The 56,642-nt window shown below is 68.3% G+C and carries 45 protein-coding genes and 1 other RNA gene (2 of these 46 only partly in view); 23 read left to right on the top strand and 23 right to left on the bottom strand.

Going from position 1 to position 56,642, the window contains the following annotated elements:
* On the top strand, positions 1-117 hold the final stretch of the coding sequence (gene rbbA, locus AC1PZ7_RS06295; RefSeq protein WP_482358642.1) for a ribosome-associated ATPase/putative transporter RbbA. It extends 2,592 nt beyond the left edge of the window; the window shows 117 of its 2,709 coding nt (coding positions 2,593-2,709); its start codon lies beyond the left edge, outside the window; the stop codon is at positions 115-117.
* A gap of 13 nt (positions 118-130) precedes the next feature.
* Positions 131-1,261 (top strand): ABC transporter permease, encoded by a 1,131-nt coding sequence (locus AC1PZ7_RS06300; protein WP_482359579.1) that lies wholly within the window; start codon positions 131-133, stop codon positions 1,259-1,261.
* A 4-nt stretch (positions 1,262-1,265) separates the two neighbouring features.
* Here AC1PZ7_RS06300 and AC1PZ7_RS06305 read toward each other — a convergent pair whose 3' ends face one another.
* Positions 1,266-1,796: a flavin reductase family protein gene (locus tag AC1PZ7_RS06305; RefSeq protein ID WP_482358643.1), complete on the bottom strand. Its 531-nt coding sequence runs from the start codon at positions 1,794-1,796 to the stop codon at positions 1,266-1,268.
* A 219-nt stretch (positions 1,797-2,015) separates the two neighbouring features.
* Here AC1PZ7_RS06305 and AC1PZ7_RS06310 point away from each other — a divergent pair, with 219 nt between their 5' ends.
* Positions 2,016-2,828, top strand: coding sequence for an AAA family ATPase (locus tag AC1PZ7_RS06310; RefSeq protein WP_482358644.1), 813 nt, complete (start codon positions 2,016-2,018; stop codon positions 2,826-2,828).
* Positions 2,825-5,122: a nitric oxide reductase activation protein NorD gene (locus AC1PZ7_RS06315; protein WP_482358645.1), complete on the top strand. Its 2,298-nt coding sequence runs from the start codon at positions 2,825-2,827 to the stop codon at positions 5,120-5,122. The genes AC1PZ7_RS06310 and AC1PZ7_RS06315 overlap by 4 nt, the downstream gene beginning before the upstream one ends.
* Positions 5,123-5,153: 31 nt before the next feature.
* Here AC1PZ7_RS06315 and AC1PZ7_RS06320 read toward each other — a convergent pair whose 3' ends face one another.
* The 8 genes from AC1PZ7_RS06320 to AC1PZ7_RS06355 form a co-directional block, all read right to left on the bottom strand.
* Entirely contained in the window at positions 5,154-6,173 is a 1,020-nt protein-coding gene (locus AC1PZ7_RS06320; protein WP_482358646.1) for an alpha/beta fold hydrolase, read from the bottom strand.
* A 77-nt stretch (positions 6,174-6,250) separates the two neighbouring features.
* Entirely contained in the window at positions 6,251-7,570 is a 1,320-nt protein-coding gene (locus tag AC1PZ7_RS06325) for a purine-cytosine permease family protein (protein ID WP_482358647.1), read from the bottom strand.
* A gap of 95 nt (positions 7,571-7,665) precedes the next feature.
* The gene (locus AC1PZ7_RS06330; RefSeq protein ID WP_482358648.1) at positions 7,666-8,703 is read right to left on the bottom strand and encodes an aliphatic amidase; all 1,038 of its coding nucleotides are present in this window, start codon (positions 8,701-8,703) and stop codon (positions 7,666-7,668) included.
* Between the two features lie 301 nt (positions 8,704-9,004).
* Positions 9,005-9,649, bottom strand: coding sequence for an ANTAR domain-containing response regulator (locus tag AC1PZ7_RS06335; RefSeq protein ID WP_482358649.1), 645 nt, complete (start codon positions 9,647-9,649; stop codon positions 9,005-9,007).
* A 14-nt stretch (positions 9,650-9,663) separates the two neighbouring features.
* The gene (locus AC1PZ7_RS06340; RefSeq protein WP_482358650.1) at positions 9,664-10,842 is read right to left on the bottom strand and encodes a transporter substrate-binding domain-containing protein; all 1,179 of its coding nucleotides are present in this window, start codon (positions 10,840-10,842) and stop codon (positions 9,664-9,666) included.
* A 151-nt stretch (positions 10,843-10,993) separates the two neighbouring features.
* Positions 10,994-11,560: a TetR/AcrR family transcriptional regulator gene (locus AC1PZ7_RS06345; protein WP_482358651.1), complete on the bottom strand. Its 567-nt coding sequence runs from the start codon at positions 11,558-11,560 to the stop codon at positions 10,994-10,996.
* A 140-nt stretch (positions 11,561-11,700) separates the two neighbouring features.
* Positions 11,701-12,531 carry an aldo/keto reductase gene (locus AC1PZ7_RS06350; RefSeq protein ID WP_482358652.1) on the bottom strand — a complete coding sequence of 277 codons (831 nt, stop codon included), beginning with the start codon at positions 12,529-12,531 and terminating at the stop codon, positions 11,701-11,703.
* A gap of 32 nt (positions 12,532-12,563) precedes the next feature.
* On the bottom strand, positions 12,564-13,745 hold the full coding sequence (locus AC1PZ7_RS06355; protein ID WP_482359580.1) for an MFS transporter: 1,182 nt from the start codon (positions 13,743-13,745) through the stop codon (positions 12,564-12,566).
* Positions 13,746-13,952: 207 nt separating this feature from the next.
* Here AC1PZ7_RS06355 and AC1PZ7_RS06360 point away from each other — a divergent pair, with 207 nt between their 5' ends.
* Positions 13,953-14,852, top strand: coding sequence for a LysR family transcriptional regulator (locus tag AC1PZ7_RS06360; RefSeq protein ID WP_482358653.1), 900 nt, complete (start codon positions 13,953-13,955; stop codon positions 14,850-14,852).
* Between the two features lie 124 nt (positions 14,853-14,976).
* On the opposite strand, the gene AC1PZ7_RS06365 is transcribed toward AC1PZ7_RS06360, so the two are convergent.
* Genes AC1PZ7_RS06365 through bcsA form a run of 4 tightly spaced genes read right to left on the bottom strand, consistent with a single transcriptional unit; the run spans position 14,977 to position 23,355 of the window.
* Positions 14,977-17,265, bottom strand: a complete 2,289-nt coding sequence (locus tag AC1PZ7_RS06365) for a hypothetical protein (protein WP_482358654.1) — start codon at positions 17,263-17,265, stop codon at positions 14,977-14,979.
* The gene (locus tag AC1PZ7_RS06370) at positions 17,256-18,308 is read right to left on the bottom strand and encodes a family 8 glycosyl hydrolase (protein WP_482358655.1); all 1,053 of its coding nucleotides are present in this window, start codon (positions 18,306-18,308) and stop codon (positions 17,256-17,258) included. The genes AC1PZ7_RS06365 and AC1PZ7_RS06370 overlap by 10 nt, the downstream gene beginning before the upstream one ends.
* A complete protein-coding gene (locus AC1PZ7_RS06375) occupies positions 18,305-21,142 on the bottom strand; it encodes a cellulose biosynthesis cyclic di-GMP-binding regulatory protein BcsB (RefSeq protein ID WP_482358656.1) in 2,838 nt (945 codons plus the stop codon). The genes AC1PZ7_RS06370 and AC1PZ7_RS06375 overlap by 4 nt, the downstream gene beginning before the upstream one ends.
* A gap of 5 nt (positions 21,143-21,147) precedes the next feature.
* The gene (gene bcsA, locus AC1PZ7_RS06380; RefSeq protein WP_482358657.1) at positions 21,148-23,355 is read right to left on the bottom strand and encodes a UDP-forming cellulose synthase catalytic subunit; all 2,208 of its coding nucleotides are present in this window, start codon (positions 23,353-23,355) and stop codon (positions 21,148-21,150) included.
* 314 nt (positions 23,356-23,669) lie between these two features.
* Here bcsA and bcsN point away from each other — a divergent pair, with 314 nt between their 5' ends.
* Positions 23,670-24,764, top strand: coding sequence for a cellulose biosynthesis protein BcsN (gene bcsN / locus AC1PZ7_RS06385; protein ID WP_482358658.1), 1,095 nt, complete (start codon positions 23,670-23,672; stop codon positions 24,762-24,764).
* A gap of 15 nt (positions 24,765-24,779) precedes the next feature.
* On the opposite strand, the gene AC1PZ7_RS06390 is transcribed toward bcsN, so the two are convergent.
* From AC1PZ7_RS06390 to AC1PZ7_RS06400, 3 genes are all read right to left on the bottom strand, one after another.
* The gene (locus AC1PZ7_RS06390) at positions 24,780-25,949 is read right to left on the bottom strand and encodes an acyltransferase family protein (RefSeq protein ID WP_482358659.1); all 1,170 of its coding nucleotides are present in this window, start codon (positions 25,947-25,949) and stop codon (positions 24,780-24,782) included.
* A gap of 234 nt (positions 25,950-26,183) precedes the next feature.
* Positions 26,184-26,885, bottom strand: a complete 702-nt coding sequence (locus AC1PZ7_RS06395) for a hypothetical protein (protein ID WP_482358660.1) — start codon at positions 26,883-26,885, stop codon at positions 26,184-26,186.
* Between the two features lie 102 nt (positions 26,886-26,987).
* A complete protein-coding gene (locus AC1PZ7_RS06400; protein ID WP_482358661.1) occupies positions 26,988-27,161 on the bottom strand; it encodes a hypothetical protein in 174 nt (57 codons plus the stop codon).
* A gap of 280 nt (positions 27,162-27,441) precedes the next feature.
* Between AC1PZ7_RS06400 and AC1PZ7_RS06405 the strand changes: the two genes are divergently transcribed.
* The gene (locus AC1PZ7_RS06405) at positions 27,442-27,954 is read left to right on the top strand and encodes a L,D-transpeptidase (protein ID WP_482358662.1); all 513 of its coding nucleotides are present in this window, start codon (positions 27,442-27,444) and stop codon (positions 27,952-27,954) included.
* 4 nt (positions 27,955-27,958) lie between these two features.
* Here AC1PZ7_RS06405 and AC1PZ7_RS06410 read toward each other — a convergent pair whose 3' ends face one another.
* Both AC1PZ7_RS06410 and pyk read right to left on the bottom strand, forming a co-directional pair.
* Complete coding sequence (locus tag AC1PZ7_RS06410; RefSeq protein WP_482358663.1) at positions 27,959-28,360, bottom strand: GFA family protein; 402 nt, start codon at positions 28,358-28,360, stop codon at positions 27,959-27,961.
* Between the two features lie 124 nt (positions 28,361-28,484).
* Positions 28,485-30,032, bottom strand: coding sequence for a pyruvate kinase (pyk, locus tag AC1PZ7_RS06415; protein WP_482358664.1), 1,548 nt, complete (start codon positions 30,030-30,032; stop codon positions 28,485-28,487).
* A 441-nt stretch (positions 30,033-30,473) separates the two neighbouring features.
* Between pyk and pyc the strand changes: the two genes are divergently transcribed.
* The 5 genes from pyc (at position 30,474) to AC1PZ7_RS06440 (ending at position 38,700) form a co-directional block, all read left to right on the top strand.
* A complete protein-coding gene (gene pyc, locus AC1PZ7_RS06420; protein WP_482358665.1) occupies positions 30,474-33,941 on the top strand; it encodes a pyruvate carboxylase in 3,468 nt (1,155 codons plus the stop codon).
* A gap of 37 nt (positions 33,942-33,978) precedes the next feature.
* Positions 33,979-35,136 carry a Re/Si-specific NAD(P)(+) transhydrogenase subunit alpha gene (locus AC1PZ7_RS06425; protein WP_482358666.1) on the top strand — a complete coding sequence of 386 codons (1,158 nt, stop codon included), beginning with the start codon at positions 33,979-33,981 and terminating at the stop codon, positions 35,134-35,136.
* A gap of 234 nt (positions 35,137-35,370) precedes the next feature.
* Entirely contained in the window at positions 35,371-35,823 is a 453-nt protein-coding gene (locus AC1PZ7_RS06430; RefSeq protein ID WP_482359581.1) for a proton-translocating transhydrogenase family protein, read from the top strand.
* Positions 35,824-35,833: 10 nt separating this feature from the next.
* A complete protein-coding gene (locus AC1PZ7_RS06435) occupies positions 35,834-37,231 on the top strand; it encodes an NAD(P)(+) transhydrogenase (Re/Si-specific) subunit beta (RefSeq protein ID WP_482356650.1) in 1,398 nt (465 codons plus the stop codon).
* Between the two features lie 116 nt (positions 37,232-37,347).
* Positions 37,348-38,700: an extensin-like domain-containing protein gene (locus AC1PZ7_RS06440; RefSeq protein ID WP_482358667.1), complete on the top strand. Its 1,353-nt coding sequence runs from the start codon at positions 37,348-37,350 to the stop codon at positions 38,698-38,700.
* 7 nt (positions 38,701-38,707) lie between these two features.
* Here AC1PZ7_RS06440 and dapB read toward each other — a convergent pair whose 3' ends face one another.
* The 4 genes from dapB to AC1PZ7_RS06460 all read right to left on the bottom strand — a co-directional run bounded on the left by dapB (position 38,708) and on the right by AC1PZ7_RS06460 (position 41,722).
* Complete coding sequence (gene dapB, locus AC1PZ7_RS06445; protein WP_482358668.1) at positions 38,708-39,517, bottom strand: 4-hydroxy-tetrahydrodipicolinate reductase; 810 nt, start codon at positions 39,515-39,517, stop codon at positions 38,708-38,710.
* A 111-nt stretch (positions 39,518-39,628) separates the two neighbouring features.
* Positions 39,629-40,010, bottom strand: an RNA gene (rnpB, locus tag AC1PZ7_RS06450) — RNase P RNA component class A.
* Between the two features lie 152 nt (positions 40,011-40,162).
* A complete protein-coding gene (locus AC1PZ7_RS06455; RefSeq protein ID WP_482358669.1) occupies positions 40,163-40,660 on the bottom strand; it encodes a lytic transglycosylase domain-containing protein in 498 nt (165 codons plus the stop codon).
* Between the two features lie 240 nt (positions 40,661-40,900).
* The gene (locus AC1PZ7_RS06460) at positions 40,901-41,722 is read right to left on the bottom strand and encodes an N-acetylmuramoyl-L-alanine amidase (RefSeq protein ID WP_482358670.1); all 822 of its coding nucleotides are present in this window, start codon (positions 41,720-41,722) and stop codon (positions 40,901-40,903) included.
* A 296-nt stretch (positions 41,723-42,018) separates the two neighbouring features.
* On the opposite strand from AC1PZ7_RS06460, the gene AC1PZ7_RS06465 reads away from it, so the two are divergent.
* The 7 genes from AC1PZ7_RS06465 to mraY all read left to right on the top strand — a co-directional run bounded on the left by AC1PZ7_RS06465 (position 42,019) and on the right by mraY (position 50,215).
* Complete coding sequence (locus AC1PZ7_RS06465) at positions 42,019-42,498, top strand: division/cell wall cluster transcriptional repressor MraZ (RefSeq protein ID WP_482358671.1); 480 nt, start codon at positions 42,019-42,021, stop codon at positions 42,496-42,498.
* Positions 42,495-43,532 carry a 16S rRNA (cytosine(1402)-N(4))-methyltransferase RsmH gene (gene rsmH, locus AC1PZ7_RS06470; protein WP_482358672.1) on the top strand — a complete coding sequence of 346 codons (1,038 nt, stop codon included), beginning with the start codon at positions 42,495-42,497 and terminating at the stop codon, positions 43,530-43,532. The genes AC1PZ7_RS06465 and rsmH overlap by 4 nt, the downstream gene beginning before the upstream one ends.
* Before the next feature lie 9 nt (positions 43,533-43,541).
* Positions 43,542-44,138, top strand: a complete 597-nt coding sequence (gene ftsL / locus AC1PZ7_RS06475; protein ID WP_482358673.1) for a cell division protein FtsL — start codon at positions 43,542-43,544, stop codon at positions 44,136-44,138.
* A 15-nt stretch (positions 44,139-44,153) separates the two neighbouring features.
* A complete protein-coding gene (locus AC1PZ7_RS06480) occupies positions 44,154-45,959 on the top strand; it encodes a peptidoglycan D,D-transpeptidase FtsI family protein (RefSeq protein WP_482358674.1) in 1,806 nt (601 codons plus the stop codon).
* Positions 45,960-46,069: 110 nt separating this feature from the next.
* Positions 46,070-47,557: a UDP-N-acetylmuramoyl-L-alanyl-D-glutamate--2,6-diaminopimelate ligase gene (locus tag AC1PZ7_RS06485; RefSeq protein WP_482358675.1), complete on the top strand. Its 1,488-nt coding sequence runs from the start codon at positions 46,070-46,072 to the stop codon at positions 47,555-47,557.
* 4 nt (positions 47,558-47,561) lie between these two features.
* The gene (locus tag AC1PZ7_RS06490; RefSeq protein WP_482358676.1) at positions 47,562-49,031 is read left to right on the top strand and encodes a UDP-N-acetylmuramoylalanyl-D-glutamyl-2,6-diaminopimelate--D-alanyl-D-alanine ligase; all 1,470 of its coding nucleotides are present in this window, start codon (positions 47,562-47,564) and stop codon (positions 49,029-49,031) included.
* Between the two features lie 98 nt (positions 49,032-49,129).
* Complete coding sequence (gene mraY / locus AC1PZ7_RS06495; protein ID WP_482358677.1) at positions 49,130-50,215, top strand: phospho-N-acetylmuramoyl-pentapeptide-transferase; 1,086 nt, start codon at positions 49,130-49,132, stop codon at positions 50,213-50,215.
* 134 nt (positions 50,216-50,349) lie between these two features.
* Here the strand turns inward: mraY and AC1PZ7_RS06500 are convergent, their stop codons facing one another.
* Positions 50,350-51,246: an MBL fold metallo-hydrolase gene (locus AC1PZ7_RS06500; protein ID WP_482358678.1), complete on the bottom strand. Its 897-nt coding sequence runs from the start codon at positions 51,244-51,246 to the stop codon at positions 50,350-50,352.
* Positions 51,247-51,370: 124 nt separating this feature from the next.
* Here AC1PZ7_RS06500 and murD point away from each other — a divergent pair, with 124 nt between their 5' ends.
* From murD to murC, 4 genes are all read left to right on the top strand, one after another.
* Complete coding sequence (gene murD, locus AC1PZ7_RS06505) at positions 51,371-52,771, top strand: UDP-N-acetylmuramoyl-L-alanine--D-glutamate ligase (RefSeq protein ID WP_482358679.1); 1,401 nt, start codon at positions 51,371-51,373, stop codon at positions 52,769-52,771.
* Positions 52,772-52,849: 78 nt separating this feature from the next.
* A complete protein-coding gene (gene ftsW, locus AC1PZ7_RS06510) occupies positions 52,850-54,022 on the top strand; it encodes a putative lipid II flippase FtsW (protein ID WP_482358680.1) in 1,173 nt (390 codons plus the stop codon).
* A 49-nt stretch (positions 54,023-54,071) separates the two neighbouring features.
* Positions 54,072-55,157: an undecaprenyldiphospho-muramoylpentapeptide beta-N-acetylglucosaminyltransferase gene (gene murG, locus AC1PZ7_RS06515; protein ID WP_482359582.1), complete on the top strand. Its 1,086-nt coding sequence runs from the start codon at positions 54,072-54,074 to the stop codon at positions 55,155-55,157.
* Positions 55,158-55,262: 105 nt separating this feature from the next.
* On the top strand, positions 55,263-56,642 hold the 5' portion of the coding sequence (gene murC / locus AC1PZ7_RS06520) for a UDP-N-acetylmuramate--L-alanine ligase (RefSeq protein ID WP_482358681.1). 30 nt of this gene lie beyond the right edge of the window; only the first 1,380 of its 1,410 coding nucleotides appear in the window; it begins with the start codon at positions 55,263-55,265; its stop codon lies beyond the right edge, outside the window.

Here is a 56,642-nt window from a genome sequence, read left to right on the forward strand (position 1 = left end):
GCCTTCACCAAGGGGCTCGGCTTCACGCAGCTGTGGGCCGACATCGCGATGGTGTTCGTCCTGGCGCTCGTCTTCATCGCCGGCGCCATGCTGGCGCTGCGCAAGCAGGGGGCCTGACATGCTGGCGGGAATGCTCGCTCGCATGGCGCGCATCTGGCGCCTCGGCATCAAGGAGCTCTACAGCCTCAAGTCGGACCCGGTGCTGGCGCTGCTCATCGTCTACACCTTCACCGTGGCGGTCTACACCGTCTCGGTGGGCGCCAAGTTCGAGGTCGAGAACGCCGCGGTGGCGGTGGTGGATGAGGACCAGACCGCGCTGTCGCGCCGACTGCGCGACGCCCTGCTCAAGCCGTTCTTCAAGGAGCCGGTACTGATCGGCGCCCACGCGATCGACGAGGCGATGGATTCCGGCCGTTTCGTCTTCGTGGTCGAGATCCCGCCGAGATTCGAGCACGACCTGATCGCCGGGCGCACCCCGACCATCCAGCTCGACATCGACGCCACCGCAATGTCGCAGGCCGGCAACGGCGCTTCCTACATCCAGAACATCCTGCAGCAGGAAGTGGCAGCAGCTCTTGCAGCCAATTCCGCAGTCAACTCCGATGCGCCGGTGAACGTCGTCATCCGGCCGAAGTTCAACCCGAACCTGACCTCCGCCTGGTTCACCTCGGTGATGCAGGTGATCAACAACGTCACCATGCTGGCGGTCATCCTCTCCGGCGCGGCGCTGATCCGCGAGCGCGAGCATGGGACGATCGAGCATCTGCTGGTGATGCCGGTGACGCCGATCGAGATCATGCTGGCGAAGATCTGGGCCAACGGGCTGGTGATCGTCGTGGCGGCGACGCTGTCGCTGCTGGTCGTGGTCGAGCGGGTGCTGAATGTGCCGGTGCAGGGCTCGGTGGCGCTGTTTGTGGCCTCCATGCTGGTCTACCAGTTCTCGGTGACGTCGCTCGGCATCCTCGTCGCCACCGTCTCGACCTCGATGGCGCAGTTCGGCCTCATCGTCATGCCGATACTGATCGTCATGAACCTGCTCTCCGGCTCGACCACGCCGATGGAGAGCATGCCGGTCTGGCTGCAAAACGTGATGCAGCTCTCGCCCTCGACGCATTTCGTCGCCCTGTCCCAGGCCGTGCTCTATCGCGGCGCCGGGCTGTCGGTCATCTGGCCGAACCTGCTGGCGCTGCTCGGCATCGGCGCGGCCTTCTTCGGGCTGGCGGTGCTGCGCTTCCGCAAGGCGCTGCAGGGGGCGCAGTAGAGGCTCACGGCATCTTCGAGGCGAGCGTGATCGTCTCGCCGTCGACGGCGAAGCTGCCGTAGCCGCGATGATGGATGGTCTTCGGCTGCTCCTGCGCCGGGTCGGTCCACGCCGCCACGACCTCGAGCACGAAGAGGTTGTAGGCCTCGACCAGCGTGGTGTCGCGTACGCGGCATTCGAGATTGGCGAAGCACTCCTTCACCAGCGGCGCGGCGACCTCGCTCGCCGGCAGCGGGGTCAGGCCGACGCGCACGAACTTGTCGCCCTCCCGCCCGGAACTGTTGCCGACCGCCACCACCTTCTCCGCCAGCTCGACGGCGGGAAGGGCGATGACGCATTCCCCCGTGGCCTTGAGCGCCTGGAAGCTGAAATCGTTCTCGCTGACGATGCAGGCGATCAGCGGCGGGCTGAACTCCATCATCATGTGCCAGGACATGGTCATGACGTTGGGCTTGCCGTTCCGCGAGGTGGTCAGAAGGACGACGGGGCCGGGCTCGATCAACTGGTAGACCGTATCGAGGGCAAGCTTGCGCATGGTCGTGGGCTCCAGAGGGATATCGTTACATGCTAGCGCGGGCTCGCCCGTCCGCCGTCCGCAAACATCCTCTTGTGCGGCGCAGCGAATGGATTTCTAATAGTATTGCCGGGCGACAGAGCCGTCGCTGGCGATACGGCAGGGATTGCCGACAGCCCCTTTGCGGGGCCGTCCTTTCCTGCGCGAGGGGGATGGCCGCGCCAATTTCGCGGAGACCCCATGCCGATTGCCCCCGACCTTGCCGCCTACCGCGTCGACGCCGAGCCCTATTACCAGCCGGTCGGCGACGAGATCGCCGTCTTCGAGGCCGCGTGGCGCCATCGCCTGCCGGTGATGCTGAAAGGCCCGACCGGCTGTGGCAAGACGCGCTTCGTCGAGTACATGGCCTGGCGGCTCGGACGGCCGCTGATCACCGTCGCCGCGCATGAGGACATGACCGCCGCCGACCTCGCCGGCCGTTTCCTGCTCACCCCGGAAGGCACCGTCTGGCACGACGGGCCGCTGACCCAGGCGGTGCGCTTCGGGGCCATCTGCTATCTCGACGAGATCGTCGAGGCGCGGCAGGATACCACCGTCGTCATCCATCCGCTCACCGATGCGCGGCGCATGCTGCCGCTGGAGAAGCGTAACGAGCTGGTGGCGGCGCATGCCGACTTCCAGCTCGTGATCTCCTACAATCCGGGCTACCAGAGCGCGGTCAAGGACCTGAAGGAATCGACCAAGCAGCGCTTCATCGCCATCGATTTCGACTATCCCGCCCCGGCGCTGGAGGCGGAGATCGTCATGCGCGAGGCGGGCGCCGACCTCGCTCTGGCCCGCACGCTGGTCGCCATCGCCGCCTGTTCGCGCAATCTGCGCGGCCAGGGGCTGGACGAGGGCGCCTCGACCCGCATGCTGATCCATGCCGGCCGGCTGGCGACGGGCGGCGTGTCGCTGCAGGCGGCGGTGCAGGCCGGCATCGTGCTGCCGATCACCGACGACCCCGATGTGCGCCAGGCACTCGGTTCCGCGATCTCCGCCTGCTTCGCATGAGCGACATGCTCGACATAGACACGCCCGGTCTCGATACGCCTGCCCTCGACCGCCTCGCAGGGCTGATGGCGGCGCGCGAGAACCTCGCCGCCACCTTCGTCGCCACACGCCGGCGCCTCGCCGCGCGACATGGCGAGGCGGCGCTGGAGCCCTGGGCGGCGGGCGTTCTGGCGCTGGTCGAGGTGAATGCCGGCGCGGGCTGCCTGCTGGCCTTCTGGCGCGCGAGCCTTGAACCGTCGGTGCGGTTCTCCCCGGCGGCGCTCGGCGCGACGGGCAGTGCCGCTGCCGCGCTCTGCCGCGAGGCGGGCGCGGGTGCGTCCATTGCCGCGCTCGCCGCCTTCACCGAGATCGCGCCGCGTCTCTCCGGGGCGGACGAGCGGGCGACCTGGTGGCGGGCACTGCTCGCCCTCGGGGGCGCGGCGCCCGATTGCGTGGAATTGGTTGCCGGGCAGGCCCCGCGGCTCGTCCTGCCGGGCCATATGGCCGCTTTCGAAGCCTTCGTCGAGGCCGGGCTGAAGGCTGCCGGCCGCGACCGTGCCCGGCAGCGCGCCTTCTTCGGGCTGGAGGATCCGCTCGCCCTGGGGCTGCTGGCGCGCATCGGCGCCGGGCCGGGCTTCGACGAGCTGGAGGCCGGGCTGAAGATGGTGCTCACCGCGCTGTGGGGCGCGTCGCCAAACCTTCAGCCGCAACCACCTGCGGATCCTGGGATACCGCGCCGGGCGAACATCGCCGGGCCGGCGATCCGCCTGCCGGACATCTTCCCCGGAGTGAAGGGGGAAGCCGCGCGCGATCTCTATCTCGCCGCCGCCGCGCATGCCGGCGCGCATCTCTTCTTCGGTAATCCACGCTTCCCGATCCGCAAGTTCAAGCCGGTGCAGATGGCGCTGGCCAACCTCGTCGAGGATGCGCGGATCGAGGAACTGGCGATGCGGCGCTATCCCGGCCTGCGCCGGCTGTGGGCGCCTTATCACGTCGCGACGCCGCAGGACGGGCCGACCACCGCCGCGCTGCTGGCGCGGCTGGCGCGCGGCCTGTTCGATCCCGCCTACAGCGATCCCGATGCGCTGGTCGGCAAGGCGCAGGAGCTGTTCGCCGCCGCGCGCGAGCGGATCGAGGACCCGTCCATCAGCCTCGACATCGGCACGCGCCTCGCCAACGACATCGGCCAGCGGCGCCTGCGCTTCGACGGGCGCGGCCATGTGGTGGAGCCGGCCTATCGCGATGACGGGCTGGGGTTGTGGGACTTCGGCGACATCGACCCGGACGTCGTGGCCGAGATCGAGATGATGGTCGAGGCCGCCCGCATCGAGCGGCGCGAGGCCGACGACGGCACGGCGGACGAGGAGCCGACGAGCGAGCCCGCCGGCCGGGCACGGCCGAAGGCTGCGGGCGAGAGTGGCATGGTGATCGCCACCTATCCGGAATGGGACGCGGGCGCGGGCATCGAGCGGCCGGACTGGACGAGCGTGCGGGCGACGATGCCGGCGGTGGGCGACGTCCGCCCGCTGCGGCGCGCGCTGGACCGCGCGGCGCCGTTGCGCGTGCGTATCGCGCGCCTCGTGAAAGCGGCCAAGGTCGGCCGCGCGGCGCGGCTCAAGCGGCAGGCGGAGGGGCATGATCTCGACATCGACGCCGCCATCGAGGCGGCGATCGCCCGGCGGGCCGGCGAGATGCCGGACATGCGGGTGTTCCGCTCCTCGGCGCTGTTGCAGCGCGACCTCGCCGTGCTGGTGCTGGTCGACGTGTCACACTCGACGCGGGCGAAGCTGGCGGACGGTTCCAGCGTGCTGGACGTCGAGAAGCTTGCCGTGGCCATGCTGGCAGAGGCACTGGAGACGCTCGGCGACGACTTTTCGCTGCTCGCCTTCGCCTCGGCGGGGCGCGGCGACGTGCGGGTGAGCGAGGTGAAGGGGTTCGGCGCGTCCTATGGCGGGGAAGCGATGGCGCGCCTTGCCGGGCTCTCCTCCGGCCTGTCGACCCGGCTCGGGGCGGCGCTGCGCCATGCCGGGGCGGAGATCGCCCGCGTGCGCAGCTTCCGCAAGCTGATCCTCGTGCTCACCGATGGCGAGCCCGCCGACATAGACGTGGCGGGCGAGGACCTGGTGCAGGACGCGCGGCGCGTGGTGCTGCAGCTCCGCTCGCAGGGCATCGACACTTTCGGCGTCACCCTCGATCCCGGCGGAGTCGGGTCCGGCCCCGCCATCTTCGGCAAGGCCAACGCCATGCCGGTGCGCCGGGTCGAGGACCTGCCGATGCGGCTGTCGGAGCTCTATTTCCGGCTGGCGCGGCGGTGAGGAAGGCCGCCGCGCCAGCCGGCGTGTCGGATCAGGAGGCGAGCAGCTCCTTGAGCCGCGCGTCGAGCCATTTCACGTCCTCGGGGTTGGTGCCGGGTCCGCCGGCGAAATGCCCCCAGACCGATGGCATCGGCAGACAGGTGGCGTTCGGCATGTGGGCGACCTCGAACTGGCTGTCCTCCGGCGGGAAGTAGAGATCCGTCTGGCCGGGCATCACCAGCGCCTTGGCCTTGATGGCTCCAAGGGCAGCCTTGAAGTCGCCCTTGTAGATCTCGTTGGCGCTGATGTCGCCATTCTGCCAGGTCCACAGCATGGTCAGCAGATTGTTGGCGTCCTTCGGCAGGAAGAAGCCTTCCCAGAAGGCCACGAGGAAGTCCTCGAGCGAGGAATAGCCGAGCGCCTCGATGTCGAGATTCTGGCGATAGAAGGTCTGCGAGAAACCCCAGCCGGCATAGACACGGGCGGCGGCGCGCAGGCCGCGCGCCGGCTTGCTCGTGTACCAGCCTTCGTTCCAGGCCGCGTCGGCGGTGAGTGCCGCCCTCACACCTTCGAGGAACACGAAATTGTGCCGCGAACATTTGGCCGAGCCGCAGAACGGCGCGATCAGGTCCATCATGTCGGGGTACTGGGCCCCCCACTGGAAGGTCTGCAGCGCGCCCATCGACCAGCCGGTCACGAGGCGGATGTGCTCGATGCCGAACTTCTGCGTGACCAGTTTGTGCTGGGCCTTCACGTTGTCATAGGCGGTGATGTCGGGAAAGCGCGGGCCGTTATAGGGCTCGGGGTAGTTGCTGGGCGAGGAGGACAGGCCGTTGCCCAGCATGTTCGGGATGATGATGAAGTATTTCGCCGGATCCAGCGCCATGCCCTCGCCCACCAGCCACTCATTCTCGTAGTGCTGACCTGAATACCAGGTCGGATAGAGGATGACGTTGTCCTTGGCCGCGTTGAGCGTGCCGAAGGTCTTGTAGGCAAGCTTGCAGTCGCGCAGCGTGGCGCCGCTCTGGAGAACAAGATCGCCGAGGTCGAAGATGTCGTAGTCGAGACTCATGGGAATATCCCCTTGGGCGGGCGCGTTTAGCAGGAAGGCGGCACCGCTTGGCGTGCGATGCCGGCTGGGCGGGTGGGTCAGGCCGGTTGAACGGAGCGTACGGCGAAGCCGCACAGCGCCCAGTAGGCGGCTCCGGCCACGACCGCCGCCGAGATGGCGGTCGACAGGCCGGGAGCGAAGTGCTCGACCGCGAAGGCGACGATGGAGCCAATCGCCCAGGCGGCGAAGGCGCGCGGCTTCCAGTCGGCCGCGGCGTCGACGGGCCGGGAGATGTATTTGTCGACCAGGATGATGGCGCCGATCGGCGGCACGATGATGCCGAGAAGCGACAGCCAGGCAATGAAGAACGCCCAGACATTGCCCGCCGCGACGACGATGCCGATCGCGCCGAGCACCACGGCCATGATGCGCATATGCGTGCCGGTGATGCGCGACCAGCCGGTCGCCGCGTTATAGAGGCAGTGCGAGCACACGGACCCTAGATTGAGATAGAGGAAGATGAAGGCAAGAACGCTTAGCCAGCCGACCTGCATCGCGTTCATGTAGCCGAACATGTTGTCGGCGCCGAAGGGATTGGCATCCGGCACGGCGAGCGCCGCCGTCATCACGCCGCCGACCAGCATGGCGATGAGATTGGCGACCGGGAAGGCACTGAAGGTCGCGATCAGTGATGCTGCCGGCGTGCGTGCCCAGCGGTTGAAATCCGCCGTCACCGTGCCGGCGTCGATGAACAGGGCGATCACCACGGTGAGGCCCACGCCCATCGACATGGTCGCGACGCCGTTATTGCCGGGATAGGCGTAGATCGCCGCCCAGCTGGTGGTTGAGGCCGAGTGCAGCGCCACCCATCCGCCGAGGATGACGAACAGCGGCACGGAAACCATACCGATCCAGTGCAGACCCCTCACGCCGACGAAGGTGATGGCGATGTAGAGCACGCCGGCAAGCACGGTCATGCCGACATAGCTGAGGCCGTAGGTCGAACTGACCAGAGCACCAGTAATGCCGGTCTGCACCGCGTACCAGCCGAGCAGCAGGGTGGAGAGCAGGCCGGAGGCCAGCATGTAGCCCTTGCGACCGAAGACCTGGCTGGCGATCAGCGCGAAATTCATGCCGGTGCGCGCACCCAGAAGGCCGAGCGCGCCGACATAGAACAGCATGAGAAGGTTGCCAATGATCATGGCGGCGAGGGCGTGCGAGAAGCCCATGCCGAGCACGAGCAACGAACCGGTCATCGCGCCGGTGATGATCATGGGGAACCCGGCCCAGACCATCGTGACGGCGAAGGTGCTGTGGCGGGCTGCGAGCGGCACGGGGCCGTGCTCGTATTCGCTGCCGAGCAGGTGCTCGATTTGCTCTTCGGACTCTTGTAAGGAGGCGGCGGTCTTACGGTCCATGTCTGTTGCTCCGTTGTCCGACGGGATGAGATGTGGCGGGACCAAAGACACACCCGCCCCGCTGCAACGGGGCGGGTGTGCCGCGCGGCTCCCGGTTACCGATGGGTGGTTTCGGGGTTGGGGATGCCCTCGATCGGGCATTCCTCGGTACCGACGGTGGTGCGGGTGAAGGATTCCACCATCTCGCGGGTGCCTTCGGGGTCGGCGACCCAGCGCTTGTAGAAGTCGTAGGGGCAGGCGGCTTCGCCCTTGTCGCCCTCGCCGGAATTGATCATGCCGGTGTAGCCGCGATGCACCAGCTTGAAGAGGTGGTTCTGCGACTGCATGTTCTTGCGCGCGTCGCGGATCAGCGAGACCGAGAGCGCGGCGTACTGGATGCCGTAATCCTCCTCGCCGCACTCGCCGAGCGTGCGCCCGTCGAAGCCGACGATGGCCGAGTGGCCGAAATAGGAATAGACGCCGTCGAAGCCGGAGGCATTGGCCACCGCGACGTAGCAGTTGTTCGCCCAGGCCATGGCCTTGGCCATGATCACCTGCTGGTCCTTTGCCGGGTACATGTAGCCCTGGCAGCGCACGATCAGCTCGGCGCCCTTCATGGCGCAGTCGCGCCAGATCTCGGGATAGTTGCCGTCATCGCAGATGATGAGCGAGATCTTCAGGCCCTTCGGCCCGTCCGAGACATAGGTGCAGTTGCCAGGATACCAGCCCTCGATCGGCACCCAGGGCATGATCTTGCGGTACTTCTGGACGATCTCGCCCTTGTCGTTCATCAGGATGAGGGTGTTGTACGGCGCCTTGTTGGGGTGCTCCTCATGGCGCTCGCCGGTGAGCGAGAACACGCCCCACACCTTCGCCTTGCGGCAGGCCTCGGCGAAAATCTCGGTCTCGTCGCCGGGAATGGTCGAGGCCGTCTCGTACATCTCCTTGGAATCGTACATGATTCCGTGGGTCGAATATTCCGGGAAGATGACCAGGTCCATGCCCGGCAGGCCGATCTTCATGCCCACCACCATGTCGGCGATCTTCTTCGCGTTTTCGAGCACCTCGGCCTTGGTGTGCAGCCGGGGCATCTTGTAGTTCACGACGGCAACGCCGACCGTGTCTTTGCTGCTGGAAACGTCGCCGTGCATCATGGGAATTCTCCTCGGGAAGGCGTGCGGACGCGGCGCGCAAGCGGCCGGGCCGTTGCGTTGTCGGGAACGGGGATGGGGTGCCGCGGGGCGGCGCCGGCCGCGGGCATGCTGTGACGGGCGGAACGGCTTTGTTCCGCCGGAACTCAGGCACAAAAAAAGCCCGACAGGCTCTCGCGAACCTTCCGGGCTACATTGCCTTGCACGGCCAACAACAGTGGTGACCGCGCCGAAGACGCTTTTCCGGATCAAGCTGACCGGAAATCGTCCATGCAATTTATCTAATCATCATCGCGTCCGCAGTTCAAGAGCCGGCGGGCGATGAGGTGCCCGTCCGCGCGTCCCGGCTGCGCGGGGAGATCTGCAGGAGCTCGGTGGCGTGGATGATGGAGAGGGCCATGTCTTCCATCGGCACGCGCTTCGACATCGCCTGGCGGCGCAGGCTCTGATAGGCGTCCTCCTCGGTAAGGCCGAGATTCGCCATCAGGATGGACTTCGCGCGCTGGATCTTCTGGAGGCCGGCGAGCTTGTTCTCGAGGCGGGCGACACGCTTCTTCGCCTCCTCCCGCTCCAGCCAGAGGGTGCGGGCGATGGTGAGGTTGGTGAGCAGGCCGAAGGGACGGATCGGCCGTTCGACCACCGCAACCGCGCCCGCTTCCAGCACGATCTGGAGCGTGGAGGGATTTTCATAGCCGACGACGGCGATCAGCGTCGGGCGCTTGTCGGGATCGACCTTGAGCAGCTTCACGATGTCGGCGCGCGCGTCCTGCTCGATCGCGAGAAGGACGACGTCGGCGCTGGTCGGCCAGTCCGCCGGGACCGGCCAGACGATCTCGACGGTGCAGCCGATGCGGCGCAGATGCTCGACGAGGCTCGGGCGTTCCTCGTCCGGCGGATGGATCACATGCACGCGAAGGCCGCGCAAATCCTTGAGCACCTGAATCGCCATGTCGCCGCCTCCCGTCATGACAGCGCGAACTGGCGGCCGTCGGCCGGCCAGTCGTCAAGGTTCTGAACAACGCAATAGGGATCCGGCTTAACCGGCGCACCGGCATCCCACACGATCTCGAAGCGGGCACCGGCGCCGAGCCTGGCGATGCGCGGCCGCAGCCAGGTGTGATGATTGGTGCTCTCCACGCGCACCCGCCCCTGCGGCGCCTCGAAGCTGCAGGCGCCAAGCTGGGCGAGAAGCTCCTCGGGGGCGTCGGTGCCGGCGCGGGAAAGCGCTTCCATCGCGAGATGCACCTGGAAATAGGCGGCCTCCGCCGCCGCGGTGACGGGCATATGCACGCCGTTGCGCTTCTTGAAGGCGGCCACGAAGCGGCGTGCGGCCGGCGTGCCGAGCGCCTCGAAGAAGGGCGCGGCAGTGATGTGGCCGGCGGCGACGCCCGGCGCCATGAGCGCGACCTCGGCTTCGCTGGTGGTGAGGCTGGCAATGGGCAGGAGGCGGGAATCGAGGCCGGCGGCGTGATGGGCGGCGTAGAGCTTCGCGGTATCGGCGCCGACCACCGTGGAGAAGATGACGTCGGGCGCGGCGTCGCGGACCTTCTCCATCACCTCGGCGAAATCCGCCTCGTCGGCGTTTAGCGGCACATAGATCTCGTCCAGCACGACGCCGCGCGACTGCACCACGAAATCGGTCATGATGCGGTTCGACTCGTAGGGGTAGACGTAGTCGGAGCCGATGAGGAAGAAGCGGTTGCCGTAATGGCTCAGCAGGTAGTTGGCGAGCTGGATCGAGTTCTGGTTCGGCGCTGCGCCGGTGTAGACGCAGTGGCGCGAATACTCGAAGCCTTCATAGAGCGTCGGGTAGAACAGCAGCCCGCGATAGGCCTCGACGATCGGCAGTACCGCCTTGCGCGTCGACGACATGTAGCAGCCGAAGAGGAGGCGTACCCGCTCTTCGGCGAGGAGCTTCTCGGCGAGGCGGCGAAAGGCGCGCGGGTCCGAGGCGGGATCGTGGACCACCGCCTCCACCCGGCGTCCGAGCACGCCGCCGGCTTCGTTGATCTCGTCGATGGCGAGCAGCGTGCCGCCGAGCTGGGACGTCTCCACCGCCGCCGTGACGCCCGTTGCGGAGAATAGGACACCGATCCGCCAGGGATCGGCCGTCGAACCGCGTACTTGGGGAACCACCGTCATCCGCCGCCTGAAGCCCGCACTGGAAAGTCCGGCCTATGTGACCATTCGGGGACCAAACGCGCAATACGGCGTTTGCCCCCCTTACAAGCTTGACCCGGTCGGATGGCGATGCGGCCGGCTCGGATGCGCGCCCGCCTTGCCGGCGCGTGCTCTAGGCTCCGAAACAGTCGCGCAATTCACGGCGCACGCCGTCGAGGATCTCGATCGACAGTTCGGGGTCGCCGGACGCCACGCCGCGGGCGATGGTGAGGGCGCCGATCATGCAGGAAAGCACCGCCAGGGCCTGCCGCCGCCGGACGTCGGGAGGCGCCTCGTCCATCTGGCGCTCGATGGCGTTGATGAAGCCCTTCAAGCCTTCGGCATAGCTTTTCTGCAGCTCGGGCGGCTGGCGGCTGACCTCGGCGCCGAGGGCGGTGAGGGCACAGCCGCTCGCCGGATTGTCGCGATGGGTCGGGGTGAGATAGCGGTCGAGGATCTCGCTGAGGTCGGCCGATTTCAGCCAGCGCTCCCGCCCTTCCGAGCAGGCCTCGCGGCAGGCCGCGTCGGCAAGGTCTGCCTTCGAGCGGAAATGGCCGTAGAACGCGCCATGGGTGAGGCCGCTGGCCTGCATGATCTCGGCGACGCCGACATCCTTGATGCCGCGTTCGCGGAACAGGCGGGAAGCTGAATCGAGGATCGAACGCCGATGCTCGGCGACCTTGGCTTTCGTGACCCGCAACGCAGCTCTCCTCGCAGTCCCGGCGGTTTTCCGGCGTCTTTCTAAGAGCATGGAAGGATAGCTGATGGGAATAAGAAATAACCCGGAGCTCCGGCCGTTGCGGTGCTCCGGGTATTGGGGGCCGTTCCCGTTTCGGGGGCTCAGGCCGCGTCCCAGACCGGGGCGAGCCCGGCGGGGCTGACGAGACGCCCGTCCGGCCGGGCGAGAGCGTGGATCGCCGCCATCTCGTCGGCCGTTAGCTCGAAGTCGAAGACGGCGAGGTTCTCGGCCGCGCGCGCCTCGCCGGCGGTCTTGGACAGGGCGACGAGCCCGTCCTGCTGGATCACCCAGCGCAGCACCACCTGCGCCACGCTCCTGCCGTGGGCGGCCGCAATCTCCTTCAGCAACGGCTCCTCGAAGACCTTGCCGTCCGCCATGGCGTAATAGGCCGTGACCGACAGCCCGGCGGCGCGGGCGGCGTTTATCACCGGGCTCTGGTCGAGATAGGGGTGGTACTCGACCTGGTTGGTGACGAGCGGGGCGTCGCTCAGCGCGATCGCCTCGGCCATCTGCGCGGCGTTGAAGTTCGACACGCCGATGTGCCGCACCTTGCCGGCCTTCACCACCTCGTTCAGCGCCGCGACGGGCTCGGGCAGGGGATGACCGGCGGGCCAGTGCAGCAGCAGCAGGTCGACATAGTCGGTCTTCAGCTTGCGCAGGCTTTCGTCGACCGAGGCGGCGAAGTCGGCGCGGGCATATTTGTCGACCCAAACCTTGGTGGTGAGGAAGATGTCGCCGCGCCTCACGCCGGAGCGGGCGATGCCTTCGCCGACCTCGGCCTCGTTGCCGTAAATCTGCGCCGTGTCGATGTGGCGGAAGCCGAGCTTGAGCACGTGCGGCACCATGCGCAGCGTGTCGGGACCGGGCAGGCGGAAGGTGCCGTAGCCGAGGGCGGGGAGGGTGGCGCCGTTGGCGGTCACGCGTTTCTGCATGGGGACTCCTTGAAGTTGGTCGAGATCGTAGCTCAGGCGGTGCGCAGCGCCAGCGTCTCGCGCCGGTCCAACATGCCGCTCCAGAGCGTCAGCACCAGCGCGCCGGTAACGAGCAGGGCGCCGACCCACGGCGTCGCGCCGAGGCCGAGCGACGAGGCGACGACGCGCCCGCCGACCCAGGCACCGATGGCGATGCCGAGGTTGAAGGCGGCGATGTTGAAGGCCGAGGCGACGTCGACCGCGCCGGGCCGGTGCTTCTTCGCCAGCTCGACGACATAGATCTGCAGGCCCGGCACATTGGCGAAGGACAGGAAGCCGAGAGCGGCGAGCGTCGGCAGCGTCAGCCAGGGCGAGACGGCGGTGAAGCTGAACAGGGCGAGCACGGCGGCCTGGGCGAGGAACAGATAGGTGAGGGCCTTCACCGGATCACGGTCGGCGATCCTGCCGCCGGCGATGTTGCCGGCCGCGATGGCGAGGCCATAGAGGACGAGGATCAGGCTGACGCTGGAGGCGGCGAAGCCGGTGATGTGTTCGAGAATCGCGGCGAGGTAGGTGAAGGCGACGAAGGTGCCGCCATAGCCCAGCGCGGTCATGCCGAAGACCAGCAGCAGCCGGCCCGAGCCGAGCACGCGCAGCTGGTCGGACAGCCGCGCCGGCGCGGCGCGGGAAAGGTCGGCGGGAAGCAGCAGCGCAATGCCGGCAAGGGCGATCACGCCGAGCCCGGCGACAGCCCAGAAGGTGGCACGCCAGCCGAAGGTCTGGCCGATGAAGGTGCCCATCGGAACGCCTGTGACGATGGCAACCGTCAGGCCCATGAACATCATGGCGATGGCGGAGGCACGCCGGTCGGCCGGCACGAGATCGGCGGCGATGGTCGCGCCGACGGAGAAGAACACGCCATGCGCGAAGGCGGAGAGTACGCGGGCGACCAGCAGCGTCTCATAGCCCGGGCTGACGGCGGCGGCGGTGTTGCCCAGAATGAACAGGGCCATGAGCCCGAGGAGCAGCGGCTTGCGCGCGATGCGCCCGGTGAGCGCGGTCAGGATCGGCGCGCCGAAGGTCACGCCGAGCGCGTAGACGCTGACGATCAGGCCGGCGCGCGGCAGGTCGATGGAAAGGTCGGCGGCGACCGTCGGCAGCAGGCCGACGATGACGAATTCGGTGGTGCCGATCGCGTAGGCGGCGATGGTCAGCGCGAACAGCGCAAGGGGCATGCGGGTCAGGGACATGCGGGTCTGGGACATGGCGGGTCCAATCAACGGGTAAAATCATGGCGTCCACGGCTCCGGCGGAGCGCGGCGCGGCCAGGATCAAGGGGTGTTGGGCGGAATATGCAGCCACCCCACTTGCGTCGGAAGACGCCGTGCCGGATCAATACTTATGAAATGAAATCATAGATCGTCGAGACAGTATGAGTGGTCATGGACAATCGCGCGGGCGAGATGCAGGTGCTGGTCGAGGCGGTGGACCGGGGCAGCTTTTCCGCTGCCGGCCGGCGGCTCGGCCTGTCGCCCTCGGCGGTGAGCAAGCTGGTGTCGCGGCTCGAGGAGCGGCTCGGCACGCGCCTGCTGGTACGCTCGACGCGGGCGATCATGCTTACCCCGGAGGGCGAGGCCTATGTCGCCCGCGCACGGCGCATCCTCGGCGAGATCGAGGATGCCGAGCGCTTCATCGCTGCCGGTGCGGCGGCGACGCCGCGCGGCAAGCTGCGGGTCAGCTCGACGGTCGGTTTCGGCGAGCGCTGCCTGGTGCCGCTGGTGCCGGAATTCCTCGGCCGCTATCCCGAAATCGAGCTCGATCTGTCACTGACCGACGAGGTGATCGACCTGGTGACCGAGCGGGCGGACATTGCCCTGCGCGCCGGGCCGATGCGCGATTCCGCGCTGAAGGCGCGCAAGATACTGGAGAGCCGGCGCGTCATCGTCGCCTCGCCCGCCTATCTCGCCCGTCACGGCGTGCCGCAGACCCCGCGGGACCTTGCCCGGCACAATTGCCTGCGCTTCAACTTCCGCCGCTCCATGGACGACTGGCCGTTCATCGACCCGGTCACCGGCGAGGGCTATGCGCTGGCCGTGTCGGGTAATCTGGAGGGCAATAGCGGCTCGATGGTCCGGCGCCTTGCGCTCGACGGCCTCGGCCTTGCCCGCATCGCCCGCTATGTCGCGGAGGCAGATATCGAAGCCGGCGCGCTGGTGCCGCTGCTGGAGGAATTTAACGGACGCGACATCGAGCTGCTGCACGCGGTCTTCGTCGGACACGACTATCTCGCCGCCCGCGTCCGGGCCTTCGTCGATTTTCTCGGCGAGCGGATCAGGGGGTGAGCGGAAGGCGCGGAGAACGCGACGCTCATCCTGTGCCGAAGGCGGCACTGTCGGGCCTGTCCTCGGGCAAGGGATCCGGCGCCGCGGTGCGTGAGGGTCGCGCGGCGTGCCGCCGCGCCCGCCTTCAGGTCCGGTATTTGCGGGTCAGCGCGCCGATGGCCGCCATGCCGGTGTTGCCTTCCGGATTTCCCTGGGCCGCCAGGGCCCGGAAGATGCGCTCGGCGGAGCGGATGTCGCGGATCTTGTAGTAGGACCAGGCGCGTAGCACCATCAGGTCCTGCTGCTCGGGAGCGATGCGGGAGCGCTCGTCGAGGGCGATGATGGTCTCGACATAGCGCTGGTCCTTGTAGGCGGCGAGCGCGCGCTGGGCCAGCAGGTCGCCGCTGAGCTGGACGGCGCGGCGCGGATTCTGCGGCGCCTGCAGCGCGGCGGCCTGCGCCCGGTTCGTCATCCCCATCTTGAGATAGGCGAGCGACTTGCCGTAGGAGGCGTCCTCGGCGACCCGGCCGGACCCGCTCGCCAGTCCTTCGTCGAAGGCCCTGACCGCTTCCATCGGGCGGTCGAGGTCCAGCAGCTTCCAGCCGCGGGCGACCGCGGCGGAGGCGCCGGGGGCGGCGACTTCGGTGTTGCCGGTGCGAGCAACTGTGCGGGCGACCGGACGACGGCGCGGCGGGGTCGGCACATAGTCGGCGGAGGCATAGGACGCGTCGACCGTCGCGCCCGGCAGCGGGGCGAACTGGCCGCCGGCCTGGGGCAGCCCCTGGTAGGGGGCGCCCTGATAGGCGAGGGCGGTCTGCGGCAGGCCGGCAGTCTGCGGGATCGACTGGAACTGCTGCGTCACCTGGCCGGCGGTCGGCACCGGCGTGAACTGCGTCGCCGCGCCCTGGAGATAGCCGCGGGCGGCCTGCGGGCCGAAGGTCGGCGCACCGAGCGGTGGCGGCTTGATCGAGGGCACCGGCGTCAGCCGCCCGGCGGCGGCGACCAGCGGATCGATGCGCAGGCCGGCATTGAGGGTCGCGGTCTGGGCGTTGCGGGCCTCAAGCCGCGCCCGGACGACCGGGTCGACGAGGGCGACGATACGCTCGGAGCGCGCGCCCCAGCTCTGCACCATCGCATTGAGGCGGGCGATGTCGCCGAGGCGCCAGAAGGTGAGCGACAGGCCATAGGCGGAGGGCTCGTCCTTCGGATCCCAGTTGAGCGCGGTCTCGAACCAGGACTGGGCGGTGACGATCTGCCCGGTATTGTAGGCGTACCAGCCAAGGCCCTGGGCGCCGGGGACATACTTGTCGCGGATTACCACCGGGCTGAAGCGCGACAGCACGATCTCGTCGAGGACCGGCGGCGGATCGGCGGTGAGCAGCGCGATCACCACGTCGAGATAGGCCTTGTTGTTCTCCGGTGCCGAGTCGCGCCATTCATAGGCGATCGGCTCGGCTTCGAGCGAACGGCCGAGGAAGTTCAGCGCCAGCACGTAGCCTTCGGCGGATTTGGGGCCGCCCTTGCGGTCGAGCGCCAGCTTGAACCATTCGAGCGCGCGGCTCGCCTCGTCATGGCGGAACAGGTACCAGCCGAGCAGCAGCGGGTCGCCCGGGGTCGTCTCCTTGCGAGCCAGCGTCTCCATCCGCTTGATGTCGTCGTTGGGCACCGTGTATTCGGGGTTCTCGGCGGCATGGCCCATGCGCCGGCGGATGAGGTCGTCGCGCAGCGCGGCGAATTCGGGATTGCCGGCGTCGTCCTTGCGCTCGAGCTTGAGCAGGTTCTGGATCTGCTCGTCGGTGAGCAGCGGCATGGCCTTCTGCACGGTGGCGAGGCGCTCGGCCGCGTCGTTGCAGTTGGTCAGCACATAGGTGTAGGCGTCGAGCGCGCGCTGCGTCTGCTCGGTCTTGGCGAAGGCCTCGCCCACGCGCCAGAGAATGTCGACATTGGTGCAGGTCAGCAGGCCGGGCGCCTCGGTGGCGAGGCGCAGAACCGTGTTCCACTGTTCGGCATCGGAGGCGTTGATCAGGCGGCGGCGGCCTTCCGCCTCGTTGAGCCGGGCGATGAGGTCCGCCGGCGGCTGCCAGGACGAATCGGTCGCCTGCCGCATGGCGATGGCGCTGCGCACGTCGCTGTACTTGCCCTCGGCGTACATCTTCCACATGCGCTGGAGCTCGACATCGGTCTGCGGGCCGAACAGATCGTCGGGCGGAGACCAGTCGGGGTAGAGCGCGCGCAGGCGGGCGATCTCGGCTTCGAGGCGGCGCGTGTCGCCCTGTGAGGCGAAGTAGCGAAGGGCGGTTTCGTCGACCTTGGGGCGGGCGGTCTTGGCGCTGTCGGTGTCCTTGCCGCTGCCGGGGAGCTCAATCTGCTGACCGATTGCAGGGACGACGGCGCCCCCGAGCATGATCAGTAGAATGGCTCTCTTCAAAGACATTTCGGATATCGCTCCGCGACCAGCGCCCAGCCCAGCAAGTACAACGTCGACGGATAGTAGAGCGTAGGCTCAAACCGCCGCAGATCTTGGGGGATCGGAGTGGCATTCAGTGCACATGCCAGCACCGCGCCGAGCATACGGTAGCCCGGTTCGGTCAGCTGCGTGAGCACGCGTCCGGTGGGTATGTCGACGATCGCCGGGTTTCCCCCGTTGTCGATCAGCCAGTTCCGCCGGAACGGTTCCTGTAATGCCGTGTTCTCGATCCCTGCACGCAAAAGGTAAAGAGATATCCTTAACGAATTGTAACCAAAGACCGGGGGAAACCCGTCCGCCACGGTGATCGGCTTTCCGGCCGGCGCCGAAATCCAGTCGGGCGGCAGACGCGCCGGACCGAGCTGAGCGATGCTCAGAAGCTCCAATCCCGAATTGGCCACGCCCGACCAGTCGAATTCCGGCGCCAGTTCCGCCATCACCGGAAAGGTCTCGAATATCCAGTAGGACAGATTCAGTATCGGCCCGTCCGGCCGATCGCTGGGCGAGAAGCCGGCGATGCCGGGAAGCAAAAGAAGGCGATTTCCGTCCTTGAGAAGCAGCTTCTTGCCGATGGCGCGCGCCGATCGGCGAGCTGCAGCCACATAGGGTTGATGATTCCACGCCTTTCCGGCCTTCGCCAGGGCATAGGCGATCAACAAATCCCCATCGCTCGCCGCATTTACGTCGGTGACGTGAGGTGTAGAGTTGGGGTCCCAGCGCCATGCTGCGAGTCCATCATCGCGAATCACCAACTCAGTACGCGTAAAGCTCCATATGCGTTCAAAGTTGCTTCTGTCACCAGATAAATAAGCCAGGAGCATGCCGTAGCCCTGGCCCTCGCTGTGGCTGATGCCGCCATTGGCGCTATCGACGACACGTCCGCTCTCGTCGATGAAGTGCTCGACATACGCGTTCCAGGCGTTGAGCGGTATCAGGGTGGCGGGCTGGGCGCTCACGGGCAGCGCTCCCAGGACCAGCAGGGAGAGGGCAGCCAGCAGCGCGCCGATCACGTCGGTCGACCCAGACGGCGCAGCAGAAGGGCGGTGACGACGCCGAGGATGGTGCCGGCGAAGATCAGCATCAGCGCATAAGGCAGAATGTTGATCGAAAGCCAGTTGGCCGCGATCATGCGCAGATTGCCGAACGACAGCGGCTGGGTGACGATGAAGCGGAAGCTGCGTATGTCGCGCCGGTCCATGTCGCCGGAGGCGACCTGGTAGGAGACCGCCTGGCCACCGATCCGGTTCCAGACGGGATCGGAGGTGAAACGGGTGATCGCCGAGGCGAGCGCTTCCGAGGTGCGGCCGGAGACGAGGGTCCAGGCGGAGGAACCGTCTGGACTCGTACCCTGCGCCATCAGCACCGAGGTGCGCGGCGGCGGCTCGTAGAAGCTGCGGCTTTCCTTGATGCGGAAGGACTGGAAGTTGATCGAGAAGGTCCGCTCCATCCAGGCCTCGAAACCCTCGATGAGACCGTAGACGGCGTTGCGGTTCTGCACGTTCTCGCGCCAGCGCTGGTAGATCTCCGGCGTGTTCTGGCTCGATCGCGGCTCGAGCGAGGGCTGCGCGTCGTCGCCGAACTGGCGCATGCGGAAGCGCTCGAGAACATTGTCGTACTCATCGCCGCCACTGGCGGTGGGCTCCTCGTCGCCGGCCGAGACGACCCATTTCGAGCGCACCGATTCGGCGACGCCGACCTGATCGAGAACGCCCGACGACACACGGTCGATGCCGCCGACGAAGATCACGTTGCGGCTGCCGAGGCTGGCCGAGGCGGGCGCGGCATCGATGGGAAGCGGTGCGCCATTGGCCAAGGCAAGGCGCGACATGAACGTGCCGGCGGCCGAGAGCGTTGCCGCATCCTGATGCGTCATGACGACGGCGAGCGGATCGTTGTTGAGATTGTAGGGGAAGGAATCGGCGGCGAGAGCGGCCAGGTCCGGCAACCGTCCGATGCGTGCGAAATCGCCGATCGAAAACTCGGTCGAATCGAACAGCACGAAGCGGTCCTCGGCCGGAAGCGTCGCGCCGGGCAGGCAGCGCGCGTCGGATTCGGTGTCGAGCACGACCTCCAGCCAGATGCGGTTCACGCCGGGGCGGAAGTTGCGCAGCGGAATCTGTATCTGTTCGTTCTGGAACAGCCCGCCGCCGCTGGTGGTGATCGGCAGGTTCGAGGCGATCTGCTCGTTGACGTAGACATCGACATGGCTGCCCGGCCGCACCGCCGCGGTGAAGGCGGCATCCAGCGACAGCGTGGCGTTGCCATAGGCCTGGGCGTAGAAATCGGCCGGCAGGGCGATCTGGAACTCGACGCGGAAGCGGCGGCCGGAGAATTCCTGCGTCGGCACGCCGAGATCGGCCAGACGGATGCTGTGCGCGCCGGAGAGCATCGGCGCGTCGGGCGCGAAGACGGTTGACGTGCTGATGGCGTCAGCCTGGGAGACGGCGATCGCGTTCAGCCGGTCGATCGCCCGGTCGACGTCGTTGGGGGTGGGACCGGAGATCACGAGCGTCGGCGCGCCGAGCCGGTCGTCCTCGAGCAGGCTGGTGATCGGGCGCTGGCGGGCCTCGTTCGGCACCGACGCCATGAGGCGCGGCAGTTCCGAGGCCGTGCCGACCACCACGGTCAGGCCACCATTCGGCGTCGGGCCGATCTGCCCTTCCGCCAGCGAGATCGAGGCATTGGGAAACTGGCCGCGCACCGCGAGGCCCTGGACCACGCGCAGCACGCGGGTGCTGCCGCCGCCCTCGATCGGGCCGGGGGTGACGATCCGGATCGGCGTCACCCCGTACTGGTCGACGCCGACGGAAGCCAGGTCGTCAAGCCCGCCGGCGAGCGGCGGACGGCCGCCGGCAAACGAGATTCCCGTGCCTTCATTGTTGATTTCGGTCCACAATTCGTAGGTCGCGGTCACCGCGCAGTCGGTGCGGTGACGCTGGACCACGTCGATGCGGATGAGGTTGGCGCCAGCGCGCAGCGTCCCCCTCGGGATCGGCGCCTCGAAATGCGCGGGCTCCTGCGAGGCCGCGATCGGCCGCTCGATGAGGGCCTGGCCGTTGATGCTCACGCGGATGCGCGAGGTTTCCGGCATGACCACCACGGCGCTGAGGTAGCTGAGCAGCAGGCTCGCCTGACGGTTGGCCTCCTCCTGCGTGGCGTGGATCACCCAGGAGCGCGACGCGATCTCGCCGGCGAAGATCATGCGCCGCTGCGGGATGATGAAGCGGTCGGGCCGCCGCGGCGCGGCCGGCGCCTGGTTGGCGGCCGGTATCGGCGCGACGGCCGGGGCCGGCTGACCCGGCACCATCTGGAAAGGCGAGGCGGTCGGCGCGGGCGCGCCGCGCTCGCCCGGCAGGGCGATGCCGGTGGAGGACGGGTCGTTGGCCCAGGATGGGGTCGAGGGCGCGGCGGCGGGAGGCGCGGCCTCGGTCGGCGGCGGGTCGTTCGCCGGTGCCTGCGCCGTCGAGGCGGGTGGGGCCGGAATCCAGGACGGAGAGGAGGATGGCGGCGGTGGCGGAGTGGCTCCGCCGGAGTTGCTCATCGGAAAGGCGGACGAGCCGGCCGGAGCGGGCTGCAGAGGCGGCAGGCTCGGAACGGAGAGGTTCGGCGCGCCGCCCGCATTCGCCGAGGGCAGCGTCATCGGAATGGAGGTGGCGGGCTTCGAGGGCTTCGGCGCCGCGCTATTGGAGCCGCCGGCGGAGGGCACCGGCGGCGTCATCGAGAAGCCGGTGCCCTGGCCGGCCGAGGTCTGGCCGAGGGCGGGCGTCAGGGCGGGCCCGGAAAACGTGCCCTGGGCCAGGGCGAGGAGGAAGCCGGCCACGGCGAGGCGGGGGGGGACACGCATCGTCGTCATCCACGTTTGGCCGGCGCGAGCACCGGACGACGGCGCCGTTCGCGCCAGAGCTTCTGCAGGTGGACCAGATAGGAAAGGCCGCGGCCGGTCTGGTAGATCGCCGTCCGCGCGAATCGGACCGTTCCGAGGAATACACCGGGGTTGTTGCGGCGAGAATCCTGGAATTTCTGCCATTCGGCGGAATTGGCGAAGATCAGGTCGGCGATCAGCCGGTAATGCAGCGGCTGGTCGGGCTCGAACTGGCAACCGACCAGCGCGCCATCGACACCCCGTTCGACATTGCGCACGCTGACCGGCAGGGCATTGATGGCGATGTTCGAGGCCAGCGGCTGGAAGCGCAGCAGCCCCATGCTGCCGCGCTCGATGTCCGGCAGCGTCACATTGACGGCCGGACGCACACGGGCGCCGCCGAGCGAGCCGTCCTCGATGGTGGCGGCATAGGCGACGCCGTCGATCACCATCTCGCAGCGGCGCTGCAGTTCGACGCGGTGCGACCGGCGGCGGTTGCGCCGCTCGGAGACGACACCCAGCGCGCAGCCGGCCAGCGCGAGGTTCAGCAGGTTCCAGCAGCCCACGACGACGATGATGTCGTGGTTGAAGGGCTCGGCGAGCAGGCGCCAGATCGTCACGATCGCCGCGAGGACGAGAACGCCGAAGATGATGAAAAACGGGCGGCCGATCTCCGACACATGGCCTTCATCGAGGGTCTCGCCTTTCGCCGTCACCTTGAAGGTGGGCTTGTGCGGGTTGGCGATGACCGCCAGCAAGGCCGGGAACAGGTAGATCGCCTGTATGTACTCGTAGAGTTCCGAGACCCACGGCCAGCGGTAGCGGCCATAGAGGTAGTTCTGCATCAGCAGGTTCACCAGCATGTAGGTGGTGGTGTAGGCAAGGAACTCGGCGCCGGAGGCGTTGAAGATCTCCAGCGAGAAGAACAGGTAGAACAGCGGCGAGATGAGGAACATCAGCCGCGAATAGGGGAACAGCCAGAACAGCGTGCTGGAGCAGTAGCACAGGCGCTGGGCGATGCTGAGGCCGCGCTTGCCGGGCGGAAAGTGGAAGCGCAGGATCTGCATCATGCCCTGCGCCCAGCGCGAGCGCTGGCCGATGAAGCTCGCATAGCTTTCCGGCTGCAGGCCGGCGATCATCGGCTTGTCGACATAGATCGAGTGCCAGCCGCGCGAATGCAGTTCCAGCGCGGTCTCGCAATCCTCGGTGATGGTGATGCCGCTGAAGCCGTTGGTTTCGGCAAGGGCACGGCGGTTCATCAGCGCGGCCGAGCCGCAGAAGAACGCCGCATCCCACTTGTCGAGCCCGCGCTGGATGATGCCGTAGAACATCTCGTTCTCGGACGGCATGGTCTCGAACGTGCCGAGATTGCGCTCCAGCGGGTCGGGGTTGATGAAGAAGTGCGGCGTCTGGACGAGAAACAGGTTCTCGTCCTGCAGGAAGTAGCCAACCGTGTTGGTGAGAAAGTCGCGGGTCGGTGCGTGGTCGGCATCGAACACGGCGATCAGCTCGCCGCGTGCGTGCTTGAGGCCGTTGTTCAGGTTGCCGGCCTTGGCGTGCTCATTGCGCGCGCGCGTCAGGTAGTGGGCGCCGAGGCCGGCGCACAGCTCCTGCAGCTCGGCGCGGCGCTGGATCGCTGCGGCGGCCTGTTCCTGGTCGTCCTGTTCACATTTCTGGTCGGTGCCGCCATCGTCGAGCAGCCAGACCGTGACCTTGTCGGCGGGGTAATCCATGCTGAGCGCCGCCGAGATGGTGGAGGCGAGCAGCGTCGGATCTTCGTTATAGGTCGGGATGAACACGTCGACCGTGGGCACCTCGTCCGGCGGGATCGGCGGAGCGACGCGGTGCGGCATCGGTTCGGACACCACGAACAGGCTGAGGAACAGCATGAACACGCTGTACATCTCGGCGATGTACAGCATGAAGCCCGGTATGAAGTCCTCGATCTGGGTGATGGGCGGGATCGTGCTGGTGGTGCGCCAGTAGACGTAGCGCAACACCACCGCGGTTCCGAGCGCCAGTGCAATCGTGCGCGGAATGCCGGTCGGTGGTCCGAACGTCTTCAGCAGGACCATCGCGATGACAACGATGCAACCGGCGATCAGATGTGCCTGCAGGCTGATAGGCAGAGTGATGAGAAAGACGACAACGAGGGACGAAATAGCCCACGGAATGGCGAACCATGCTTTGCGCATCGACTTTCGTGCCTCGTCCAGACCCGCCGAATTCCAGCTTACTAGTGTCTCTTAGTGCGCAGAGGTTGAAGAAATGTATCTACTTTTGAAGGAAGTTCGCCCGAGGTCGATTCCACCTTGCGGCCGTGCAGGCTAGAGTCCAGTCCATACAAGTGATTCGTCGCCGTTCTCGGTCGCGGTTGGGGGGCCGTGATCTGGGGCGCTGACATTGCCCAGCGCGAGCGTTTGAAGAGGCTATGACGGGACGGACCACGCGCAAATTTCTGTCCGGAAGTCTGGCCGCGTCCGTTGCGCTGCTCGCGGCCGGGTGCGGCATGTATCCGTGGCGCGGACAGAATCCGAAGGTCGCGAATCTCGCCACCGAGGTCGAGGTCGCCGACGCGCTCGTGCTGCCCGAGCCCGGTTCGACGCCGCCGGTGGTTGCGGTCGTGCAGACGACCTATCTCAACGCGATCGAGCAGGAAATCATTCTCGGGACGAATTCCCATTCGCGGGGCCAGAACGCCATCTACACCGTGTTCTTCGGCCCGGTGAAGGATCGTACCGGCTGGGAGAACCTGCGCCAGGACGACTTCCTGAACGAGGAAGTGATCGAGCAGGAGATGCTCGATCGCATGCCCGGCGTGTCGATGTATGTCTCGAACTACTTCGTGCAGAACCGCTACGGGCCGTTCAACTACGCGATCGGCAATGCCGGCGGCGGCGAGCTTTGCATCTATGGCTGGCAGCGTATCCAGTCGCAGGTGCCGATGAACTTCTTCCTGCGCGATCGCGGCGTGCTCTCGATCCGGCTGCGGCTGTGCCAGATCGGCGCTACCGAGCAGGACCTGCTGCGCGTCATGTACCGTTATTCGATCAACGGCTACTTCCTTCCCTATGTCTGGCAGCCCTATGGCCGGCCGATGGGCGAGCCGGAGGGGCTTGGCCGCATCGGCGGGCCGCTGGCTTATCCCTCCGGCCTGCAGGGCGACGGCACGGTGCTGGATGGCTGGATGGGGCCGGAAGAGACCGTCGCGGCGCCCGCGCCGGCGGCGCCGCGGCGTTCGCGGCCGCGTTATGGCAGCGCCGTTCCGCAGCCCGAGACGCTGTACCAGACCGGTCAGCCGCAGGGGAACCTGGTCGATCCCTACGAGGGCTATCCGCAGGTGCCCGGTCCGGCGACCTCGTCGCAGCTGGCGCCGTCGACCCGGCCCAACGTGATCCAGGGTTCGCCGCCGGCCGGTGCCGTCGTCGACCAGGCGCCCGCGCGGCCGGTGCGCTCAAGCACGCAGAACTCGCCCTTCTCGGCACCGCCGACGCTTCCCGGCGTCGCGCCCGCCGCCGGGCCGACCTCGGCCACCGGTGCCGCGGCCGGCGATCCGGTGCGGCTGGTGCCGGGCGCGGGCAGCTATCCCACGCCCGCGCAATAGGCGGGATGTTCTGGTTCAGAGAGCGGCGAGCCGTGCGCGGCTGCGTGTGCGGATCGCCTTGAGCGCCACCAACAGCGGCCGTTCCACCGTGACGAGGAACGCCATGCCGAGCGCCAGCGTGGCCAGGCAGGTGAGCGCGAACAGCCCGGCCAGAGCCGCCGGGGAGAGTGGGGCGAACGCCGCGAAGACGAAGCAGGCGGGCGCCACGATCAGCGGGACATGCACGAGGTAGATGGGGAAGGAGAGTTCCCCCAGCCGCTGCAGCGGCGCCGTCTCGAAGAAACGGCGCAGCGGCGGGGTGATGAGGATCGACACCATCACCAGTATCGCCCCGACCTGCCGTGGGCCATCGGCGCCGAGCCATGACTGAAACGTCGCCAGCAGGCCGCCGCCGCCGGCGTGCCCGGGATAGGTGGCGCCGAGGATCAGCCCGGCGAGGCCGAGCAGGCTGCCGCCGAGCGCATGGTCGCGCACCCGGTGCCGCTGCTCATGGACCAGCGCGCCGCCGCAGAAGGCGGCGAGATAGAACAGGCCGATCGCCGTGAAGCCGACGAGGCCGAGCGCCATGGCGACCGGCCGCGCCGGGCCGCGCAGCACGGCATAGGACCCGTAGATGAGAAGCGAGCCGAAGAACTCCGCCTGCATGGTCCAGAGCGGGTTGTTGAAGCGGGTGGTGCCGTCGAGGAACACGCCGACGCCACCCTCCCAGACCGCCTGGGTGAGCGGCGGAATGGGTGACTGGTAGGTCCAGCGGAACCAGGGGCTGCCGGTGATGGCCTGCACGTCGCGTGCCGCCTCGGGGAAGCCGACCAGCCAGGCCCAGGCGAGCACGGACGAGGCGAGTGCCGGCACGCCAAGGCGCAGATAGCGCAAACCGATCATCAGCGGCGCCTCGCGCGCGCTGCCCGGCGCCGAGGCGGCGAGCACGAAGCCCGAGAGCACGAAGAAGATCGCGACGGCGAAATGACCGTTCCACAGCACCGCGAGCGGGGTGTCGAACAGGGTGAAGCCGGTGCGCGCCTTGTCGGCGAAGAGGGCGGGAGTGAAGGCGTAGAAGAAATGAAACGCCACCACCGCGCAGGCGGCGACCCCGCGCAGCCCATCGAGGCAGGTGACGCGGCGGGAGGCGGTGGGGAACGCGGGAGCTGTGGCGACTGGCGGGAGTTCGGTGGTGCGCAGCGGCATTGGAAGCCCTCGCATCGCGGGGACAGTCAGGGGCGGCGGGAATGACCGGCGTCGCGGAGGGGCGTCGGATGCCGCGCTTCGCGCCGGTTACCGCCCGCCAATTGTCTTGGGCCGGCGGCGCGGCGGATAGCGCCGTGCGAACGCGGCGCCGGCATTCCGAAACATCCCCGGCAGGGAGCGTCTCGGCACGGCGCCATCGACGGAACGCCGACGATGGCGCGCGGCGCGGACGCCTTACGGGTTGGGCGAGAGGCGCGCCATGTCGCGCCCGCCATTCATCTTCTTGAGCTCGTTCACATATTCCTCCGGCACCATCAGGTGCGAGGGAGTCTTGAGGCCCATGAAGCTGGCGATGTTGCCGATGAACCAGGTGCAGTTGGTGGTCGTCGCGTTCCAGAACGGCGTCGTCTTCTGCAGCTTCTGGATATAGGCGAAGACCTTCGGCGCGTCTTCCTCGCTCAGATAGACGCGGTAATTGGCGGTTAGATACTGCTCGTCGAGATCGCCATAGCTGGCGCCCGTCTCCGACTGCACCCACATGAAATGCCCGAGGACATAGGGCACCGGGCTGTCGGTCGCGGGATGCAGTCCGGCCACGTCCACGGCGCGCTCGGTCGACTTGCCGTACCAGATGAAGGCATGGCCATAGGTCGCGGCGGTGCGGGCGCGGAAATCGACGTAATAGGGACCGGGAGCCGGTGTGCCGGAGGCTGCGGCCTCCGAGGAGCCGGGCTTCGTCCCGGTGCTGGCCAGTGCCGCGCTCACCTTCGGGCGGGTGCCGGATGCGGTGGGCGTCGATGCGGCCTGAGGCGTGGTGGCGGCATCGGAACCGTCAACGACGGCCGCTGCCGGCAGCGCGCTGCCGGCGAGGGCCGCCGACGCGCAAAACGCCACTGCGATGCAGTGGCGTTTCACAATGTTTGAAATCGCATTCATCACGACACCCCGTCGCTTCTCTCGATCAGATCGCGCGAAGGAACGAGCCAGCCGCGGTCATGTCAAGCACACCATGAGATCGAGGTGCGTGCCAGACGCGCATCAGCCCTTGGTAACGATCGGCTCGGGAGCCTTGCCGACCGGAGCCTTGCCAACCGGAGCCTTGCCGATCGGGGCAGCGTCGACCGGAACCGGCTGGGGCTGCGGGAGGTCGGCGGCCACAGCGGCACCCATGATGAAAAGCGAGGCAGAGACCACGAGGAGAGACTTGATCATGCGCGATTACCTTCTGTTAACAAAGAATGCCGAGAGCTGGAGCTGCGACCTTGAGCTCTTGTTACAATAATGAGTAACCCGTCTGTGAGGCGGGTGCAATTGACGCAAAAGCGCCGCTGAGGTTGCGCCCCCGAGTTTTCTTCCACTGTTGCAAAAATAGCGCGGAGGCTGGGGCGATGACGGTAAAAGGGCACGTCGGATGCGGTTCGTCGCGTGCAATTCTGGTATCACGCGGCCATCGACCCCACCCGGGCCAGTGATTTCGCAGGGGACCCGACCCATGTTGCGTCGCATATCGTTCTGCCTCGTCGCGATTGCGGGGCTGATTCTGCCGTCCGCTCCGGGCTGGGCGCGCGAGACGGTGTCGTTCGACAAGCCCGGCTATGGCCCGGGCACCATCGTCATCAGCACCAAGGAGCGCCGCCTCTACCTCGTCGTGGGGTCCGGAAAGGCGATCCGCTATCCGGTGGCGGTGGGGCGTCGGGGCAAGCAGTGGCAGGGGCAAGCGCGGATCAACGGCAAGTATGTCCGGCCGGCATGGTCGCCGCCGGCCGAGATCAAGCGCGACAATCCGAAGCTGCCCGAGGTCATTGCCGGAGGTTCGCCCGAAAATCCGATGGGCGCCCGGGCCATGACGCTGTCGGGGGGCGGGCAATACGCGATCCACGGCACCAACCGGCCGAAATCCATCGGCACCTTCGCGTCCTATGGCTGCGTGCGCATGCACAATGACGACATCATCGACCTGTTCGGCCGCGTCGGCATCGGAACGCCGGTGGTGATGCTGCCCTGAGGCGTCAATCGCCGGGCTTCGCACGATCCCTGATGTGCTGCCCGGCGCCTTTCTGGGGCGCCAGCCACGGCTCACGGCGGAAGGTCCAGAGCTCGTAGCTCGGCACCAGCGCGCTGGGCGGGTCGTCCAGCGTGCCGAGCTTGATCTCGATCTCGCCGGAGCCTTCCTCCCAGCAGAACAGCGCCGAGCCGCAATTCGGGCAGAAGCGTTCGCCGCCCGCCCGGCATTGCCAGCATCGCAGCTCTCCCGACAGGGTGACGCTGGCCCGTGGCCAAATGCCGAAGAAGGAGAAGGCCGAGCCGGACTGCTTGCGGCAGGTCTCGCAATGACAGATGCCGACGCGCAGGGGCTCGCCGTCGATCTCGAAGCGGACCTGTCCGCAGTTGCAGCCGCCGGATAGTTTCATCGTGATCTCGCGGGTTCGAGGTCTTGGCTATCCAGTGCGACAGATCAGCGGCGCCCGCACAATAAAAAAGCCCGGCCGGAGCCGGGCTTTTCTGTTCTGGCGGCGGGACGGCGGCAGAAGCCCGTCAGTCCGCCTTCGGCGCGACCGGGGCGGAGCGCAGGACGGCGTCGTCCGCCTTCAGGGCCGCGGCGCGCGGGCGCATCGTGTCGCCCGCCTCTTCCGGACGCGGCGTGCGCTGGACCATCGACTTGTCGATGGTGACGAGGCGCAGCACGTTGGTGGTGCCGGGGGTGGCGAAGGGCACGCCGGCGGTGATGGCGATGAGGTCGCCCTCGGTGGCAAAGCCGTGCTCCACCGTCACCTGCGTCGCCTTGGCGGCCATCTCGCCGAAGGTGTGGATTTCCTCCGGCGCGTGCACGACGTGAACGCCATAGGACATGACGAGGCGGCGGGCGGTGGAGAGCTGGCTGGCAATGCCGATGATCGGGATGCGCGGGCGCTCGCGCGCAGCGTGCAGCGTCGTCGTGCCGGAGAGGGTGTAGGTGACGATGGCCGCCGCATTGGTCGACAGCGCCGCGTGATAGGCGGCCTGGGTCACCGCGTCGGCGACCGAATGGCCTTCCTCGGGGCGCTGCGATTCGATGATCGAGCGGTAGCCCGGATCGCATTCCACCTGCTTGATGATCTGGTCCATCATCGCCACGGCTTCGACCGGATACTGGCCGGCCGCGCTCTCGGCGGAAAGCATCACCGCGTCGGCGCCGTCATAGACGGCGGTGGCGACGTCGGACACCTCGGCGCGGGTCGGCACCGGCGCGCTGATCATCGATTCGAGCATCTGCGTCGCCACGATCACCGGCTTGCCGAGGCGGCGAGATTCGCGGATGACGCGCTTCTGCAGCGCCGGGATCTCCGGCAGCGACAGCTCGACGCCGAGATCGCCGCGCGCCACCATGATGCTGTCGGACAGCTCGGTGAGTCGGGTGAGGCGCTCGACCGCGAGCGGCTTCTCCAGCTTGAGGTTGATCTGGGCGCGGCCCTGGATCAGCTCCTTGGCCTCGATCACGTCCTCGGGGCGCTGCACGAAGGAGAGCGCGATCCACTCGACGCCGAGGTCGAGGGCGAAGAACAGGTCGGAGCGGTCCTTGTCGGTGAGCGCCGAGACCGGCAGCAGCACGTCGGGGACGTTGAAGCCCTTATTGTTCGACAGCTTGTTGCCGGCGACCACTTCGGCGTCGATATAGCCGGCGCCCTTCTTCACCACGCGCACGCGCACCTTGCCGTCGTCGAGCAGCACGGTAGAGCCTTCGTGCAGGGCTTCGAGGATCTCCGGGTGCGGGATGGACACGCGCTTCTCGTCGCCCGGCGTCGGGTCGGTATCGAAGCGGATGGTGGTGCCGGCGGTCAGGTTGATGAAGCCGTCGACGAAGCGGCCGAGGCGCAGCTTCGGGCCCTGAAGGTCGGCGAGCACGCCGATCGGCCGGCGAACCTCCTTTTCGAGCGCACGCACGGAGGCCAGCACGCGGCCGTGGTTTTCCTGGGTGCCGTGGCTGAAATTCAGCCGGAACACGTCGACCCCGGCCTCGTACAGCGCCTTGATCATCTCCGGACTCGAAGACGCCGGACCCAGCGTCGCCACGATTTTGGTCGCGCGTCCACGCCTGCTAACCATGATTTCCTCCGTCGGTGGGCTCGCCGATGCGCAGCACCAGCGGGTCCTCATATGAACCAAAAGTCTAGTTCTGTCTTCCGGATGTTATCTTGCACCGCAGCGTGTCCCTTTCGCGACGCCGAGGGCGGGATACCTCACAAGTGATGTCGTAAGGGCAGGGGTTTGATCTCCAGCCGGCCCGGTGCCGTCGGCCCGTGCGGGAGCGGCGGCGACTGAAACGTCTTGCTGGCATTCGGAATTCTGTATACCAATAATCATGTCACGCATGCGGCATCTGCCGGAGCGCCGGTATCCTGTCATGGGATCCGGCATGGCTGATGCATTGACCGTCCGCCGAGTCCGGCAGCGGCAGGCAGGCGAGGCGCCCCGTTTGGTCCGCAGCAGGATGCAGGTTTCGAGTTTCCAATATTCGCAGACCGCAACCACGGGTGACGCCACGCCATGACGCGCAAGATAAAGAAGCTCCTCGTCGCAAACCGATCCGAGATCGCCATCCGCGTTTTCCGCGCCGCGACCGAGCTCGGCATCTCGACCGTCGCCATCTATGCGGAGGAGGACAAGCTGTCGCTCCACCGCTTCAAGGCGGATGAGGCTTATCTCGTCGGGCGCGGACCGTGGCTCGAAAAGCCGCTCGGGCCCATCGACGCCTATCTTTCCATCGACGAGGTGATCCGCGTCGCCAGGGAAGCCAAGGTCGACGCCATTCATCCCGGCTACGGTTTCCTCTCCGAGAGCCCGGAATTCGCCGAGGCCTGCGAAGAGGCGGGCATCATCTTCATCGGCCCCACGGCGCGGACCATGCGCACGCTCGGCAACAAGGTCGCCGCGCGAAACCTCGCCATCTCCGTCGGCGTGCCGGTAATGCCGGCGACCGAGCCGCTGCCCGATGACCCCGAGGCGGTGCTGGCGGCGGCCCGCAAGGTCGGCTACCCCGTCATGCTCAAGGCGAGCTGGGGCGGCGGCGGGCGCGGCATGCGGCCCATCGAGGCCGAGGACAAGCTGCTGGATGCCGTCATGACGGCAAGGCGCGAGGCCAAGGCTGCCTTCGGCAAGGACGAGGTCTATCTCGAGAAACTGGTCCGCCACGCCCGCCATGTCGAGGTGCAGATCCTCGGCGACACCCATGGCAACCTCGTGCATGTGTTCGAGCGCGACTGCTCGATCCAGCGCCGCAACCAGAAGGTCATCGAGCGCGCGCCCGCGCCTTATGTCGACGCGGCGACCCGCAAGGGCCTGACCGACGCCGCGCTCGCCATCGGCAGGGCGACCGACTACATCGGCGCCGGCACGGTCGAGTTCCTGATGGATGCTGATACCGGCGCCTACTATTTCATCGAGGTCAATCCGCGCATCCAGGTCGAGCACACCGTGACCGAGGTCGTCACCGGCCTCGACCTCATCAAGGCGCAGATCAGGATTCTCGAAGGCGGTCATATCGGCTCCGTCGCCGAGACCGGCATCCCGCCGCAGGACGAGATCCGCCTTAACGGCCATGCCATGCAGTGCCGGATCACCACCGAGGATCCAGAGAACAACTTCATTCCGGACTATGGCCGCATCACCGCCTATCGCGGCGCGATGGGCTTCGGCATCCGCGTCGACGGCGGCACCGCCTATTCCGGCGCGGTGGTGACGCGCTTCTACGACCCGATGCTGGAGAAGGTGACCGCCTGGGCGCCCTCCAGCGACGAGGTCATCGCCCGCATGTACCGGGCGCTGCGCGAATACCGCATCCGCGGCGTGGCGACGAACCTGCCGTTCCTCGAGAACGTGCTGACGCATCCGGACTTCACCGCCTGCCGCTACACCACGCGCTTCATCGACACGACGCCGGAGCTGTTCGACTTCGGCGGCCGTCGCGACCGCGCTACCAAGCTGCTGGCCTGGATCGCCGACGTGACGGTGAACGGCCACCCGGAGGTGAAAGGCCGCGCGAAGCCCTCCGCCACCGCCCGCATCCCCGAGCCGCCGGCCTTCCTCAACGCGCCGGCCCCCGGCACCCGGCAGCTTCTCGACGCGCTCGGCCCCAAGGGCTTCGCCGACTGGATGCTGGCGCAGAAGCGCGTGCTCGTCACCGACACGACCATGCGCGACGCGCACCAGTCGCTGCTCGCCACCCGCATGCGCGCCCATGACATCGCGAAGGTGGCGGATTCCTACGCGCGCGGCCTGCCGGGCCTGCTATCGCTCGAATGCTGGGGCGGCGCCGCCTTCGACGTCTCCATGCGCTTCCTCTCGGAAGATCCGTGGGAGGTGCTGGCGAAGATCCGCGAGAGCGTGCCGAACATCCTGACCCAGACGCTGGTACGCGGCGCCAACGGTGTCGGCTACGCCAATTATCCCGACAATGTCGTGCGCTTCTTCATCCGCCAGGCGGCGGATGCCGGCATGGACATCTTCCGCGTCTTCGACTGCCTCAACTGGATCGAGAACATGCGCGTCTCGATCGACGAGGCGCTGAAGACCGGCAAGCTGGTCGAGGGCGCGATCTGCTACGCCGGCGACCTCAACGACCCCGACCGCTCGAAGTACAATCTGAAGTACTACGTTTCGATGGCCAAGGAGCTGGAGAAGACCGGCATCCACGTCCTCGGGCTCAAGGACATGGGCGGCCTGGTCAAGCCCGCTGCCGCCAGGGTGCTGTTCAAGGCGCTCAAGGAAGAGATCGGCCTGCCGATCCACTTCCACACCCACGATACGTCGGGCGTCGCCGGCGCCTCGGTTCTGGCGGCGGTGGAGGCGGGCGTCGACGCGGTCGACCTCGCCATGGACGCCATGTCCGGCATGACCTCGCAGCCGTGCCTGGGCTCCATCGTCGAGGCGCTGCGCGGCTCGGAGCGCGACACCGGGCTCGACCCGGAGGCGATCCGGCGCATCAGCTTCTACTGGGAAGGCGTGCGCGCCCAGTACGCCGCCTTCGAGAGCGACCTCAAGGGGCCGGCCTCGGAAGTCTATCTGCACGAAATGCCCGGCGGCCAGTTCACCAATCTCAAGGAACAGGCGCGCTCCATGGGGCTGGAGAGCCGCTGGCACGAGGTGGCGAAGGCCTATCGCGACGCCAACGACCTGTTCGGTGACATCATCAAGGTCACGCCCTCCTCCAAGGTGGTGGGCGATCTCGCGCTGATGATGGTGAGCCAAGGGCTTTCCGCCGCCGACGTGCTGGACCCGAAGCGCGACGTGGCGTTCCCCGCCTCGGCGGTGGCGATGCTGCACGGCGAGTACGGGCAGCCGCTGGGAGGGTGGCCGGAGGCGCTGCAGCGCAAGGCGCTGAAGGGCGAGCCGCCGATCACCGTGCGCTACGGCTCGCTCATCGAGGACGCCGACCTCGAAGCGGAGCGGGCGGACGTCTCCAAGATGCTTGGCCGCACCGCCACCGACAAGGAGCTGGCCTCCTATCTGATGTACCCGAAGGTGTTCTCCGACTTCGCGCCGGTGGTGGTGAAGTTCGGGCCGGTCTCGACGCTGTCCACGCCCGTGTTCTTCTATGGCATGAAGCCCGGCGACGAGACGACGGTCGAGATCGAGCGCGGCAAGACATTGCTGGTACGCCTGACCGCTCTTGGCGAGACGCGCGACGACGGTCTGGTCGAGGTGTTCTTCGAGCTCAACGGCCAGCCGCGGATGATCCTGGTGGCCGACCGCGACGCGGTGCCGAAGGTCGCCAGCCGCCGCAAGGCGGAGGAGGGCAACGAGTTCCACGTCGCCGCGCCGATGCCGGGCACCATCTCCTCGCTCGGCGTGCTGAGCGGGCAGGCGGTCAAGGCCGGCGACGTGCTGCTGACCATCGAGGCGATGAAGATGGAGACGGCGATCCACGCCCCGCGCGACGGCACGGTGCAGGAGATCCTGGTGTCGCCCGGCAATGCGATCGACGCCAAGGATCTGCTCGTCGTCTTGGAAGACTGAAGAATAACCGACTAACGACCTTCTTGGGAGGAAGGCAATGCGCTTGTCGATACTGAAGGAAGACCCATCCGTCGAACCGCGTGTCGGGGGCTCCCCCGACACGGTTCGTCGTTATGTCGGATTGGGAGCTGAGGTTGTCGTGTCGTCGGGGGCTGGTGTGGCCTCTGGGATTGGCGACGGGGAGTATGAGGGTGCGGGCGCGCGGGTGGTGGCGGACAACGCCGCGGCGGTCGCGGGGGCGGACATCGTGCTGTGCGTGCGCCGTCCGGCGGCGGCGGCGCTGAAGGGGGCGAACCCCGGGGCGCTGGTGATCGCGATCATGGACCCGCACGGGCATGAGAAGGAGCTCGAGGCGCTGGCCAAGGCGGGGGTGTCGGCCTTCGCGATGGAGCTGATGCCGCGCATCACCCGGGCGCAGGTGATGGACGTGCTGTCCAGCCAGGCGAACCTGGCGGGCTACCGGGCGGTGATCGACGCGAGCGCGGAGTTCGGCCGGGCGTTTCCGATGATGATGACGGCGGCGGGCACGGTTCCGGCGGCGCGGGTGTTCGTGATGGGCGCGGGCGTTGCGGGGCTGCAGGCGATCGCCACGGCGCGGCGTCTGGGCGCGGTGGTGTCGGCGACCGATGTGCGCCCGGCGGCGAAGGAGCAGGTGGAGAGCCTGGGCGCCAAGTTCATCGCGGTGGAGGACGAGGAGTTCAAGCAGGCGGAGACGTCGGGCGGCTACGCCAAGGCGATGTCGGGCGAGTATCAGCAGAAGCAGGCGGCGCTGGTGGCGAGCCACATCGCCAAGCAGGACATCGTGATCACCACGGCGCTGATCCCCGGGCGTGCGGCGCCGAAGCTGGTGTCGGGCGAGATGGTGGCGTCGATGAAGCCGGGCTCGGTCATCATCGACCTGGCGGTGGAGCGCGGCGGCAATGTCGAAGGGGCGGTCCCCGGCGAGGTGGCGACGACGGCCAATGGCGTGAAGATCGTCGGGCACCTGAACGTTCCGGGGCGGCTGGCGGCGACGGCGTCGCAGCTCTACGCCAAGAACCTGTACGCCTTCGTCGAGACGCTGGTGGACAAGGGCACGAAGAGCCTCGCGGTGAAGTGGGACGACGAGCTGGTGAAGGCGACGCTGCTGACCAGGGACGGCGCGGTGGTGCATCCGGGGTTCGCGCCGGCTTCGGAGGTTTCGCCGGCGGCTTGAGGAGCGCCGTCCTCCCGGACGGCGGCAGGCCGCTGCGGGAGCGCGTGCCACTCAGGCGACGCTCCCGGCTCTGCGCCTTGGCGCCGGCCGGGATGACGTTCTCGCCATGCGGTTCAGGAAACAGCAAGCCCATGGGTTGCCTCGGGCGACCTTCGAGATCCAAAGGGAATTGAGGAAATGGCCAATCCGGCAGGGGGCGTGATACTCGCCCAGAACGCGCCGAGCGGGGACGCGATGGCGCAGAACGCGGCGGAAGGCGCGCGCATGGCGGCGGAAGTGGCGCGCCAGGCCGCCGAGGCGGCGCGGGCCTATGCGGATGCCGCGGCGCAGAGCTATGCGGAGATCGCGGGCGATGTGGCGGGCACGGCGGCGCATGCGCTGACGGGCGGGGCGATCGACCCGTTCGTGTTCCGCCTCGCCATCTTCGTGCTGGCGGTGTGCGTGGGCTACTACGTGGTGTGGTCGGTGACGCCGGCGCTGCACACGCCGTTGATGAGCGTGACCAACGCGATCTCCTCGGTGATCGTGGTGGGGGCGCTGCTGGCGGTGGGCGTGGACACGGTGGCGGACGGCACGGAATGGGCGCGGGGCTTCGGCTTTGTCGGCCTGGTGCTGGCGTCGGTGAACATCTTCGGCGGGTTCCTGGTGACCAGCCGGATGCTCGCCATGTACTCGAAGAAGAAGTGAGGGCGCCCCGATGAACGCCAATCTGGTCGCGCTCCTCTACCTCGTCTCGGGGGTCCTGTTCATCCTGGCGCTGCGCGGGCTGTCGAGCCCGGTGACGTCCCGCCAGGGCAATCTGTTCGGCATGGTGGGCATGGCGATCGCCATCGCCACGACGCTGGCCTCCTCGCCGCCGGCGGGTCTGGGCGGCTGGGCGCTGGTGCTCGGCGGGCTCATCATCGGCGGCGGCGCCGGGGCGGTGATCGCGCGCAAGATCGCGATGACGCAGATGCCGCAACTGGTGGCGGCGTTCCACTCGCTGGTCGGCCTGTCGGCGGTGATGGTGGCGGCGGCGGCGCTGTACGCGCCGGCGGCGTTCGGCATCGGCGATCCCGGCCATATCCACGCGCAGGCACTGATCGAGATGAGCCTCGGCGTGGCGATCGGCGCCATCACCTTCACAGGTTCGGTGATCGCCTTCGCCAAGCTGAACGGCAACATGTCGGGCAAGCCGATCCTGCTGCCGGCGCGCCACGTCATCAACATCGCGCTGGCGCTGGCCATCGTGGTTCTGGTGGTGGTGCTGACGCTGACCGAGAGCCACACGGTGTTCTGGCTGATCGTGCTGGCCAGCCTGGTGTTCGGCGGGCTGCTGATCATCCCGATCGGCGGCGCCGACATGCCGGTGGTGGTGTCGATGCTGAACTCGTATTCGGGCTGGGCGGCGGCGGGCATCGGCTTCACGCTGGGCAACACGGCGCTGATCATCACCGGTGCGCTGGTGGGCTCCTCGGGCGCGATCCTGAGCTACATCATGTGCAAGGGGATGAACCGGAGCTTCGTGTCGGTGATCCTGGGCGGCTTCGGCGGCGACGCAGCGGCGGGTCCGGCGGGCGCGGTGGAGAGCCGGCCGGTGAAGCAGGGCTCGGCCGAGGACGCGGCGTTCATCATGAAGAACGCGTCGAAGGTGATCATCGTGCCGGGCTACGGCATGGCGGTGGCGCAGGCGCAGCACGCGCTGCGCGAGATGGCGGACCGTCTGAAGGAGGAGGGCGTCGAGGTGAAATACGCCATCCACCCGGTGGCGGGGCGTATGCCCGGGCACATGAACGTGCTGCTGGCGGAAGCCAATGTTCCCTATGACGAGGTGTTCGAGCTGGAGGACATCAACTCGGAGTTCGCTCAAGCCGACGTGGCCTTCGTGATCGGCGCCAACGACGTGACCAACCCGGCGGCCAAGACCGACCCGACGTCGGCGATCTACGGCATGCCGATCCTCGACGTGGAGAAGGCCAAGACCGTGCTGTTCATCAAGCGCGGCATGGCCGCCGGCTATGCCGGCGTCGAGAACGAGCTGTTCTTCCGCGACAACACCATGATGCTCTTCGCCGACGCAAAGAAAATGGTCGAGGACATCGTCAAAAACCTGTAAATCGGTTCTAAATTCAAATGAAGCGGCCGGAGGTCTTCTCCGGCCGTTTTCTTTTTCTCGCGCCGTCGCCGCCTGCGCTTAACCGGCTGTCAACCAAGTCCGGCTAGCGTCTTTCCATGGCGCGCGGCGTATCCTGGTTTCTCGTAGCCCCGCTCGTCCTTCTGGGGCTTTCCGGCTGCAAGTTCGGGCTGTTCGATCAGCGCGAACCCTGGCGCACGGAAGCTGAGGAACGGTGTCTGGCGGGGGGCCTCGTGAAGCCCTCCGCTTTCATCGTGCAGGGTCGCGCCCTCGACGGCGCCGGCACCTGCGGCATGGATCATCCTTTCCGCATCACTGCCTTCGCCGAAGGATCCGTCGAGGTTGCGCCGCGCGCGACGCTCGCCTGCCCGATGACCTCGGCCGTCGACCAGTGGCTGTCGCAGGACGTGCAGCGCGCCGCCATGGCCTGGTTCGGCCAGCCGGTGGTAAAGGTGAAGCAGATGTCGTCCTATTCCTGCCGGCGCATGAATGGCGCGCGGTCGGGGAAGATTTCTGAGCACGCCTTCGGCAACGGGCTCGACATTGGCGGCTTCGTGCTGGCCGACGGGCGCGAGATTTCGGTGAAGAAGGGCTGGAAGGGCAGCGCCGATGAGCGCGGCTTCCTGCGTACGGTGCAGGCGGATGCCTGCGAGCGCTTCACCGTGGTGCTGGCGCCGGGTTCCAACGTCTATCACTACGACCACATCCACATCGACCTGATGCGGCGGGCCTCCGGCAGCACGACCTGCAAGCCGGCGGCGCAGCGCCCGACCCCGCCCCATCTGCCGGTCTACAAGGCTCCGCCCTACAAGGCGCCACTCTTCGGGGCGCCGTGGGGCGCCGCGCCGCTGTCGTCGGCGCCGGGCGGCTACGAAACCCCGGTCGAGACCGAGCAGGAGGTCGAGGAAGGCTATGATCCGGAGGACGGCTATGGCGCCGCGCCGGTCGCCGCCGCTCCGGCCCGCGCCCGCCCGGTCGAGGCGCAGATGGCGCCGGCCCGCCTCCCGGCGGCGCCCGCCCCGCGGGCATCGGCGTCGCCGCTTCCCGCGCCGCAGGCGGTCGGCGCGCCGATGGTGCTCTCGCCGCCGGGCGATCCTTCTGTGACGGGTGGGTATCCGGCGGACCCGTATCCCGCCCAAGGCTATCCGGCTGAAAGCTATCCGGCCCAGAGCCCGCCGCCGCAGCCTTACCCCGCGCAAAGCTACCCGGCACAAAGCAATCCGGCGCAGGCCTATCCCGTACCGTCGGCGGCCCCGCCAGTCCCGGCGACGGCGCCGAGCCGGCAGCGACCACCCGGCCTGCCGCTGCCGCCGGCCAGCATACCGCTCGCCAAATGGCTGGGGCTCGACACCGAGCCGACCGGCTCGACCGGCAATGTCCGCTCCTTCACCGGCGAGCGGCAGTTCGCCAGCCCGATCCCGGTCCCGGAGGCCGCGCCCGGCACCGATTGAGCGCGGCTCAGTCGAGCAGCGTGTCGAGGCCGCGCCGCACTCCGACCCAGCCGCGCACCTTGCGGGCGGCGAGCAGCGTTCCCGCGACATAGGGCGCGGCGGACGAGCCGGCGTCGTGGCGGATGGTCAGCCGTTCGTCCGGCGCGCCGAAGATCGCTTCCACCCCGAGCACGAAGGAGGGCAGGCGCAGCGCATGCACGCGCACCTCGCGCGGGCCCTCGCCGAAGGCGCCGCCGCGCGTCGCCGGGACGCCGACGACCTCCGCCACCGGGCGGCTGGTGGCGGGCTGACGGATGCCGGCGAGCGCCTCGGCGAGCTCGCGCCCGGTGCCCGATGGCGCGTCGGGCTTGCCGGCGGAGGCGTAGTCGATGAGCTCGACATCGGCGACGTATTTGGCTGCCTCCAGCGTGAAGCGCTTCAGCAGCGTCGCGGTGATGGAGAAATTGCCCGCCGCGAGCAGGCCGGCCTCGCATTCGCGCGCGACGACGTCGAGTTCGGCATAGTCGGCGGCGCCGAGGCCCGACGTGCCGATGACGACGGCCAGTCCGGCCCGCAGGGCGGCGAGGGCATTGGCCTTCACCACGCCGGGCTTGGTGTAGTCGATCAGCACGTCGGCGGGCACCGCGAGGGCGTCCTCGACGCTGGCGAAGACCGGAACGCCGGTAGCCTCATTGCCGAGCGCGGCGCCGAGATCCTTGCCGGCATGGGAGCGGGCGACGCCGGCGACGAGGTCGAGATCGGGCGCCGCGGCGAGGGCGGGCACGAGCGCGCGGCCGACCCATCCGGTGGCGCCGGCGAGAATGATGCGGATCGCCATGGCATGCTCCTTCTGCTGGCGGAGAGCGAAGCAGTAGCAAAGCCCGGGCGGTCACGCCAAACCGCGCTGTCGGCGGTGCGCCGGAGGCGGGGGAAAGGATGAAGGGCGAAGGGTGCCAGCCGGCCTATAAGCCGGGTTTTGTATGGCGGGATTTCTCCCACGTGACGGCCATTCCTCTGGGACGCCAATTGCTTGGCGCCTCGAGCAGTCAACCCGGGCGGCTGTCCGAAGACGGGACCTGAAGCTGACGCTTCGTGCCACCCCTATACGACTTTGCTCCCGGTGGGGTTTGCCGTGCCGCTTCCGTTGCCGGTCGCGCGGTGCGCTCTTACCGCACCGTTTCACCCTTACCCCGGGCGAACCCGTGGCGGTCTGATTTCTGTGGCACTTTCCCTGGGGTCACCCCCGCCGGACGTTATCCGGCACCGTGTCTCCGTGGAGCCCGGACTTTCCTCGGCACCCCGAGGGATGACGCGGCCGTCCGGCCGGCTGGCGGGCGAGCAATGGGGGAGGCGGCGGCGCGCGTCAAGTGCGCAGGCGGGCAAGGCGGTCGATTGGAGCGGCGGGAGGATCCGCGCGCGGAAGCCGGGACGCATGCGAGACCTGAGCGGTCCCGGCGCCCGCGCGCGAAACTGGGCGGCTCGTTCAGTTGGACGCCATGATGGTCCGGGCCTTGCCGCAATAGGTCCGCGCGGCGGAAGACATGCGCCGGGCGCCATGCCCGCCCTGGTAGCGCATGACGGTGCCGCAGGTGTCGCCGCCGGCGAGGCGATAGGCGCCGGCGAGATAGCGCATGCCCCAGCGTATGTTGGTGGCCGGCTCGTAGAGCGCCGCGCGGGTGCCGGAATAGCCCATGCCCTTGGCGGTCTGGTGCTTGATCTGCATGAGGCCGACCTCGCCGGCGCGGCCGGTCAGCCGGGAATTCCAGTTGCTCTCGATGCGCACCACGGCGCGGGCGAGGGCGACCGGCACGCCATTGGCGCGTGCTTCGCGTTCGACGAGGGTGGCGAGGCTATTCGAGGAGGATGGAGCGTCGACTTTGGATGATCTTTCGAAGATCGGCTTGGCACTGGCGATGTTTGTACCGGAACCGATGATGACGGCGACGACAAGCGAAGCACTGAGTGCGCGGGAAACATTCATTACGAGCCGATGGCCTTTTCGTCTGATTGCGACGGGCCGGAAAAGTCAGCTCAAATCTGTCTCGAATGAGGCGCGTGCAGTGGGAAGATTGTCGCAATCAGAACGTGCGACGACCTCAACCTGGCCAGTACACCCCTCGATATGGTGCAATTGCGACGTTCATGATCGAAACTTGCGCGCAGGAGCTGTCGCAAGCAGTATCCTTTCGCCGTTTGCTGTTATTATGGGCGTGCAAATATTTCAGGCGGATTCTGGCGATTCCGCCTCGTCGGTGTCGGCCGCGCCGGGTCGTGCGGCGCAGAGCGCATAAAGCGTCGTTAGCGTCGAAATGTCGGCGATGCCGTCGACCCGCGACCGGCGGAAATGGCGCTGGAAGGCGCGCACCACGGCCTCGGTGGTCTCGCAATAGGTGCCGCTGACCGGCACGCCATAGCCGTAGAAGGCAAGCATGGCCTGCAGCGCCTCGATCGGCTGACCGTGCTCGCCGCGCATGAAATAGCGTCCGTCGCTCGGCGGTGCCTCCTCCACCAGATGGCCGACGCCGAAACGGTGCAGCGTCTGCCACGGGAATTTCTCGCCGGGGTCCGCCTTGCGCAGCGGTGCCACGTCGGAGTGGGCGAGCACACGATCGGGCGGGATGGGGTGGCGCGAGAGAATGTCCTTGGCCAGCGCCGTGACCGCCTCGATCTGGATCGCCGGGAAGGGCGGATAGCCGAAATCATGCCCCGGATTGGCGATCTCGATGCCGATGGACTGCGAGTTGATGTCCGTCGCGCCGGCCCAGAAGGCAGTACCGGCATGCCAGGCGCGGCGCGCTTCGGGGACGAACTGGGCGATGCGCCCGTCCTCGAACACCACATAATGGGCGGAGACCTGCCGCTCGGGCGCGCGCAGCCATTCCACCGCCTCGGCGCTCGACGCCATCCCGGTGTAATGCAGCAGCAGCATGTCAGGCCCGGCGACGCCGAGACGCTCGCCATGGTTCGGCGAGGGCAGCACCTCGGCGACGAGGGGCGAGTCGGGCGGGAAGGCGGCGTCGGGAGCGGCGGGCGCTGTGATCATGGCTACCTGCAGCTAAGCCCGGCGGGCGCGCGATTCAACAGATTCTTAAGGTTCATGGGGCGTTAATCGCCAATCGCCGGCCGCGGCGGAATCACCCCTGTCGGGCAGCACCCGCTGCGGGGTGACGGCGTGGTCTTTCCATTGACGCCCATTATGTCCCATGGTATCCCAAATCATCCCGTTGCAGTACCGAGTTCCCCGAGCCGATGGCGCCTCTCCGGCGCCCGTCGAGGGGTCGTGCGCGGTGGCCGCAAAGCCTGCGGCGGGGCGTGTTTGCGTAGGGGCGTACCGGGCCGATGGAACGTTTCGTATCGACCTATCCGATGCGGCTCGATTCCAAGGGCCGGATGTCGATCCCGGCGCCGTATCGCGCGTTGATCGCACGGGACGGGCTGGAGCATCTCTACTGCCATCCGGCGCTCGATCTTCCGGCCCTGCAGGGCGGCGGCGCGCGGCTGATGGCGGGGATCGACGCCCTGATCGAGCGCTATCCGCCCTATTCGGAAGCGCGCGAGGAACTGGCGGGCGCGCTCTATGGGGCGATCGAGATGCTGAAACTCGATCCGGAGGGCCGCGTGATGCTGGGCGAGGGGCTGAAGGCCCATGCGCATATCAAGGACGAGGCCGTGCTGGTCGGCCTCGGGGATCATTTTCGGATCTGGGAGCCAACACGCTTCCGGGCGCATCTCGCGGAGGCCACTGCGAAGGTGCGCGCGCTGAAGCAGAAGATCGGCTCCCAGGGGGCGACGCGGGATTCCCGCGCCGATGGGGCATGATGGCGGGTCGCGGCGGTTCGGAGACGGACGCTGCCGGCGGACCGGCCCGTCATCTGCCTGTCCTGCTTGGCGAAGTCATCGAACATCTCGCTCCGAAGGACGGCGGCGTCTATGTCGACGGCACTTTCGGCGCCGGCGGCTACACGCGCGCCATTCTCGGTGCGGCGGATTGCCGGGTCATTGCCATCGACCGCGATCCCAACGCCATTCGCGATGGGCAGGCGCTGGTCGAGGGCAGCGGCGGGCGGCTGTCGCTCGTCCATGAGCGGTTCAGCGAACTCGACGCGGTCGCCGCGGCGGCCGGCGCGCCGCTGGTCGACGGCGTCGTGCTCGACATCGGCGTTTCCTCCATGCAGATCGACGAGGGCGAGCGCGGCTTCTCCTTCCGCCGCGAGGGGCCGCTCGACATGCGCATGTCGAACGACGGGCCTTCCGCTGCCGATCTGGTGGCCGGGCTCTCCGAGACCGAGCTTGCCAACCTCATCTACCGTTTCGGCGAGGAGCGGCATTCGCGCGCCGTCGCCCGCGCCATCGTCGCGGCGCGGGCGGTCGCGCCGATCGAGCGCACGCTGCAGCTCGCCGACATCGTCGCAAAGGTCGTGTGGTCCAAGCCGCATGAGCCGCACCCGGCGACCCGCACCTTCCAGGCGCTGCGCATCGCGGTGAATGACGAGCTGGGCGAGCTTGCCCGCGCGCTTTCCGCCGCGGAGCGGGTTCTCAAGCCCGGTGGGCGGCTGGTGGTGGTCACCTTCCATTCGCTGGAAGACCGCATCGTGAAGAACTTCCTCGCCAATCGCGCCAAGGTCGCGGCCGGCTCGCGCCACATGCCGGCGGTGCAGGGCGCGCCGCCGAGCTTCACGCTGGTGGCGCGCGGCGCGGTGGAGGCGGGCGAGGAGGAACTCGCCCGCAATCCGCGCGCCCGTTCCGCCAAGCTGCGGGCCGCGGCGCGCACGTCGGCGCCGGCCCATCCTTCGGGCGACCTCTCGTCGCTGCTGCCGCCGCTTCCGGTTCTGGACGCCCACCGCCGTCGCTGAGGTCGAGACATGTTCCGCGTACTCAATGCCGTCTCGGTCATCGCCCTGCTCGCCGCGGCCGGCGCCGTCTATCACGTCAAATATTCCGCGGCCTTCGAGGCGCAGCAGATCGCCCAGCTGCGCACCGAGATCCGTTCCGAACGTGACCGCATTGCCCTCATGCATGCCGAATGGGCGCGCCGCACCGCGCCCGACCGCATCCAGGCATTGGCCGAGAAGCACCTCGACATGCAGCCGCTCGATGTCGACCACATGGATCGCCTCGCCAGCCTGCCCGCCAAGGCGGATGGCGGCGGCGACGCGCTCGGCGGCATGATCGAGGCGCTGGTGGACGGGCCGTCGCTCAATCCGCCCGCGCTGCCGCCCGCCGCCGCCAAGCCGGCGGCGAAGCCCGCCAAATCCGCGCCGGTGGCGCGTCTGCCCGATGATGCGCCGCTGCCGGAAGCGCCGTTCTCCGAGGAGCCGCTGCCGCTCTCGGCCATTCCGCCCGCCGGCAATATGGGCGGGGCGCGCCCCGGTCTCGCCGGACCGCAGGGCGTGATCGGCTCACCGCTCAATCCCGCGGCGGCGCGGCCGCTGCTCCCGCCCGGCGCGGTCGGCCAGTAGTCCGGAGGAGACCACATGATCGCGTTCCTCACATCCTCCGCCGCCTGGCTCAGGCGCTTCCTCGCCTCGCTGCCGACGCGGCTGCTGCGCCTGCCGCTGGTGCTGCTGCGTAGTCTCGCCGGCATCGTGCGCGCCGCCTTCGGGCGCGGCCGACCCGAGCCGCATGCGGTGGCGCGGGCGCGCCTGCTTCTGTGCATGCTGGTCTTCAGCGGGGTGTATCTCGCCATTGCCGGCCGGCTCGCCATGTTCGCCTCGGCGCCGGAAGGCGCGCTGGCGCGGCGCGGCGTCGCCTCCGACGCGGTGGCCTCGGCCCGGCCGGACGTGCTCGACCGCAACGGCCTGGTGCTCGCCACCGACGTGAAGTCCTCCTCGCTCTATGGCGAGCCGCGCCGGCTGATCGACGTCGACGAGGCGGTCGAGGCGCTGACCGCCGTGCTGCCGGACCTCGATGCCAACGAGCTGCGCCAGCGCCTGTCGACCAATCGCGGCTTCGTCTGGCTCAAGCGCGACATCACCCCGCAGCAGCAGCGCGAGATCCACAATCTCGGCCTGCCAGGCATCGGCTTCATGACCGAGAACCGCCGGGTTTATCCCGGCGGCACGCTCGGCGCGCATGTCCTCGGCTCCACCAATATCGACAATCAGGGCATCGCCGGCATCGAGAAATGGGTCGACACGCGCGGCCTCGCCGACCTGCATCTGGCCGGCTTCGCCTCCGACCGGCAGCAGGAGCCGGTGGAACTGGCGCTCGACCTGCGCGTGCAGCATGTGCTGCGCGACGAGCTTTTTACCGCCAAGGAGAAGTTCAAGGCCATCGCCGCCGCCGGCACCGTGGTGGACGTGCGCACCGGCGAGATCGTCGCCATGGTCTCGCTGCCGGACTTCGACGCCAACGACCCGGCCCGCTCGCTCGACCCGAAGAACCTCAACCGCCTCACCACCGGCGTGTTCGAGATGGGTTCGACCTTCAAGGCGCTGACCTTCGCCATGGCGCTGGACAGCGGCCGCTTCAACATCAACTCGACGCTGGATGCGCGCGGGGCGCTGCATTTCGGACGGTTCAAGATCAGCGACTACCACGCCGAGAACCGCGTGCTGACGCTGCCCGAGGTCTTCCTCTATTCCTCGAACATCGGCACGGCGAAGATGGCGCTGACGCTCGGCGTCGACGCCCACAAGGCCTTCCTCGCCAAGGCCGGGCAGCTTGACCGGCTGCGCACCGAGCTTCCCGAGAGCGCCATGCCCATCGTGCCCAAGCGCTGGGGCGAGCTGAACACCGCGACCATCGCCTTCGGCCACGGCCTCGCCGTCGCGCCGCTGCAGGCGGTGATGGCCGTCAACTCGCTGGTCAATGGCGGCTATCTCATTCCCCCGACCTTTCTCAAGCGCACACCCGAGGAGGTGTCGGCGCTGGCGGTTCCGATCATCAAGCCGGAGACCAGCGCCAAGATGCGCTACCTGCTGCGGCTGAACGCCGAGAAGGGCTCGGCCAAGAAGGTCAACGTCCCGGGATTCTACGCCGGCGGCAAGACCGGCACCGCCGAGAAGGTGGTCAACGGGCGCTATTCCAAGACCAAGCTGCTCACCACCTTCACGGGCGTGTTTCCGATGGACAACCCGCAATATCTCGTGCTGGTGATCCTCGACGAGCCGCAGGCGGTCGAGGGCACCTATGGCTACGCCACTGCCGGCTGGAACGCCGCGCCGACGACGGGCAAGATCATCTCCCGCATCGGTCCCATGCTCGGCATCATGCCGCGCACCGACGTTCCCTCGGCCGAGAGCCTGCTCGCCAACGTCAAGCTGGCGCGGGTGCAGTAACGGCCAGACGGCCGATTTCCGGAGCGTCATCCGCCTGGAATCGGCTATGGCGAATTCTGTGCCGGACAGGTCCCGCGCGGCCCGTTCGGGACAAGGGCAGGACGACGTGAATGTCTGAGCGGATACGACCCACGGCCGACGGCGCGCGCATCCTCACCCTGCGGGGACTGGTCGGCGAGGATGCCGACTATGCCGGTGCCGATCCCGACATGAGTGTCGGCGAGCCCTCGCTCGACAGCCGCCGAGCTCGGGCCGGCGACGTGTTCTTCGCGCTGGCCGGCCCCAAGGCGGACGGCCTCGCCTTCGCCCGCGACGCCATCGCGCGCGGCGCGGTCGCCGTGGTGGCCGAGGTCGAGCGGCCGGAAGGGCTCGATCCGGCGATCTCCTATGTTCGTGTCGGCAATGCGCGCCGCGCCGTGGCGCTGGCCGCTGCGCGGACCTTTCCGCGCCAGCCGGAGACCATCGCCGCCGTCACCGGCACCTCCGGCAAGACCTCGGTCGCCTCCTTCGTCCGCCAGATCTGGCAGGGGCTCGGCCATGCCAGCGCGTCTGTCGGCACGCTCGGCGTGGTGGCGCCCTCCGGCGCGGTCTATGGCTCGCTCACCACGCCCGACCCGATCGAACTGCACCGCACGCTGCACGCGCTCGCGGTGGAGGGCGTCACGCATCTGTGCCTGGAAGCCTCCTCGCACGGGCTCGACCAGCATCGGCTCGACGGCGTGCGGCTGAAGGCGGGCGCCTTCACCAATCTCTCGCGCGACCATCTCGACTACCACCCGAGCATGGAGGCCTATCTCGACGCCAAGATGCGGCTGTTCCGCGATCTGGTGCCGCGCGGCGGCGGGGCGGCGGTGTGGGTCGACACGACCGAGGGCAGCCATGCCGCCCAGATCGCCGCCGACCATGAGCTGAACGTGCTCGGCATCGGCGTCGCGGGGGCGGGTATCGCGCTGATCTCGCGCCACGACGAGGGGCTCGGCCAGCGCCTGGAGATCGAGGCCGACGGCGAGCGCTACAGCCTGAAGCTGCCGCTGGTCGGCGCGTTCCAGGCGTGCAACGCGCTGGTGGCGGCGGGCCTCGCCATGCTCACCGGCGCCAGCGCGCGCACGGCTTTGCCGATGCTGGAGACATTGCAGGGCGTGCCGGGGCGTCTGGAACTCGTCGGCACGAAAGAAGGCGCCGGCGTCTTCGTCGACTACGCCCACAAGCCGGACGCGCTGGCCAACGCGCTCGACGCGCTGCGGCCCTATGCGCCGGGCCGTCTCATCGTGGTGTTCGGCTGCGGCGGCGACCGCGACCGGGGCAAGCGCCCCCTGATGGGCGCCATCGCTGCGCGGAAGGCCGACGTGGCGATCGTCACCGACGACAATCCGCGCAGCGAGGATCCCGCCGCCATCCGCGCAGCGATCCTCGCCAGCGCCCCCGGGGCGCGCGAGATTGGCGACCGGGCGCAGGCCATTGGCGCCGCCATCGCCATGGCGAAGTCCGGGGACGTCGTGCTGATTGCCGGCAAGGGTCACGAAACCGGCCAAATCATAGGCGACCGGACACTGCCATTCTCCGACCGCGACGTCGCGGTCGACTGCATCGAGGGATGACCGCATGGCCGCTCATCTGGCCGCCGCCCAATCCGCCGCCTCTTCGCCGCTCTGGACGCCGGACGCGCTCGCGGGCGCGACGGGCGGTACGCTCATGGGGCGGCCCGCCTCCGCCGCCGGCGGCGTGTCGATCGACACCCGCACCCTGCAGCCGGGCGACGTGTTCTTCGCCATTCGCGGCGAGAACAGCGACGGCCATGGCTATGTCCGGGCGGCGGCGGATCGCGGCGCCGCGCTGAGCGTGGTCGAGCGCGCGCGTGCCGGCGAGATGCCGGAAGGTCTTGCCCTGCTGGCGGTCGACGACGTGCTCGGCGCGCTGGAGGCGACCGGCCGTGCGGCTCGGGCGCGAACGCGCGCGCGGATCGTCGGCGTCACCGGCTCGGTCGGCAAGACCACGACCAAGGAGGCGCTGCTGCTGGCGCTCGGCGCCGACGGGCCGACCCATGCCTCGGCGGCCTCCTACAACAATCACTGGGGCGTGCCGCTTTCCCTCGCCCGCATGCCGCAGGCGAGCGCCTATGGCGTGTTCGAGCTCGGCATGAACCATGCCGGGGAGATCGCGCCGCTGGTCGCCATGGTGCGCCCGCATGTGGCGGTGGTCACCACGGTCGAGCCGGTGCACATCGCCCAGTTCGAGAGTGTCGAGGCGATCGCCGACGCCAAGGCCGAGATCTTCACCGGGGTCGAGCCGGGCGGTGCCGCGGTGCTCAACCGCGACAATCCGCATTTCGAGCGGCTGGCGGCGGCGGCGCGTGCCGCCGGCATCCAGAACATCGTCGGCTTCGGCGAGGCGGAGGGGGCGCAGGCCCGGCTCACCTGCGTCAAGCTGCAGCCGCAGAGCTCGACCGCCATCGCCGACATCATGGGCGAGATGGTGAGCTTCAAGATCGGCCTGCCGGGGCGGCACATCGTGCAGAACGCGCTCGCCGTGCTCGCCGCCGCCAAGCTCGCCGGCGCCGACCTCGCGCTGGCCGCGCTGGCCCTGTCCTCGCTCGGCCCGCCGCCGGGGCGCGGCGGGCGCACGCTGCTCGCCGTCAAGGGTGGCCAGGCATTGCTGATCGACGAGAGCTACAACGCCAACCCTGCCTCGATGCGCGCCGCGCTCGCCGTGCTCGGCACCACCCCGGCGACGGGTCGCGGACGGCGGATCGCGGTGCTCGGCGACATGCTGGAACTGGGAGCGTCGGGCGAGGCGATGCACCGCGAACTCGCTCCCGCCGCCGGGGCGGCGGAACTGGTGTTCTGCGCCGGGCCGCTGATGCGGGCGCTGTGGGAGGCGCTTCCCGAGGGGCGCCGCGGCGCCTGGGCGCCGGACGCGCCGGCCCTGCTCCCCCTCGTCGCCGAGCGGCTGCGCGGCGGCGACGTGGTGATGGTGAAGGGCTCGAACGGCAGCCGGATGGGGCCGCTGGTGCGCGCCCTCGCCGAGCGATTTCCCGCCGGCGCGCTTGCCGAACGGGCGGAAACGTCCGAATGAGCCGCGCCCGCCATCCCGTCACCGATCCGGGCACGTCCCGCCGCCGCATGCGGCGCGCCGCCGACGTGCCGACCCGTCCACCCGAAGGTTGATCCCCCATGCTGCAATGGCTTGCCGAACTACAGGGAAGCGTCCCGGCGGTTAACGTGTTCCGCTACATCACCTTCCGCACCGGCGGGGCGATCATCACCGCGCTGTTGTTCGTCTTCATGTTCGGCCCCGCCATCATCGCCATGCTGCGGCTGAAGCAGGGCAAGGGCCAGCCGATCCGCACCGACGGGCCGCAGTCGCACCTGCTGACCAAGAAGGGCACGCCGACCATGGGCGGGCTGATGATCTTCTCCGGTCTCATGGTCGCGATCCTGCTGTGGGGGAACCTGTCCAACCCCTATGTCTGGGTGGTACTGTTCGTGACCATCAGCTTCGGGCTGATCGGCTTCTATGACGACTATCTGAAAGTGACCAAGCAGACCCATAACGGGCTCTCCGGCAAGACGCGCCTCGCCATCGAGGGGCTGATCGCCGGCATCGCCGCCGTGGTGATCATGCATGTCGGGCGCGAGCCGCTGTCCTCCTCGCTCGCCTTCCCCTTCTTCAAGGATCTGCTGATCGACCTCGGCTGGTTCTTCGTCATCTTCGGCGCCTTCGTCATCGTCGCCGCCGGCAATGCGGTGAACCTCACCGACGGCCTCGACGGGCTCGCCATCGTGCCGGTCATGGTGGCCGCCGCCAGCTTCGGGATGATCTCGTATCTCTCCGGCAACGTGCTGTTCGCGGACTACCTGCAGATTCACTATGTCGCGGGCGTGGGCGAACTCGCGGTGATATGCGGCGCCATCATCGGCGCGGGCATCGGCTTCCTGTGGTTCAACGCGCCGCCGGCGCAGATCTTCATGGGCGATACCGGCTCGCTGGCGCTGGGCGGCCTGCTCGGCACCATCGCCGTGGCGACCAAGCACGAGATCGTGCTGGCGGTGATCGGCGGCCTGTTCGTGCTGGAGGCGGTGTCGGTGATCGTGCAGGTCGCTTCCTTCAAGTTCACCGGCAAGCGCGTGTTCAAGATGGCGCCGATCCACCACCATTTCGAACAGAAGGGCTGGACCGAGCCGCAGATCGTCATCCGCTTCTGGATCATCGCCGTGGTGCTGGCGCTGATCGGGCTGTCCACGCTCAAGCTGCGGTGAGGCAGGACGGCGCCGTCATCCCGGCCGGTGAGCCGGGATCGCCCGCCGCGAATCACAGGCGATCCCGGATACGGCCTGCGGCCGTTCCGGGATGACGGCCGGTGAATAACACCGCCGTCATGGCATCGGGGATGCTATGGCAGCGCCAGCACCTGCTTCACATTGTTGGCGTGGACCTCTTCATAGGGCTGGAAGTAGGTCAGCGCCCCGCTGGCGAGGTCCCCGGCGACGAAGGTGGAAAGGTCCTGATCGGCCAGCGCCATGTCGGTGCGGGTGTGCAGCAGCTTCTTCACATAGCGGATGGTGGCGTCGATCAGCTCGGGGCCGTAGCCGCCCGCGGCGATCACCTCGGGCGCGCCGTGATTGGGCAGGATGCGCGGATAACCCCACTCCTTGATCCGCTTCAGCTCCTCGACATGGACCGGCAGGCGGTCCGCTTCGGCGACATAGGTGATCGGCTCCTCCAGCGTGTCGCCGGCCAGCATGAGGCCGAGCGCGGGCAACAGCAGGATCAGCCCGTCATGGCTGTGGATCTCGGCCGGCTCCAGCCTCACCGTGAGCGCGCCGACCTGCAGCTCGGTCGGCCCGGTGATCACATGGTTCGGCATCACCAGCGGGAAGATCGGCGGGTCGCCGTTCTCCAGCGCCACACGATGGGCGGCGAGTGCCCGCTCGGTGCGGTCGAGGGCGATGATCTCGCAATCGGCGAACACCTCGTTGCCGGCGACGTGGTCGTCGTGCCAGTGACTCAACACCACGCGGATCGAGCGCACGCCGGCTTCTTCCAGCGTCTTTCGCATCATCCGCGCATGGGTGAGCGAGATATGGGTGTCGTAGACGAGCGCTTCCGCGCCATCGACCACGGCATAGACGCAGACGCCCAGCGCATAGGCGCCGTCGTCGAGCCAGTTCGGCGCCGCCGAATGCGCCCGCGCGCCCGCGATGCGTCCGTCATAGAAAGCGTAGACGTTCGGATGCGGCCGTAGCACCCGCATCGTCGAGCCGAGGGGAAGAAGGGCGGGGGCGGGCATGGCGGGTCTCGTGCGTGGGAGCGAATGGGCGGGCGGGGGCGACAGGCCGATCATTTCATCGGCCCCGGAAATGCGCTAGCCAGATGCGTCCCCGTCGGACGCCTGCCAGTCGAGGTCGCGTCACATGATCCCCGTCACCTCTCTCAATGACCGCGCCGTCGCCCTGTTCGGGCTCGGCGGCTCCGGGCTCGCCACCGCCAGGGCGCTGATCGCCGGCGGCGCGCGGGTGATCGCGTGGGACGATTCGCCCGCGTCGGTCGCCAGGGCGGCGGCGGAAGGCATCCCGACCGGCGATCTCAAGGCGGCCGACTGGTCGGGACTGGCCGCTCTGGTGCTGGCGCCCGGCGTGCCGCTCACCCATCCCGAGCCGCACTGGACGGTGAGGATGGCCCGTGCCGCCGGGGTGGAGATCATTGGCGACATCGAGCTGTTCTGCCGCGAGCGGCGCCTCGCCACCCGCCGGCCGCCTCTCGCCGCCATCACCGGCACCAACGGCAAGTCGACCACCACCGCGCTGCTCGCCCACCTGATGAAGGTCGGCGGCCGCGACGTGCAGATCGGCGGCAATTTCGGCCCGGCCATCCTCGGGCTGGAGCCGCCGAAGCCCGGGCGGGTCTATGTCATTGAATGTTCCTCCTACCAGATTGATCTCGCCCCGAGCCTCGACCCGTCCGTCGGCATCCTGCTGAACCTGTCGCCTGACCATATCGACCGACACGGCACGATGGAGCATTACGCCGAGGTGAAGGAGCGCCTCGTCGCGCAGGTCGAGGCCGGCGGCACGGCGGTGATCGGTATCGACGACGACTGGTCGCGCGCCATTGCGGACCGGGCGGATGCGGCGGGCCGGAACGTCGTGCGGCTTTCCATGCACGCGCGGCTCGACGACGGCATCTTCCTCGACGGCACGGATCTCGCGGTGGCGGAAAACGGCGTGCGCGTCTTCACCCTGCCGCTCGCCGGCATCGGCTCGCTGCGCGGCGCGCACAATGCGCAGAATGCCGCCGCCGCCTATGCGGCCGCCCGTGCGCTCGGCCTCGCGCCGGAGGTGATCGCGGCCGGAATGGCCAGCTTTCCCGGCCTCGCGCACCGCATGGAGCAGGTGCGCACGCTCGGCAACGTGTTGTTCGTCAACGATTCCAAGGCGACCAATGCGGATGCCGCCGAGCGCGCCCTGCTCTCCTTCGACGACATCTTCTGGATCGCCGGCGGCAAGCCGAAGGAGGGCGGCATCGCGCCGCTGAAGCCCTATTTCTCAAGGGTGCGCAAGGCCTATCTGATCGGCGTGGCGGCGGAAGAATTCGCGGCGACGCTCGGTGACGCGGTTCCCTACGAGATGTGCGGCACGCTCGACGTGGCGGTGGCGCGGGCTGCAAGGGACGCTGCAAGCGCTGCTGCCACCTCCAGGCTGCAGCAGCCCGTCGTGCTGCTGTCTCCCGCCTGCGCCAGCTTCGACCAGTACCGCAATTTCGAGGTGCGCGGCGACGCCTTCCGCGATCTCGTCAACGCCCTGCCGGCCGGCTGAGATGCGGCCGCGCCATTAAGCGCCCGTCAACCTTAACCGTCCGATACTCCGGCAACCCGTTTTCCCGGAGTGGCGTACATGATTTCGCGTGCCGAACGGACGGTGGTCGGCGAGTGGTGGTGGACCATCGATCGGCTGCTGCTCGGCGCTCTTGCCGCCTTGATGATCATCGGCATCGTGCTGGCGCTGGCCGCCAGCCCGCCGGTGGCGGCGCGCCTGGGCATCGCCGATCCGTTCCATTTCGTGAACCGCCAGGTGATGTTCCTGGTGCCGGCGCTGGCGGTGCTGCTCGCCACCTCGTTCCTGTCGCCGCGCAACATCAGGCGCATCGCGCTGCTGCTGTTCTTCGTCTTTCTCGCCCTCGTCTGCGCGACGCTGGTGATCGGGCCGGAGGTGAAGGGCGCGCGGCGCTGGCTCAGCGTTGCCGGCATCACCGTACAGCCCTCGGAGTTCCTCAAGCCGAGCTTCGTCATCATCGCCGCCTGGCTATTCTCGGAGAGCGTGCGGCGGCCGGAAATGCCGGGCCAGCTTCTCGCCATCGGCCTGCTCGGCATGGTGGTGACGCCGCTGGTGATGCAGCCCGATTTCGGCCAGACCATGCTGGTCTCGCTGGTCTGGGGCAGCCTGTTCTTCCTCGCCGGGCTGCGCATCATCTGGGTGATCGGCCTCGCCGGGCTCGGCGCCACGGGGCTGTTCGTCGCCTATACGCTGGTGCCGCATGTGAGCCAGCGCATCGACCGCTTCCTGAACCCGGATTCCGGCGACACCTACCAGATCGACCTGTCGATCAACAGTTTCCTCAATGGCGGCTGGCTGGGGCAGGGGCCGGGCGAGGGCAGCTTCAAGAAGGTGCTGCCGGACGGCCACACCGACTTCATCTTCGCGGTGGCCGGCGAGGAATTCGGCGCGGTGCTCTGCATCATGATCGCCGGCCTGTTCGCCTTCATCGTGCTGCGCGCGCTGGCCCGGGCGATGAACGACGAGGACCCTTTCGTGCGCTTCGCCACGGCGGGCCTTGCCATCCTGTTCGGGCTGCAGTCCTGCATCAACATGATGGTGAACCTGCACATGATGCCGGCCAAGGGCATGACGCTGCCCTTCGTCTCCTATGGCGGCTCCTCGCTGCTGTCGCTCGCCTATGGCATGGGCATGCTGCTGGCCCTGACGCGGCGGCGCCCGCGCACCGCGACGCTGGCCGAGCTGGAACGGCTCGGCACGCGGCTCGGCGCGCCGATGCCGCGCCCGGCATGAGGCGCGTCCCGTGAGGTCCACTGTGGAATCCGCATCCCGGCCGCTCGTCATGCTCGCCGCCGGCGGCACCGGCGGCCATCTCTTCCCCGCCGAGGCGCTGGCCGGCGTGCTGGCGCGGCGCGGCATCGAGGTCGACCTCGTCACCGATGCGCGGGCCGCCCGCTATGCCGGGCACTTCCCGGCGCGGCGGCTGCATGTGCTGCCGGCCGAGACGGTGCGGGGGCGCTCGCCGGTGGCGCTGGCGCGCACCGCTCTCACGCTGGGCCTCGGCTTCATCAAGGGCTACCGGCTCATGCGGGCGATGAAGCCTTCCATCGTGGTCGGCTTCGGCGGCTACCCAACCGTGCCGCCGATCCTCGCGGCGCGCTTCGCCGGTTTTCCCACGCTGATCCACGAGGCCAATGCGGTGATGGGGCGGGCCAACACGCTGCTCGCCTCCCGCGTCACCGCCATCGCCTCGGGCTATCCCGACATCTGTGCCGCCCATCCGGCGCTCGCCGCCAAGGCGCATCACACCGGCAACCCGGTTCGTCCGGCGGTGATCGAGGCGGCCGGCGTGCCGTTCGGCGCGCTGGAGCCGGGCGGGCCGATCGACCTGCTGGTGGTCGGCGGCAGCCAGGGCGCGCGGGTGATGAGCGAGATCGTGCCGCCGGGCGTCGAGAAGCTCGACCCGGCGCTACGCGCGCGCCTGCGGATCGTGCAGCAGGCGCGGCCGGAGGATATCGAGGCCGTGCGGGCGCGCTATGACCGTCTCGGCGTCACCGCGGAGCTGGCGCCCTTCTTCAGCGACCTGCCGGCGCGCATCGCTCGGGCGCATCTCGTCATCTCCCGTTCCGGCGCGATGACGGTGGCCGAACTCGGCGTGATCGGCCGCCCCTCCATCCTCGTGCCGCTGCCCGGCGCGCTCGACCAGGACCAGCTCGCCAACGCCACCGCGCTGGCCAATGGCGGCGGCGCCGTGCTGATGCCGCAGAGCCATTTCACCCCCGACCGTTTCGCCGAACTCATCACCCGCCTCGCCGGCGAGCCCGGCCGCCTCGCGGCCATGGCGGCCGATGCGCGCCGCATGGGCCGCGCCGACGCGGCCGAACGGCTGGCCGACCTCGTCGTCGCGGTTGCCAAGATCGATGCCTAGCGATTGCACCATTGACGGGATGACGCGCGGGGCGCCCTCGTTTATTCCTGCGCGCCCGGAAGTTGCGCCGGCGCCATTGCTGCGCGCGGGCGGAAGGAAGAACGCATGAAGCTCCCGCTGTCTCTCGGCCCCATCCATTTCGTCGGCATCGGCGGCATCGGCATGAGCGGCATCGCCGAGGTGCTGCACAATCTCGGCTACACGGTGCAGGGCTCCGACGTCGCCGAAAGCGCCAATGTGAAGCGCCTCGCCGAGAAGGGCATCAAGGTGCTCATCGGCCATGCCAGCGAGAACATCGAGGGGGCGGAGGTTCTCGTCGTCTCCACCGCCATCCGGCGCGACAATCCCGAGCTGGTCGCGGCCCGCGCCAAGCGCCTGCCGGTGGTGCGCCGGGCCGAGATGCTGGCCGAGCTGATGCGGCTGAAGAGCTGCGTCGCCGTCGCCGGCACGCACGGCAAGACCACCACCACCTCGCTGGTGGCGACCCTGCTCGACGCCGGCGGCTTCGATCCGACGGTCATCAATGGCGGCATCATCAACGCCTACGGCACCAATGCGCGCCTGGGCGACGGCGAATGGATGGTGGTGGAGGCCGACGAGAGCGACGGCACCTTCCTGAAGCTGCCGGTCGAGGTGGCCATCGTCACCAATATCGACCCCGAGCATCTCGACCACTTCAAGACCTTCGAGGCGGTGCAGGCGGCGTTCCGCAGCTTCATCGACAATTTGCCCTTCTACGGCTTCGCGGTGATGTGCACCGACCATCCGGTGGTGCAGGACCTCGTCGGCCATGTGGAAGACCGCCGGGTCATCACCTATGGCGAGAACCCGCAGGCGGATGTGCGCATCGTCGATGTCGATCTGCGCGGCGGGCAGTCGCGTTTCGGCGTGCTGTTCCGCGACCGCACCGGCGCGGTGGTGCATGAACTGCGCGACCTCGTGCTGCCCATGCCGGGCCGGCACAACGCGCTCAACGCGACCGCCGCCATCGCGGTGGCGCGCGAGCTCGGCGCCAGCGACGAGCAGATCCGCAGCGCGCTCGCCGGCTTCGGCGGCGTGAAGCGGCGCTTCACCCGCACCGGCGAGGTGGACGGCGTCACCATCTTCGACGATTACGGCCATCACCCGGTGGAGATTTCCGCCGTGCTGCGCGCCGCCCGCGCCTCCACCGAGGGGCAGGTGATCGCCATCGTGCAGCCGCACCGCTACACGCGCCTGCAGTCGCTGTTCGAGCAGTTCGCCACCTGCTTCAACGACGCCGACCACGTGATCGTCGCCGACGTCTACGCGGCCGGCGAGGCGCCGATTCCCGGCATCGACCGCGACCATCTCGTCGAGGCGCTGCGCGCGCGCGGCCACCGCTCGGTGATCGCGCTGCCGGGGCCGGAGGCGCTGGCCGGCATCGTGAAGGGACTGTCGAGGCCGACCGACTACGTCGTCTGCCTGGGCGCCGGCAACATCACCCAATGGGCCTATGCCCTGCCG

It is taken from the genome of Ancylobacter sp. TW_SC_1 (assembly GCF_056836805.1).

Excerpts from the sequence above, each read along its gene's own strand:
- AC1PZ7_RS06300 (WP_482359579.1), top strand. The coding sequence starts at position 131 with ATGCTCGCTCGCATGGCGCGCATCTGGCGCCTCGGCATCAAGGAGCTC.
- AC1PZ7_RS06305 (WP_482358643.1), bottom strand. The coding sequence starts at position 1,796 with ATGCGCAAGCTTGCCCTCGATACGGTCTACCAGTTGATCGAGCCCGGC.
- AC1PZ7_RS06310 (WP_482358644.1), top strand. The coding sequence starts at position 2,016 with ATGCCGATTGCCCCCGACCTTGCCGCCTACCGCGTCGACGCCGAGCCC.
- AC1PZ7_RS06315 (WP_482358645.1), top strand. The coding sequence starts at position 2,825 with ATGAGCGACATGCTCGACATAGACACGCCCGGTCTCGATACGCCTGCC.
- AC1PZ7_RS06320 (WP_482358646.1), bottom strand. The coding sequence starts at position 6,173 with ATGAGTCTCGACTACGACATCTTCGACCTCGGCGATCTTGTTCTCCAG.
- AC1PZ7_RS06325 (WP_482358647.1), bottom strand. The coding sequence starts at position 7,570 with ATGGACCGTAAGACCGCCGCCTCCTTACAAGAGTCCGAAGAGCAAATC.
- AC1PZ7_RS06330 (WP_482358648.1), bottom strand. The coding sequence starts at position 8,703 with ATGATGCACGGCGACGTTTCCAGCAGCAAAGACACGGTCGGCGTTGCC.
- AC1PZ7_RS06335 (WP_482358649.1), bottom strand. The coding sequence starts at position 9,649 with ATGGCGATTCAGGTGCTCAAGGATTTGCGCGGCCTTCGCGTGCATGTG.
- AC1PZ7_RS06340 (WP_482358650.1), bottom strand. The coding sequence starts at position 10,842 with ATGACGGTGGTTCCCCAAGTACGCGGTTCGACGGCCGATCCCTGGCGG.
- AC1PZ7_RS06350 (WP_482358652.1), bottom strand. The coding sequence starts at position 12,531 with ATGCAGAAACGCGTGACCGCCAACGGCGCCACCCTCCCCGCCCTCGGC.
- AC1PZ7_RS06355 (WP_482359580.1), bottom strand. The coding sequence starts at position 13,745 with ATGCCCCTTGCGCTGTTCGCGCTGACCATCGCCGCCTACGCGATCGGC.
- AC1PZ7_RS06360 (WP_482358653.1), top strand. The coding sequence starts at position 13,953 with ATGGACAATCGCGCGGGCGAGATGCAGGTGCTGGTCGAGGCGGTGGAC.
- AC1PZ7_RS06365 (WP_482358654.1), bottom strand. The coding sequence starts at position 17,265 with ATGTCTTTGAAGAGAGCCATTCTACTGATCATGCTCGGGGGCGCCGTC.
- AC1PZ7_RS06375 (WP_482358656.1), bottom strand. The coding sequence starts at position 21,142 with ATGCGTGTCCCCCCCCGCCTCGCCGTGGCCGGCTTCCTCCTCGCCCTG.
- bcsA (WP_482358657.1), bottom strand. The coding sequence starts at position 23,355 with ATGCGCAAAGCATGGTTCGCCATTCCGTGGGCTATTTCGTCCCTCGTT.
- bcsN (WP_482358658.1), top strand. The coding sequence starts at position 23,670 with ATGTATCCGTGGCGCGGACAGAATCCGAAGGTCGCGAATCTCGCCACC.
- AC1PZ7_RS06390 (WP_482358659.1), bottom strand. The coding sequence starts at position 25,949 with ATGCCGCTGCGCACCACCGAACTCCCGCCAGTCGCCACAGCTCCCGCG.
- AC1PZ7_RS06395 (WP_482358660.1), bottom strand. The coding sequence starts at position 26,885 with ATGAATGCGATTTCAAACATTGTGAAACGCCACTGCATCGCAGTGGCG.
- AC1PZ7_RS06400 (WP_482358661.1), bottom strand. The coding sequence starts at position 27,161 with ATGATCAAGTCTCTCCTCGTGGTCTCTGCCTCGCTTTTCATCATGGGT.
- AC1PZ7_RS06405 (WP_482358662.1), top strand. The coding sequence starts at position 27,442 with ATGTTGCGTCGCATATCGTTCTGCCTCGTCGCGATTGCGGGGCTGATT.
- AC1PZ7_RS06410 (WP_482358663.1), bottom strand. The coding sequence starts at position 28,360 with ATGAAACTATCCGGCGGCTGCAACTGCGGACAGGTCCGCTTCGAGATC.
- pyk (WP_482358664.1), bottom strand. The coding sequence starts at position 30,032 with ATGGTTAGCAGGCGTGGACGCGCGACCAAAATCGTGGCGACGCTGGGT.
- pyc (WP_482358665.1), top strand. The coding sequence starts at position 30,474 with ATGACGCGCAAGATAAAGAAGCTCCTCGTCGCAAACCGATCCGAGATC.
- AC1PZ7_RS06425 (WP_482358666.1), top strand. The coding sequence starts at position 33,979 with ATGCGCTTGTCGATACTGAAGGAAGACCCATCCGTCGAACCGCGTGTC.
- AC1PZ7_RS06430 (WP_482359581.1), top strand. The coding sequence starts at position 35,371 with ATGGCGCAGAACGCGGCGGAAGGCGCGCGCATGGCGGCGGAAGTGGCG.
- AC1PZ7_RS06435 (WP_482356650.1), top strand. The coding sequence starts at position 35,834 with ATGAACGCCAATCTGGTCGCGCTCCTCTACCTCGTCTCGGGGGTCCTG.
- AC1PZ7_RS06440 (WP_482358667.1), top strand. The coding sequence starts at position 37,348 with ATGGCGCGCGGCGTATCCTGGTTTCTCGTAGCCCCGCTCGTCCTTCTG.
- dapB (WP_482358668.1), bottom strand. The coding sequence starts at position 39,517 with ATGGCGATCCGCATCATTCTCGCCGGCGCCACCGGATGGGTCGGCCGC.
- AC1PZ7_RS06455 (WP_482358669.1), bottom strand. The coding sequence starts at position 40,660 with ATGAATGTTTCCCGCGCACTCAGTGCTTCGCTTGTCGTCGCCGTCATC.
- AC1PZ7_RS06460 (WP_482358670.1), bottom strand. The coding sequence starts at position 41,722 with ATGATCACAGCGCCCGCCGCTCCCGACGCCGCCTTCCCGCCCGACTCG.
- AC1PZ7_RS06465 (WP_482358671.1), top strand. The coding sequence starts at position 42,019 with ATGGAACGTTTCGTATCGACCTATCCGATGCGGCTCGATTCCAAGGGC.
- rsmH (WP_482358672.1), top strand. The coding sequence starts at position 42,495 with ATGATGGCGGGTCGCGGCGGTTCGGAGACGGACGCTGCCGGCGGACCG.
- ftsL (WP_482358673.1), top strand. The coding sequence starts at position 43,542 with ATGTTCCGCGTACTCAATGCCGTCTCGGTCATCGCCCTGCTCGCCGCG.
- AC1PZ7_RS06480 (WP_482358674.1), top strand. The coding sequence starts at position 44,154 with ATGATCGCGTTCCTCACATCCTCCGCCGCCTGGCTCAGGCGCTTCCTC.
- AC1PZ7_RS06485 (WP_482358675.1), top strand. The coding sequence starts at position 46,070 with ATGTCTGAGCGGATACGACCCACGGCCGACGGCGCGCGCATCCTCACC.
- AC1PZ7_RS06490 (WP_482358676.1), top strand. The coding sequence starts at position 47,562 with ATGGCCGCTCATCTGGCCGCCGCCCAATCCGCCGCCTCTTCGCCGCTC.
- mraY (WP_482358677.1), top strand. The coding sequence starts at position 49,130 with ATGCTGCAATGGCTTGCCGAACTACAGGGAAGCGTCCCGGCGGTTAAC.
- AC1PZ7_RS06500 (WP_482358678.1), bottom strand. The coding sequence starts at position 51,246 with ATGCCCGCCCCCGCCCTTCTTCCCCTCGGCTCGACGATGCGGGTGCTA.
- murD (WP_482358679.1), top strand. The coding sequence starts at position 51,371 with ATGATCCCCGTCACCTCTCTCAATGACCGCGCCGTCGCCCTGTTCGGG.
- ftsW (WP_482358680.1), top strand. The coding sequence starts at position 52,850 with ATGATTTCGCGTGCCGAACGGACGGTGGTCGGCGAGTGGTGGTGGACC.
- murG (WP_482359582.1), top strand. The coding sequence starts at position 54,072 with ATGCTCGCCGCCGGCGGCACCGGCGGCCATCTCTTCCCCGCCGAGGCG.